36 protein-coding genes are annotated in these 45,770 nt (G+C 63.0%); 25 read left to right on the forward strand and 11 right to left on the reverse strand.

Annotated features, from left to right (window positions below; all coding sequences use genetic code 11):
* The 4 genes from QZY07_RS25200 to QZY07_RS25215 all read left to right on the forward strand — a co-directional run.
* Window positions 1-982: cytochrome b N-terminal domain-containing protein (locus tag QZY07_RS25200; RefSeq protein WP_295408825.1), on the forward strand; the 982-nt coding region annotated here is incomplete at its 5' end.
* A complete protein-coding gene (locus tag QZY07_RS25205) occupies window positions 979-1,707 on the forward strand; it encodes a cytochrome c1 (protein ID WP_295408827.1) in 729 nt (242 codons plus the stop codon). The genes QZY07_RS25200 and QZY07_RS25205, both read left to right, overlap by 4 nt.
* A gap of 324 nt (window positions 1,708-2,031) precedes the next feature.
* On the forward strand, window positions 2,032-2,670 hold the full coding sequence (locus tag QZY07_RS25210; protein ID WP_295408829.1) for a glutathione S-transferase N-terminal domain-containing protein: 639 nt from the start codon (window positions 2,032-2,034) through the stop codon (window positions 2,668-2,670).
* Window positions 2,667-3,140 (forward strand): ClpXP protease specificity-enhancing factor, encoded by a 474-nt coding sequence (locus tag QZY07_RS25215; RefSeq protein ID WP_295408831.1) that lies wholly within the window; start codon window positions 2,667-2,669, stop codon window positions 3,138-3,140. The genes QZY07_RS25210 and QZY07_RS25215 overlap by 4 nt, the downstream gene beginning before the upstream one ends.
* Before the next feature lie 90 nt (window positions 3,141-3,230).
* Here the strand turns inward: QZY07_RS25215 and QZY07_RS25220 are convergent, their stop codons facing one another.
* From QZY07_RS25220 to map, 4 genes are read right to left on the reverse strand one after another with little or no spacing between them, the layout of a single operon-like run.
* Complete coding sequence (locus QZY07_RS25220) at window positions 3,231-3,545, reverse strand: DUF3301 domain-containing protein (RefSeq protein ID WP_295408833.1); 315 nt, start codon at window positions 3,543-3,545, stop codon at window positions 3,231-3,233.
* Window positions 3,546-3,586: 41 nt separating this feature from the next.
* Window positions 3,587-4,291: a hypothetical protein gene (locus QZY07_RS25225; protein WP_295408835.1), complete on the reverse strand. Its 705-nt coding sequence runs from the start codon at window positions 4,289-4,291 to the stop codon at window positions 3,587-3,589.
* On the reverse strand, window positions 4,275-6,959 hold the full coding sequence (gene glnD, locus QZY07_RS25230; protein WP_295408837.1) for a [protein-PII] uridylyltransferase: 2,685 nt from the start codon (window positions 6,957-6,959) through the stop codon (window positions 4,275-4,277). The genes QZY07_RS25225 and glnD overlap by 17 nt, the downstream gene beginning before the upstream one ends.
* Window positions 6,956-7,738 (reverse strand): type I methionyl aminopeptidase, encoded by a 783-nt coding sequence (gene map / locus QZY07_RS25235; RefSeq protein WP_295408839.1) that lies wholly within the window; start codon window positions 7,736-7,738, stop codon window positions 6,956-6,958. Before map ends, glnD begins: the two co-directional genes overlap by 4 nt.
* 309 nt (window positions 7,739-8,047) lie before the next feature.
* On the opposite strand from map, the gene rpsB reads away from it, so the two are divergent.
* From rpsB to QZY07_RS25325, 18 genes are all read left to right on the forward strand, one after another.
* Window positions 8,048-8,797 (forward strand): 30S ribosomal protein S2, encoded by a 750-nt coding sequence (gene rpsB / locus QZY07_RS25240; RefSeq protein ID WP_295408886.1) that lies wholly within the window; start codon window positions 8,048-8,050, stop codon window positions 8,795-8,797.
* 130 nt (window positions 8,798-8,927) lie between these two features.
* On the forward strand, window positions 8,928-9,815 hold the full coding sequence (tsf, locus tag QZY07_RS25245) for a translation elongation factor Ts (RefSeq protein ID WP_295408841.1): 888 nt from the start codon (window positions 8,928-8,930) through the stop codon (window positions 9,813-9,815).
* A gap of 58 nt (window positions 9,816-9,873) precedes the next feature.
* Window positions 9,874-10,596 carry a UMP kinase gene (pyrH, locus tag QZY07_RS25250; protein WP_295408843.1) on the forward strand — a complete coding sequence of 241 codons (723 nt, stop codon included), beginning with the start codon at window positions 9,874-9,876 and terminating at the stop codon, window positions 10,594-10,596.
* Between the two features lies 1 nt (window position 10,597).
* Complete coding sequence (frr, locus tag QZY07_RS25255) at window positions 10,598-11,155, forward strand: ribosome recycling factor (protein ID WP_295408845.1); 558 nt, start codon at window positions 10,598-10,600, stop codon at window positions 11,153-11,155.
* Between the two features lie 30 nt (window positions 11,156-11,185).
* On the forward strand, window positions 11,186-11,974 hold the full coding sequence (gene uppS / locus QZY07_RS25260; protein ID WP_295408888.1) for a polyprenyl diphosphate synthase: 789 nt from the start codon (window positions 11,186-11,188) through the stop codon (window positions 11,972-11,974).
* Window positions 11,961-12,803: a phosphatidate cytidylyltransferase gene (locus QZY07_RS25265; RefSeq protein WP_295408847.1), complete on the forward strand. Its 843-nt coding sequence runs from the start codon at window positions 11,961-11,963 to the stop codon at window positions 12,801-12,803. Before uppS ends, QZY07_RS25265 begins: the two co-directional genes overlap by 14 nt.
* A gap of 13 nt (window positions 12,804-12,816) precedes the next feature.
* Window positions 12,817-14,004, forward strand: a complete 1,188-nt coding sequence (ispC, locus tag QZY07_RS25270) for a 1-deoxy-D-xylulose-5-phosphate reductoisomerase (RefSeq protein ID WP_295408848.1) — start codon at window positions 12,817-12,819, stop codon at window positions 14,002-14,004.
* A 5-nt stretch (window positions 14,005-14,009) separates the two neighbouring features.
* Window positions 14,010-15,374 (forward strand): RIP metalloprotease RseP, encoded by a 1,365-nt coding sequence (gene rseP, locus QZY07_RS25275; protein ID WP_295408850.1) that lies wholly within the window; start codon window positions 14,010-14,012, stop codon window positions 15,372-15,374.
* Window positions 15,375-15,453: 79 nt separating this feature from the next.
* Window positions 15,454-17,784, forward strand: coding sequence for an outer membrane protein assembly factor BamA (bamA, locus tag QZY07_RS25280; protein WP_295408852.1), 2,331 nt, complete (start codon window positions 15,454-15,456; stop codon window positions 17,782-17,784).
* A 15-nt stretch (window positions 17,785-17,799) separates the two neighbouring features.
* Window positions 17,800-18,321, forward strand: coding sequence for an OmpH family outer membrane protein (locus QZY07_RS25285; RefSeq protein WP_363184845.1), 522 nt, complete (start codon window positions 17,800-17,802; stop codon window positions 18,319-18,321).
* Between the two features lie 131 nt (window positions 18,322-18,452).
* The gene (lpxD, locus tag QZY07_RS25290) at window positions 18,453-19,499 is read left to right on the forward strand and encodes a UDP-3-O-(3-hydroxymyristoyl)glucosamine N-acyltransferase (RefSeq protein ID WP_295408854.1); all 1,047 of its coding nucleotides are present in this window, start codon (window positions 18,453-18,455) and stop codon (window positions 19,497-19,499) included.
* Window positions 19,499-20,008 (forward strand): 3-hydroxyacyl-ACP dehydratase FabZ, encoded by a 510-nt coding sequence (fabZ, locus tag QZY07_RS25295; protein ID WP_295408856.1) that lies wholly within the window; start codon window positions 19,499-19,501, stop codon window positions 20,006-20,008. Before lpxD ends, fabZ begins: the two co-directional genes overlap by 1 nt.
* Window positions 20,005-20,775, forward strand: coding sequence for an acyl-ACP--UDP-N-acetylglucosamine O-acyltransferase (gene lpxA, locus QZY07_RS25300; RefSeq protein ID WP_295408858.1), 771 nt, complete (start codon window positions 20,005-20,007; stop codon window positions 20,773-20,775). The genes fabZ and lpxA overlap by 4 nt, the downstream gene beginning before the upstream one ends.
* A 60-nt stretch (window positions 20,776-20,835) precedes the next feature.
* A complete protein-coding gene (gene lpxB / locus QZY07_RS25305; RefSeq protein WP_295408860.1) occupies window positions 20,836-21,990 on the forward strand; it encodes a lipid-A-disaccharide synthase in 1,155 nt (384 codons plus the stop codon).
* Complete coding sequence (gene rnhB / locus QZY07_RS25310; RefSeq protein WP_295408862.1) at window positions 21,987-22,583, forward strand: ribonuclease HII; 597 nt, start codon at window positions 21,987-21,989, stop codon at window positions 22,581-22,583. Before lpxB ends, rnhB begins: the two co-directional genes overlap by 4 nt.
* A gap of 225 nt (window positions 22,584-22,808) precedes the next feature.
* Window positions 22,809-23,186: a c-type cytochrome domain-containing protein gene (locus QZY07_RS25315; protein WP_295408863.1), complete on the forward strand. Its 378-nt coding sequence runs from the start codon at window positions 22,809-22,811 to the stop codon at window positions 23,184-23,186.
* A 225-nt stretch (window positions 23,187-23,411) separates the two neighbouring features.
* Complete coding sequence (locus tag QZY07_RS25320) at window positions 23,412-25,349, forward strand: type II/IV secretion system protein (RefSeq protein WP_295408865.1); 1,938 nt, start codon at window positions 23,412-23,414, stop codon at window positions 25,347-25,349.
* 52 nt (window positions 25,350-25,401) lie between these two features.
* Window positions 25,402-26,250 carry an HDOD domain-containing protein gene (locus QZY07_RS25325; protein ID WP_295408867.1) on the forward strand — a complete coding sequence of 283 codons (849 nt, stop codon included), beginning with the start codon at window positions 25,402-25,404 and terminating at the stop codon, window positions 26,248-26,250.
* On the opposite strand, the gene QZY07_RS25330 is transcribed toward QZY07_RS25325, so the two are convergent.
* From QZY07_RS25330 to QZY07_RS25340, 3 genes are read right to left on the reverse strand one after another with little or no spacing between them, the layout of a single operon-like run.
* Window positions 26,243-29,284: a PAS domain S-box protein gene (locus QZY07_RS25330; protein WP_295408869.1), complete on the reverse strand. Its 3,042-nt coding sequence runs from the start codon at window positions 29,282-29,284 to the stop codon at window positions 26,243-26,245. The two genes, QZY07_RS25325 and QZY07_RS25330, sit on opposite strands and share 8 nt — an antisense overlap.
* Complete coding sequence (locus QZY07_RS25335) at window positions 29,281-32,385, reverse strand: efflux RND transporter permease subunit (protein ID WP_295408871.1); 3,105 nt, start codon at window positions 32,383-32,385, stop codon at window positions 29,281-29,283. Before QZY07_RS25335 ends, QZY07_RS25330 begins: the two co-directional genes overlap by 4 nt.
* Window positions 32,382-33,464 (reverse strand): efflux RND transporter periplasmic adaptor subunit, encoded by a 1,083-nt coding sequence (locus QZY07_RS25340; protein ID WP_295408873.1) that lies wholly within the window; start codon window positions 33,462-33,464, stop codon window positions 32,382-32,384. Before QZY07_RS25340 ends, QZY07_RS25335 begins: the two co-directional genes overlap by 4 nt.
* A 201-nt stretch (window positions 33,465-33,665) precedes the next feature.
* Between QZY07_RS25340 and QZY07_RS25345 the strand changes: the two genes are divergently transcribed.
* Both QZY07_RS25345 and QZY07_RS25350 read left to right on the forward strand, forming a co-directional pair.
* Window positions 33,666-34,130: a (2Fe-2S)-binding protein gene (locus QZY07_RS25345; RefSeq protein WP_295408875.1), complete on the forward strand. Its 465-nt coding sequence runs from the start codon at window positions 33,666-33,668 to the stop codon at window positions 34,128-34,130.
* Complete coding sequence (locus tag QZY07_RS25350; RefSeq protein WP_295408877.1) at window positions 34,123-36,324, forward strand: molybdopterin cofactor-binding domain-containing protein; 2,202 nt, start codon at window positions 34,123-34,125, stop codon at window positions 36,322-36,324. Before QZY07_RS25345 ends, QZY07_RS25350 begins: the two co-directional genes overlap by 8 nt.
* On the opposite strand, the gene mgtE is transcribed toward QZY07_RS25350, so the two are convergent.
* From mgtE to QZY07_RS25370, 4 genes are all read right to left on the reverse strand, one after another.
* The gene (gene mgtE / locus QZY07_RS25355; protein ID WP_295408878.1) at window positions 36,321-37,763 is read right to left on the reverse strand and encodes a magnesium transporter; all 1,443 of its coding nucleotides are present in this window, start codon (window positions 37,761-37,763) and stop codon (window positions 36,321-36,323) included. The genes QZY07_RS25350 and mgtE overlap by 4 nt on opposite strands.
* Before the next feature lie 155 nt (window positions 37,764-37,918).
* Window positions 37,919-38,815: a general secretion pathway protein GspB gene (locus QZY07_RS25360; protein ID WP_295408879.1), complete on the reverse strand. Its 897-nt coding sequence runs from the start codon at window positions 38,813-38,815 to the stop codon at window positions 37,919-37,921.
* Window positions 38,812-40,641 (reverse strand): AAA family ATPase, encoded by a 1,830-nt coding sequence (locus tag QZY07_RS25365; protein WP_295408881.1) that lies wholly within the window; start codon window positions 40,639-40,641, stop codon window positions 38,812-38,814. Before QZY07_RS25365 ends, QZY07_RS25360 begins: the two co-directional genes overlap by 4 nt.
* A 235-nt stretch (window positions 40,642-40,876) precedes the next feature.
* Window positions 40,877-42,205: an MFS transporter gene (locus tag QZY07_RS25370; RefSeq protein WP_295408883.1), complete on the reverse strand. Its 1,329-nt coding sequence runs from the start codon at window positions 42,203-42,205 to the stop codon at window positions 40,877-40,879.
* A 268-nt stretch (window positions 42,206-42,473) separates the two neighbouring features.
* Here QZY07_RS25370 and QZY07_RS25375 point away from each other — a divergent pair, with 268 nt between their 5' ends.
* On the forward strand, window positions 42,474-45,662 hold the full coding sequence (locus tag QZY07_RS25375; protein ID WP_295408885.1) for an autotransporter domain-containing protein: 3,189 nt from the start codon (window positions 42,474-42,476) through the stop codon (window positions 45,660-45,662).
* Window positions 45,663-45,770 lie beyond the last annotated feature (108 nt).

A 45,770-nucleotide genomic window follows, 5' to 3' on the forward strand; every position in this document is an offset into this window, starting at 1 on the left:
CTACATGCACTCCACGGGCGCCTCGGCCTTCTTCATCGTGATCTATCTGCACATGTTCCGCGCGCTGCTCTGGGGGTCGTATCGCAAGCCCCGCGAGTTGTTGTGGATCATCGGCGTCGTGATCTATCTGGCGATGATGGCAACCGCTTTCTTCGGTTATCTGCTGCCCTGGGGCCAGATGTCCTACTGGGGCGCGCAGGTCATCGTGAACCTGTTCGCCGCGGTGCCGGTGGTGGGCGAGGATCTCTCGGTCTGGGTGCGCGGCGACTATGTCATCTCGGACGCCACGCTGAACCGCTTCTTTGCCTTCCACTTCCTGCTGCCGTTCGTGATTGCCGCGCTGGTCTTCCTGCACATCGTCGCGCTGCATCATGTCGGCTCGAACAACCCGGACGGGATCGAGATCAAGGACGGTCCCAAGGGTAACCGTTGGAGCGACAAAGCCCCGGCCGATGGCATCCCCTTCCATCCCTACTACACGGTCAAGGACACCATGGGTGTGGTGGTCTTCCTGGCGCTTTGCAGCCTCGTGATCTTCTTTGCCCCGACCTTCGGTGGACTCTTCCTCGAAGCGCCGAACTTCCAGCCAGCCAACCCGATGCTGACCCCGCTGCACATTGCTCCGGTCTGGTACTTCACACCCTATTACGCGATGTTGCGGGCGGTTCCACCGATGTGGGGTTCGCAGTTCCCCGGCGTGGTGGTGATGTTCGGCGCGATCCTGATCTTCTTCGCGTTGCCCTGGCTTGACCGCAGTCCGGTGAAGTCGATGCGGTACAAGGGGCCGATCTTCAAGGTAGCCACCGGCATCTTCGCCGTGTCGTTCATCGTTCTGGCCTGGCTGGGCATGCAACCGGCATCGGATCTCTCCACGCTGCTCGCGCAGATTTTCACCTCGCTGTATTTTGCCTTTTTCTTGCTGATGCCGATTTACAGCTCACTAGATAAGACCAAGCCCGTACCGGAGAGGGTGACCTCATGAGAAAGCTGATCATCGCCACTCTGTTGCTGCTATCGCCGGCCATGCTGATGGCCGCCGGGGGGCCGCCTCTGGAAAAGGCCGACATCGACCTGCGCGATCAGGCTTCATTGCAGCGCGGAGCCAAGTACTTCGTGAATTACTGCATGGGTTGTCACTCGCTGCAATATATGCGCTTCAACCGACTGGCCAAGGATCTCGGCATCAATGAGATCGCGCTACGCGAGAACCTGCTTTTCGGCGATGCCAAGCCGGGCGATCTGATGGAAAACGCCATGCGACCGGAAGACGCGCTGAAATGGTTCGGTATCGCCGTTCCAGACCTGACGCTCGTGACCCGTTGGCGCTCGCCGGATTGGGTCTACACCTACCTGAAGAGCTTCTATCTGGACGATACCCGTCCCTACGGCGTCAACAATGTCCTCTTCCCGTTGGTCGCGATGCCGCATGCGCTGGGTGATTTTCAGGGCGCCCAAGAGCCAGTGTTTGCTCCAGCGCATGGTGCCGGCGTGCCGGTGATCGAAGGCGTCAAGCTGGTCGAGCAAGGTTCGCTGTCACCCAAGGAATACGACGCCATGGTACGGGACATCACGGCCTTCCTGACCTATGCCGGCGAACCCATCCAACTGGAACGCCAGCGTCTCGGTTTGTATGTGCTGCTGTTCCTCGGCTTCCTCTTTATCCCCGCCTATCTGATGAAGAAGGAATTCTGGAAAGACGTTCACTAGACGTCGATTGACCCGGCGCCCCCGCCCTGGGGGCCGCCGGTTTCAGCGTTCTATCCCTATCGCCCTCCGCCTTTGGCACCGCCCAAATCCAGTTACGGAAAAACGCCATGCGGCGAGGTTTCCAAGGGTTATACTTAGTCGCTTATTCAATGTATGCCTGAAGGCCGATCTTGCTGCCTCCGGCTTACGGATTCGCGCCAGCGACCGGGCAAACCCCAATGCGCCCTTGGCCGCCGGCACCTCAAGTCAGCCGACCCGGAATGGTTGGCGATCTGTCTTATTCGAGCCCCACCGGGCTCAGCCTCAGTGCTGGAGAAGGGAAGTATGGCCGTGGCTGCAAGCAGACGAGCTGTGATGACGTTATTTTCCGATCCCGTTTGCCCTTATTGTCACCAGGTCAGAATGGTGCTGGCCGAAAAAGGGATTGCCGTGGACGTGGTCGATGTCGATGCGCACGACCTGCCCGACGAAGTCATGGACTTCAATCCCTATGGCAAGGTGCCCACCTTTGTCGACCGGGATCTGCGGCTCTACGAGTCGCGGATCATCATGGAATATCTCGATGAGCGTTTCCCTCATCCCCCGCTGCTGCCGGTCGACCCGGTCTCGCGCGCCCGCGCGCGTTTGTTCATGTATCGCGTCGATCATGACTGGTATTCGCTGATGGGGCGGATCCTCAAGGGCAGTGGCGACGAGGTCGTCCAGGCCCGCAAGGAATTGCGCGAGAGCCTGATCGTGTCCGCGCCGATCTTTGCCGCCCATCCCTTTTTCATGAGCGACGAGTTTTCGCTGGTGGACTGCTGCGTTGCGCCCCTGCTCTGGCGTCTGCCGGTGCTTGACATCGAGTTGCCGCCGCAGGCGGACGCCATTAATGTCTACAAAAAGCGGATCTTTGCCTGGGACGCCTTCCGCCAGAGTCTGACCGAGGCGGAAAAGGAGATGATCGCGGATCTCAAGAGATGAACGACAAAACCGCCACCATGACCACGAGCAAGCCCTACCTGATCCGGGCGATCCACGAGTGGATCCTGGATAATGGAATGACGCCGCACCTCGTCGTGGACGCCAATTATCCGGCCACGCGCGTGCCTCTGGAGTTCGTCGACGAGGGACGAATCGTCCTCAATATCTCGCCCGGCGCGGTCCAGGGGCTGGTCATCGGGAACGACTGGATTGCGTTCAACGCCCGTTTTGGCGGCGTGGCGCGGGAGGTCTCGGTGCCCGCCGAGGCGGTCGTCGGAATCTTTACGCGCGAGAATGGCCAGGGAATGGTCTTTCCGGATCCAATCTACCCTGACGCCCTGCCCGACAGCGCCGCGCAGGCGCCTGGCCCGTCGCTGAAGTCTGTCGCCGACGGGCGTCCATCCGCGTCGGGTCAGACCAAGGGCAAAGGAAAGGGGAAAGGCGGTCCAACCCTCAAAGTGGTCAAATAAACCAGTCTCGTCGGCTCGCCGCTGTCCGGTTCAGGCAAGACCGCCGAGTCACGAGCAATGCCTGTCAGAACGGGCAAATTTTTATCCGCATCAAGCGTCTCCGGCTTGGTTTGGCAGGCCGAAACTGAGTTCCTCCAGATGCAGACCCCGCAGCACCAGATAGCCGTTACGCCGCCCGACTCCCTCCTCGCTGAAATCGAAGCGGTAGACCCGGCGTAGCCGCAGTCCCTCCGCACGCCAGGCCAGGCCGAGCCGGTGGATCGCGACGGCCTGGTCGAGAAACTGAAGATCGCGCTGTGCGCAGGCCGCCTGACAGATACCGACCGCAATCTCGCGAGCGCGTAGGCTGTCGAGCCAGAACCAGCCAATAAACAGCAGCAAAAAGATCGCAAGAAGGTTACTCATTCGAAAGACGAAATCACGCGGGCGCCCGAGGCGTAAAACGCTCAGTAACCACGGAAATACCAGAGATTGTCCCAGCCTTGCGGAGCGAACATCGGCTCCCTGGGGTCTGCGAGTCCAGCGCTATCCGGCTCGTTCGAAGAGAAGGGAAGAGGGAGATTCCCCGGCCATGGCAAGGGAAAAAGATAGGGTCCAAGCTCGCGAAATCGTTCCCTGTCTCGTTCGATACGCTCCAATCGCTCGGACCGCTGGCGTCGAGCATCCTCTTTCCAGGCATCCTGCTGGGCCGCGCCCCGAGGGTTATGAAGACGGCGCCGCGCCTCATAGGCCTCGCGCGTTTCATGCCGACGCGCTTCCCATGCCTGTCGCTGAGCACGTACCTCCTCAAGCCAGAGGGAGCTGACGTCTGGATGGGCGGGTTGCTGGTGCATGCTGGCCGAAGTCTGAGCCAGTTGCAGTGAGACAGGCTCCGCGCTCGTCACGGAAGCGCCCGCCAGGATGCCGGGCAGCAGACAGATCCAGCCCGCTCCGGCCAACCATCGTCGAGTCAGGCGAGAGGCACCCGTGGAACGGCCGACCCGCCGTACGCCTCGCCGCGGGCGCCCCGCATCGTCGCCAGGAGGATGCGCGCGGGATCGCAGACCTGGCCCGGCATCGCGCAACGCAAAACGCGGCATCGCGGCGAACGCGCTAACGCTGTCGTCGCTGCGAGGTGGCGGCATGCCATGTTCGTCAATGGTTTGATGCATGGCTTTCGAGTCGGTCATGGATCTCGCGGCGCAGACAGGCCAGGGCTGTTTCGCAGGTGATGGGGGTATCGTCGCCGCTGGTGATGAAAAAGACATCGTCCACCTCGGCGCCGACGGTGGCGATCTTGGCATTCTGAAGCCGAATGCCGCAACTCTGAAAAACCGCGCCGACCTCGGCTAGGAGTCCGGGCCGGTCGAGCGTGTTCAGACGCATGATGGTCCGATGATTGGGCTCGTCGGCGGCAAAGCTGACCCGGGTTTCGATCGGGAAATGACGGTGACGACGCGGAATGGAACGCGCCACCTTGATGCTGGTGCCGCTCTGCTCGACGATATCGGAGGCCAGAGTCGAGCGGATTTCTTCCATGCGCGAGGGGTCGTCCACGGGCGTTCCGTCCTGGTCCAGAATCTGATAGCTGTTGATCGCCATCCGGTCGTCGGTGGTCATGACGCGCGCATCCATGACGCTCAGACCCATCTGATCCAGCAGCGCGGTGGTGCGCGCGAAGAGATTGGCGCGGTCGCGCGTGTAGATAAAAATTTCGGTCACGCCGCGAACCGTCACCGGGCGGATGACCACCAGGGGTAACTGCGAGGGGTCGGCGGCCAGGATCTGCCGGGTTTGCCAGGCGATTTCGTCCGGGGAATGGTGCAGAAAGAAATCCAGGCTGAACTTGATCCAGAGTCGATTGCAGGCACTGGGATCGCCGCCGTAACGCGCGACCAGCCGCATCGCCTCGGCCTGCTTTTGCGCGATGAGCTCGTCCTGGGCCTGGGGGTTATCCAGTCCGCGCAGGAGCGCGCGGCGGGTGCCGTGATAGAGCTCGCGCAGCAGGGCGTCCATCCAGCTATTCCAGCGTTCCGGATTGGTGGCGCGGGCATCGGCAACGGTGAGCAGATAGAGATAGTCGAGCCGGGTCGGGTCGCCGATGAGTTCGGCGAACGCTTGAATGACTTCCGGATCGTTGATGTCCTTGCGCTGAGCGGTCATGGACATCACGAGGTGCTGCTCGACCATCCAGGCAACCAGCCGGGTGTCGAATTCGCTCAGTCCATGCAGCCGGCAGAACTCCCTGGCGTCGCGGGCGCCCAGGGTGGAATGATCGCCACCCCGGCCCTTGGCGATATCGTGAAAAAGACCGGCGAGATAGAGCAGTTCGAGCTTGGGGATACGGCGCCCGACGGCGCTGCACAGCGGAAACTCGTCGTCGTGTTTGGGTGTCGTGAAGCGCCGCAGGTTGCGCAGCAGCATCATGGTGTGCTCGTCGACCGTGTAGACATGCAGCAGATCGTATTGCATGCGCCCGACGATGTTGGCGAAGGCGGGAAGATAGGCCGCGAGGACGCCGTAACGATTCATGCGGCGAATGGCGTGCGTGATGCCGGACGATTCGCGCAGGATTTCCATGAAGAGGCTGCGGGCGCGCAGGTCGGCGCGAAAGTCGTCGTCGATGCGGTGACGGTTCTCGCGGATCAGGCGGATGGTGCTGGCGCGCACCCCTTGCAGTTCGGGACGGATCTGGAGCAGGTGGAAGACTTCCAGGAGCGCGAACGGATAGAGCCGGAAGACGCTGGGCGAGGTGACTTCCAGGTAACCACTGCGCGACTGGAAGCGCTTGTTGATCGGGACCGGCGGGCCGATGTCGTCGTGCAGCAGGATCGCCTCGCGAAACAACTGGAGCAGCATCTCGTTGAGCCGGTTAAGTTCCTGCACCGCGCGGTAATACTGCTGCATGAATTGTTCGACGGCGAGGTTGTTGTCGCCGTCGCTAAAGCCAAACTGTCGGGCCAGCGTGCGCTGATAATCGAACAGCAGCCGATCCTCGCGTCGTCCGGTCAATTGATGCAGGGCAAAGCGGATCCGCCACAAAAGAATCTGCCCATCGATGAGCGCCTGATGCTCGGATTCGGTGAGAAAACCATGATCCACCAGGTCGTGCAGCGTTTCTGCGGCGAAATGTCGCTTGGCAACCCAACCGATCATCTGGATATCGCGCAGTCCGCCAGGGTTCTCCTTGATATTCGGTTCCAGGTTGTAGGCGGTGCCGCCGTATTTATGCCAGCGGGCGCGCTGCTCCAGGGTTTTGGCGGCGAAGAAGCGTTCGCTGTTCCAGAGACGATCCGGCGCGGTCGCCTCGCGCATTCGCGGATAGAGCGTTACGTTGCCGCAGAGCCAGCGCGCCTCCAGCAGATTGGTCATCACGGTCACGTCGCCCGTGGCCTCGCGCACACAGTCGTCGACGGTGCGTACGCTGTGCCCGACCTCCAGTCCGATATCCCAGAGGAAGGTCACCAGCCCTTCGAGCGGATCGGTCAGGTGGAGATCCGCCCCCGGTTCGATCAGGACCATGATGTCGACATCCGAAGCGGGTTGCAGCTCCTGTCGACCGTAACCGCCCACGGCGATCAAGGCGGCCTCTTCGGTGTCGCCCAAAAAGCGGGTCCAAGCCTCGCGCAGAACCGCGTCGATCAGTCGGCTGCGCTCCAGCACCAGTTCGGCGATCGGCGCGCCCTGATCGAACTTGGCATAGATCGCTTGTCGGTCGGCCTTGAGCCGTTCCTTATAAGCCGCGATCGGGTTGATAAACGGAGGGGCGCAGGCCCCGCGTTCGCCGGCGAGCGGGTTCGGGCGGCTGGCGCTGTCGCTCGGGTGCGGCGCGTGGCTCATGAGCGGGACGAATCTTCGCGCTCCTCCGCGCGCAGGGTCAGGATCTCATGCCCATCCGGGGTCACGAGCACCGTATGCTCCCATTGCGCCGACAGGGTGCGGTCCTTGGTGATCACGGTCCAGCCATCCGGCAGAACCTTGATAAAGCGCTTGCCGGCGTTGACCATGGGTTCCACCGTGAAACACATTCCGGGCCGCAGCCGGAGCCCCTCGCCGGATTTGCCGTAGTGCAGAACCTGGGGTTCTTCATGGAATTCGCGGCCAATGCCATGACCGCAATATTCGCGCACCACCGAATAGCCATGGGATTCGACGAACTGCTGAATCGCGTGACCGATGTCGCCGAGCGTGGCGCCGGGGCGAACGACGGAGATGCCGATCCGCATGGCCTGCTGGGTGACGGTGACCAGACGGCGGGCCAGCACCGCGGGTTCGCCCACGAAAAACATCTTGCTGGTGTCGCCGTGATAGCCGTCCTTGATCACCGTGATGTCGATATTGACCACGTCGCCCTTTTTCAGGCGCTTGCCTCCCGGAATGCCATGACAGACCTGATGGTTGACCGAGGTACAGATCGATTTGGGGAAACCGCGGTAGTTCAGGGGGGCGGGAATCGCGCCCTGGACCTCGGTGATATAGCGGTGGCAGAGAAGATCCAGTGCATCGGTCGTGATGCCGGGCTGGACATGAGGCTCGATCATGTCGAGTACATCGGCCGCCAGCCGGCCCGCGACGCGCATCTTGTCGATCGCCTCGGGCGTCTTGATCTGCACACTCATCGTACTATTAGAGGCGTCCACTCTGAAGTTGTAGGTCTCTCGTCGGAAAGCCAGGACAATTGCCCGTATCGAGCGAGCTATGGTATAAAACGCGGCGCGCTGCCGCAATCCACAACCCGACTTAAGAACAAGATGGGGTTCGTGGCGGTGGCGCCAAGCGAAAAACCTGAGTTTTTCGCTTTATTTTTATTGTCCACACACGTGTCGACACATGCGGCTGGGTGCCTGGGAATTCGCTCCGGGTTGTCGCGTGGGACGCGTGGAGGTCCAACCCACTTCAGAGGAAGCAAGACTGTGAGCAACGTGACCATGCGCCAGATGCTGGAGGCCGGTGTCCATTTCGGCCACCAGACCCGCTACTGGAATCCCAAGATGAGTGCCTTCATTTTCGGGCACCGCAATAAAATCCATATCGTCAACCTGGAAAAGACGCTCCCCCTGTATCAGGATGCCGTCAATTTCATGGGGACGCTCGCCGCCAATGGCGGCAAGATTCTGTTCGTCGGCACCAAGCGCGCCGCGCGCGATGCAATTCGCGACGAGGCCGCGCGCTGCGGCATGCCGTTCGTCAATCATCGCTGGCTCGGCGGCATGCTGACTAACTTCAAGACCATCCGCCAGTCCGTGAAGCGGCTCAAGGATCTGGAGGTCATGTTCGAGAGCGGCACCATCGAGCGCTTCAACAAGAAGGAAGCCCTGGGTTTGTCGCGCGAACGCGTCAAGCTTGAGCAGAGCCTGGGCGGAATCAAGAACATGGACGGCCTGCCCGATGCGATGTTCGTCATCGACGTGGGTCACGAGAAGATCGCCGTGACCGAGGCCAACAAGCTCGGTATCCCGGTCATCGGCGTGGTCGATACCAACAACGACCCCAGCAACGTCGACTACGTGATCCCCGGCAACGACGATGCGATCCGGGCCGTGCAGCTGTATATCGCCGGTGCCGCGGATGCCATCCTCGACGGTCGCGGCACGGCGGCGGCGATGGTCGGTCGCGACGAGACGTACCTCAACCCTGCTTTTGGCCGGGAAGCGACGTCGGCCGCCGAGGCGCCGTAATCCCTCGCGGTGCGCCGGAGCCACGGCTTCCGCGCGCCGCCCCTGGCGGATCCGCTGCCTGCGCTCGCACGCGGGGATCCGTCTCAGAATAATTTCAGCATGCCCGTCGCGGGGCAGAGGTGGTTTAGACATGGCGATTTCAGCCGCATTGGTCAAGGAACTGCGCGAACGCACCGGCGTTGGCATGATGGAGTGCAAGACCGCGCTCGTCGAAGCGAATGGCGACATCGAGGCCGCCATCGAAGCGATGCGCAAGTCCGGCCAGGCACGGGCCGCGAAAAAATCCGGTCGCACCGCGGCCGAGGGCGTGGTCATGATCCAGATCGCCGAGAATCGCAAGCACGGCGTCATGGTCGAGATCAACTGCGAAACCGATTTCGTGGCCAAGGACGCGGGTTTCCTGTCCTTCGCCGAGGCCGTCGCCGCCACGGCGCTGGCCAGCCCGGTCAAGGATGCCGCCGAACTGGCCGTGCAGCCGCTGGTCGGCGATCCGTCGATCACCGTCGACGCGGCGCGCGAGGCGCTGATCGCCAAGATCGGCGAGAATATTCAGGTGCGTCGTCTGCTCCGCTTCGATGGCGTCGAGGGTGCGCTCTACAGCTACCGTCATGGCGTGCGGATCGGCGTGGTCGTGGCCTTGGAGGGGGGCGACGAGTCGCTCGGTCGCGACATCGCGATGCACATCGCGGCGAGCAACCCGCTGTGCCTCAGCGCCGAGCAAGTGCCGGCAGAGACCCTTGCAAAAGAAAAGGAAATCTTCAAGGCGCAGTCGCTCGACAGCGGCAAGCCCGAGGCGATCGTCGACAAGATGATCGAAGGGCGCATGCGCAAGTATCTTGAGGAAGTCACTCTGCTCGGACAGCCGTTCGTCAAGGATCCGGAACAATCCGTCGAGAAGCTGTTGAAGAAGGCTGGCGCGCGAGTGCTGGCCTTCTCGCGGGTCGAGGTGGGCGAAGGGATCGAGAAAAAGACCGAGAACTTCGCCGAAGAGGTGATGGCTCAGGTTCGCGGTAGCTGAGCCATCGCGGTCTCCAGCCTCCCTTATCACGATCGAGTGGCGACGAGGTCAATCTCTCATGTCGAGTCCAGTCTATCGACGCATCCTGCTCAAGCTCAGCGGCGAGGCGCTGATGGGTTCGGGCACGGAGGGGATCGATCCGGATATCCTCGAACGCTATGCGCGTGAGGTGCGCGAGTTGGTCGCGACGGGGTTGCAGGTTGCATTGGTCATCGGCGGCGGCAATCTCTTTCGCGGCGCGGGGCTCGCCGCAAGGGGCATGGATCGGGTGACCGGCGATCACATGGGCATGCTGGCCACCGTCATGAACGCCCTGGCGATGCACGATGCCTTGGAGCGCCTTGCGGTCGAGACGCGCGTGATGTCGGCCCTGAGGATCGCTCAGGTCTGCGAGGATTATGATCGACGGCGCGCCATGCGCCACCTCGACCGGGGGCGCGTCACCCTCTTCGCCGCGGGAACCGGCAACCCCTTTTTCACCACGGACTCGGCGGCCAGCTTGCGGGCGATCGAGATCGGGGCGGATCTGCTGATCAAGGCCACGAAGGTCGACGGCATCTATTCGGCCGACCCCGTCCAGGATCCAGCCGCGACCTTCTACCGCCGGATCAGCTACGATCAGGTACTCCACGAGGGCTTGACGGTGATGGATACCACGGCCATCGTCTTGTGCCGGGACCATGGAATGCCCTTGCGTGTCATCAATATCAACGAACCAGGCGCCTTGCAGCGATTGATCCGCGGCGAAGAGGTCGGGTCGCTGGTCGTCAGCGGGAACTAACATGATCGACGATATCAAGAAAGACGCGGCGGACCGCATGGCCAAGAGTGTCGATTCGCTCTCCCATGAGCTCGCCAAGATTCGCACCGGGCGCGCCCATCCGTCGCTGCTCGACCACATCATGGTCTCCTATTACGGCTCGGAGATGCCGATCCGTCAGGTCGCCAACGTCAACGCCGAGGATGCGCGCACCCTCGCCGTGGTGCCCTGGGAAAAGAACATGGTGCAGGCCATCGAAAAGGCCATCATGCAGTCGGATCTGGGCCTCAATCCCAATACCGCCGGGACCGTCATCCGCGTTCCCATGCCGGCCCTGACCGAGGAGCGGCGGCGGGACCTGATCAAGGTCGCCCGCAACGAGGCGGAACAGGCGCGCGTGGCGGTGCGCAATATCCGTCGCGATGCCAACCATGAGCTCAAGGAACTGGTCAAGGAAAAGATGATCTCCGAGGATGACGAGCGGCGTGGGCAGGAGATCGTGCAGAAACTGACCGATCAGTACATCAAGGATGTCGATACGGTGCTGGCGGAGAAAGAACAAGATCTGATGTCGATTTAAGACCGCTTGGCCAATCCGATTCAGACCCTCGTGAATACCGCAACGCCCGCCGTCCTTGCCGTCGATCCGAACCGTTCCGTCCCCCGGCATGTTGCGATCATCATGGATGGCAATGGCCGCTGGGCCAGGCTGCGCGGCCAACCGCGCACCGCCGGACATCGCGAGGGCGTCAAGAGCGTGCGCGCGGCGGTCGAGGAAAGCGTGCGCCGCGGTATCGAAACCCTGACGCTCTTTGCCTTCAGCAGCGAGAACTGGCAGCGCCCGCGCGCCGAGGTCAACATCCTCATGGAGCTGTTCATGACCGCCCTGCGCGGCGAAGTCAAACGCCTGAACGAGAACGATGTACGCCTGCGCATCATCGGCGAGCGGGGCGCCTTTTCCGAGAAACTCCAGCGTCGCATCCGCGACGCCGAGACGCAGACCGCGAACAACACCACCCTCAACCTGCAGGTGGCCGCCAACTATGGCGGGCGCTGGGATATCGCCCGGGCCGCGCGCCGACTAGCCGAGGAGGTGCGGGCCGGACGCCTGGATCCGGACGCGATCGATGAAAATGCGCTTGCGCGCCGGCTGTCTTTTCCCGATCTCCCCGAGCCCGATCTTTTCATCCGCACCGGCGGCGAGCAGCGTCTGAGCAATTTCGTGCTCTGGCAGTCGGCCTATGCCGAGCTGTATTTCACCGATATCCTCTGGCCGGATTTCAATGAAGCGGCATTCGGTCTTGCGCTGGACGATTTCGCGCATCGACAGCGTCGTTTCGGTCACACCGGCGAACAGGTCGAAACTTGGGCCACGGCGGGCGCGTATGGACGAACCTAGCGCCTTGCGGGCGGCCAGCAGCTTGCAGCGCCGCACCTTGACCGCGTTCCTGCTGGGACCGCTGGTTATCGCCGCCATCCTGTGGCTGCCAACCCCCGCGTTCGCCCTGTTCTTCGTCGTGGCGCTCCTGCTCGCGGCCTGGGAATGGTGCGCGCTGGCCGGTCTTCGCCAGACCTCGCCGCGGGTCGCCTACCTGGCCGTCATGGCGGCCTGCATGGGTCTGTTCTGGCTGCGGCCCGCTTGGTCGGTCTGGTTGTTCGGCGTCAGTCTCCTGTTCTGGATCGTCCAGACGATACGACTGTCGCGCGTGCGTCGGATCGATCCGGTCGCGGGATTGCAGCCGCGGCTGCTGCCGATCGGTCTGCTGGTCCTGGTGGCACCCTGGGCGGCCCTGGTTGACCTGCATCGCGTGCCCGAACTCGGACCCGGTCTGGTGCTGTTCCTGATGATCCTGATCTGGACCGCCGATTCCATGGCCTTCTTTATCGGGCGTCGCTGGGGTCGGGCCAAGCTCGCGCCCGCGGTGAGTCCCGGCAAGACGCGCGTTGGCGTCTACGGGGCCATCCTGGGGGCCATGATCTGCGGTCTGGCATTTTCCTGGATCCGATCGCTCGGCGTTCCCGAGACGCTCCTGATTCTGGCGGTCTGCGGCCTGTCGGCCTTGCTGTCGGTCGTTGGGGATCTGTACGAGAGTCTCCTGAAGCGCCGTCGCGGGGTGAAGGATTCCAGTCATCTGTTGCCCGGTCATGGCGGTCTGCTCGACCGCATCGACAGCCTGACCGCGGCGGCCCCCTTCTTTGCCCTGGGCATGGCCTGGGTCATCACTTGACCGGAGTAGCATGGTGAAAGGCGTAACCGTACTGGGTTCGACAGGCTCCGTGGGCGTGAGCACGCTCGATGTGCTGGCGCGACACGCGGATCGTTTTCGGGCCGTGGCCTTGACCGCGCATCGGGATGCCGAGCGCATGGCCGAGCAGTGTCGTCTGCACTGTCCTGACGTTGCGGTGATGGTGGATCCGGACGCGGCCACGCGACTCCGGGGCCTGTTGGCGGACCTGCCGAAGCGGCCAGAGATTCTCGTGGGCGTGGAAGGTCTTGAGCAGGTCGCGGCGATGCCCAGCGCCGATTACGTGATGGCGGCGATCGTTGGCGCGGCCGGCCTGCGTCCGACGCTGGCGGCGGCGCGCGCGGGCAAGCGGGTGCTGCTGGCCAACAAGGAATCGCTGGTGGTCGCCGGCGCCCTACTGATGCAGGCCGTGGCCGAGAGCGGCGCGGAACTGCTGCCCATCGACAGCGAACATAACGCCATCTTTCAGTGCCTACCGTCCAATTTCAGTACCGGACTCGCGGCGGTGGGCGTGGAGCGTATTCTGCTCACCGCCTCGGGCGGACCGCTGCGGGACTGGCCGGTCGAGCGTCTGGCCGCCGTCACCCCGGAGCAGGCCTGCGCCCATCCGACCTGGGTGATGGGCCGCAAGATTTCGGTCGATTCCGCCACCATGATGAACAAGGGGCTGGAGGTGATCGAGGCCTGCTGGCTGTTCGGCACCGATACCGACCATCTCCAGGTCGTGGTGCACCCGCAGAGCGTGATTCATTCGCTCGTCCAGTACCAGGACGGCTCGGTGCTGGCGCAACTCGGAAACCCGGATATGCGAACGCCCATTGCGCATGCGCTGGCCTGGCCGGAGCGACTCGCGTCGGGCGTCGCCCCGCTCGATCTGTTCGCGGTTGGCCGTCTCGATTTTCAGGCACCCGATCTGCTGCGTTTCCCCTGTCTCGCGCTGGCCTTTCAGGCGGCCCGCCATGGCGGGATTGCTCCGGCCGTCCTGAATGCCGCCAACGAGATTGCGGTAGCCGCCTTTCTCGACCGGCGCATCGATCTGCCGGGCATTGCGGCCGTGGTGGGCGATACGCTGGACGCGCTACCCGACGAGACGGTCGAGGGTCAGGGGGTCGAATTTCTGTTGGACGTCGACCGTCGCGCGCGCGAGTGCGCGGAACAATTGGTTCTCAAGCGGGGCTTTTAAGCGCGATGGAGATTCTCTTTACGATCGCTTCTTTCATCGTGGCGCTGGCGATTCTGATCGCGGTCCACGAATTCGGGCATTTTTGGGTGGCCCGCCGAGTCGGCGTCAAAGTGTTGCGGTTTTCGATCGGTTTCGGCAGGCCGCTGCTGCGCTGGCAGAGTCGGCGCGACGAGACCGAGTATGTGCTCGCGGCGATTCCGCTTGGCGGCTACGTCAAAATGCTTGACGAAGCCGAGGAGGAGGTTCCCGAGGACCAGTTGGATCGGGCCTTCAATCGCCAACCGTTGTGGAAGCGGTCGGCCATCGTCCTCGCGGGTCCGCTGTTCAATCTGCTGTTCGCCATCCTGGCCTACTGGGCCATCTTTATCGTCGGCGATACTGGCCTGAAACCCGTCATCGGCGTGGTTGCGCCACAGTCGATCGCCGCCGCGTCGGGTTTCCAGCCCGGCGACGAACTGCTCCTGATCGGCGACCGCCCCGCGCGCAGTTGGGAGACGGTTGTCTTCTCGCTCGCGGTCGAGGCGATGGAGGGGCAGGATCTGCTCGTCAGGGTGCGTGACGCGAGCGGCCAGACACGCGATCGCTGGATCCCCGATCAGGCGATTGCCGGTCTGGCCGAGGAGCCCGATCTACTGGGCCGACTCGGTTTGGAGGCACGTCGCCCTCGCCTGCCCCCGATCATCGGAGAACTCGTGACCGGAGAACCGGCGCAGCGCGCCGGGCTTGAGGTTGGCGATCGTCTGGTCGCCGCCGACGGTATTGCGATCGATTCCTGGCAGGAGTGGGTCGCCCTGGTGCGCGAGCGCGCGGGCCAGGGCATTCTGGTCGAGGTCGAGCGCGGCGATGGCTCGATCCAGCAGATCTCGATCACCCCTCAGTCGACGGAGATCGATGGCAAGGCGGTCGGACGGATTGGGGCGGGCGTCCTGGTGCCCGATGATTTGATGGACGACTACCGTGTCCTGGTTCGCTACGGCCCGGTCGAGGCATTGGGACAGGCGGTCGGCAAGACCCTGGACATGAGCGTGATGATGCTGCGGGTCATGGGCCGCATGCTGATTGGCGAGTCCTCGATACGCAATCTCAGCGGGCCGATCGCTATCGCGGAAGTCGCGGGGCAAACCGCGAGTTCCGGTCTCGATTCGTTCGTGAAATTTCTGGCTGTGGTGAGCATCAGCCTGGGCGTGCTGAATCTGCTGCCGATCCCCGTGCTCGATGGCGGCCACCTGTTGTATTTTCTGATCGAGTGGATTAAAGGCAGTCCAGTGTCCGAACAGCTCCAGCTTCAGGGACAAAAGGTCGGCTTCATCCTGCTGGCGGCGCTGATGTCGCTCGCCTTCTACGCGGACATCTCCCGGCTATTGGGCTAAGCCCGGTGGATCCCTTATACTACCCCCCCTTGGATGCCGACTGCGCGGCAGATTTCGGCCTGATCGAGGGGAACCCGTCTTGCTTCCGATAGCTCAGATTTTTCGCGGTGGCGCCAGGCAACTGATTTTGCTTTCCGCCGTACTGGTCTCGCTAAACCAGCCTGCCGCTGCGGCGGTCTTCCAGGTGTCCGATATTCGGGTCGAGGGACTCCAGCGGATCGCTCCGGGAACCGTCTTCAACTATCTCCCGGTCCAGGTTGGCGATACCGTTGGCGAGGATGTCACCGGCGGGATTATTCGCGCGCTCTATAAGACCGGCTTCTTCGATGACGTGCGCGTCGAACGCGACGGCAGCGTGCTGGTGCTCTGGGTCCGCGAACGGCCGGCGATCGCCGAGATCAAGATTACCGGCAACAAGGACATCGAAACCGAGGCGCTCAGTAACGCCCTGGCCGATATCGGGCTCAAGGAGGGTCGGGTATTCAATCGCTCGGTCCTCGATCGCATCGAACAGGAGTTGGAGCGTCAGTATTTCGCGCGCGGGAAATACGGGGTGCTCATCCAGTCCACTGTCTCGCCCCTGGAGCGCAATCGGGTTGCCGTCAATATCGAGGTGATCGAGGGTCTGACCGCCCGGATCAAGCAGATCAATCTGATTGGAAATCAGGCGTTCACCACCAAGGATTTGAGCAAGCAGTTCAAGCTCGGACCCACGGGCTGGAATTCCTTTTACTCCAAGAACGATCAGTACTCGAAGCAAAAACTCGCCGGCGATCTGGAAACCCTGCGCTCGTTTTATCTGGATCGCGGCTATATCAAATTCGATATCAAATCGACCCAGGTGTCGATCAGTGCCGACCGGAAAGAGATCTATATCACGGTCGTCATCGAGGAAGGCGCGCCCTTCAAAATCAGCGATATTAAACTCGCGGGCGAGCCCTCCGTCCCCGCGGCTCAGTTGTTTCCGCTGATCCAGCTCAAGCGCGGCGAGTTCTTCTCGCGCAAGGCGACCACCGAAAGCGCCGAACGGATTTCCAGTCTGCTCGGCGACGAGGGCTATGCCTTCGCGAATGTGAATACGGTTCCCGAGATCGACGAAGACGCCCATGAAGTCGCCGTGACCTTTTTCGTCGATTCCGGAAAGCGGGTCTATGTGCGCCGGGTCAACATGAAGGGCAACACGCGCACCCGTGACGAGGTGTTGCGCCGCGAGATGCGCCAACTGGAAACCGCCTGGTTCTCGGCCGAACTGGTGCGTAAATCGCGGGAACGACTCCAGCGTCTGGGTTATTTCGACGACGTGTCGATCGAAACGCCGGCGGTCCCAGGCTCGGCGGACCAAGTCGATGTCGATGTCTCGGTCAAGGAGAAGCCGGCCGGGAATCTGGCGGCCGGTATTGGCTTTTCTCAATCGCAGGGCATTATCTTGAATGCCAGCGTGACGCAAAACAATTTTCTCGGCACCGGAAAGCGTGTGTCGTTGGCTTTGAATACCAGTGCGGCAACCCGTCTTTATCAAATCGGCTATCTCAATCCCTACTACACCGTCGACGGGATCAGTCGTGGGTTTAATCTTTCTTATCGAGAGACGGACTTCGACGAGTTGATCGGTGCCGATTATTCGGCCAATGTGGGCGTGGCGGGAATGAACTTCGGCCTGCCAATCTCGGATACCAGTCGCGCCGGGCTCGGTTTCCGCTTTCAATATACGGATTTCACCGCGGGGTTTTCAGAGATTGCACAGGAGTTCGTCGAGCAGAACGGAAATACGTTCAACGACTTCTTTCTCTCCGCAAATTACACGAATGATTCCCGCGATACAGCGATCTTTCCGACCCGCGGCGGATTGCGGAACGTCTTTGCCGAGGTCTCGGTTCCAGGCAGCGATCTTCAATACTACAAGATCAATTATCAGGAGCAGCGTTATGTCCCGTTGACATCGCGCTTTATCTTTTCGCTGAGTGGCGATATTGCCTATGGCGACGGCTATGGCGATACCGACTACCTGCCATTTTTCGAAAACTTTTACGCTGGCGGACCCCGCTCGGTTCGCGGTTGGGTTGCCAACTCACTTGGACCGCGTGAAGTCGGCACAGACGATCCAGTCGGCGGCAACCTGAAATTGGCTGGCAGTGTCGAGTTGTTTGCGCCTGCCCCCGTTGGCGGGGAGTTCGAAAAAACGTTGCGACTTGGAGTATTCCTCGACTTCGGAACAGTCTGGACGATGGACGAAACGGATCTCCTGACCTCGACCGGATTCGACTTGGGCGATCTGCGCTATTCGACAGGTCTCTCCGCGACCTGGCTGTCCCCCGTGGGTGCGCTTTCGATCAGTTTCGCCTATCCCCTCAATGAAGAGGACGGGGACGATACTCAGGTGTTTCAGTTTGGATTTGGGCAAACCTTCTGAAAAATGGGGTCGCGCGTGAACATTCGAGTCGTCACTACCCTGCTCCTGCTGACGGGTTTTTGCTATCAAGCGAGCGCCGCTTCCGATTATCGCATTGCCGTCGTGGATCCGAATCGGGTCGTCGAGCAGTCCCCTCAGTACGAAGCCGCGCGCGATTCATTGCAACGCGAGGTCGAGGACCGCGAGCGCAGCCTGCGCGATCAACAGGAGCAGATCTCATCCCTGCAGAGCAAACTCGAACGCGATGGCGCCTTGATGAGCGAAAGCGAAATCCAGCGCCTGCAAAACGATATTCGCAGCCGAACGCGTAAGCTGAAGTATGCTCGCGATGAATTTCAGGAAGATTTTGTATTACGCCAGAATGAGCTGCGCGCCAGGCTTGGCCGTCAAGTGAAAGAAGTGATCGTCGAATTGGCCAAGGAACAGAAGATCGACTTGATTATCAGCGAGGGGCTTGTCTACTCCGATCCTCGCATCGATATTTCCGATCTTGTCATTGAGCGCCTGAAACAGGAATTTAAACCGCGCCCCGAGTGATCCGCGCTACTTTGACTGCAACGGCCGCGCTGTTCGCGAGTGCCGATCAAGGATGGGCAGTTTCATTCAGATCCTGCTGAAACGCTGGACTCGGGACGCCCACCGATCTGACCCTTTGGAGATCTGAACCCATGGAGATCCGCCTCGGAGACCTCTCTGCTCGACTGGGCGTGACCTTGTTGGGCGACGGCAATGTCAAGGTCTCCCGTGTGGCTCAATTGACGAATGCGGATGCCCGGAGTCTCGCCTTTCTTGGCGATTCCAAATACCGTCGGCAATTGGAGACCACTGCGGCAGGAGCCGTGATCCTGACGGAAGCCGACGCGGGCTCTAGGCCGATACCGGTCCTACTGAGCGATAATCCTTATCTGACCTTTGCCAGGGCGGCACGGATTCTTCACCCCGATGCGCCCGTCATTGGCGGCAGGCATCCGAGTGCGTTGATCGATCCCGCCGCGCAGGTCGACCCAAGCGCCTGGATCGGTCCGCTGGTCGTTCTGGAGGCCGGCGTCCTGATCGGTCCGCGGGTGTTTATCGGCCCTGGCTGCATTCTTGGCGAAGGGGTTCGCGTCGACGAGGACAGTCGCTTGATGGCGCGAGTGACGCTGTGCGCGGGAACTCTGGTAGGCAAACGGGCGCTGCTGCATCCGGGGGCGGTGATCGGTCGGGAAGGGTTCGGTTTCGCGCGCGATGGCGAGCGCTGGATCCGCATCCCGCAGCTCGGGCGGACGGTGCTGGGCGACGATGTCGAGATCGGCGCCAATACTGCCGTCGATCGTGGCGCGCTTGGCGATACGGTGATCGGGCACGGCGTCAAACTGGATAATCTTATCCAGATCGGACACAACGTCGAAATCGGCGACAATACCGCTATCGCAGGAAATGCCGGGATCTCCGGATCGACGCGGATCGGCCGCAATTGCACCATTGCCGGGGCGGTGGGGATCGCCGGTCATCTGGAAATCGGCGACGACGTGCACTTCACCGGCATGGCCATGGTGACCCGATCTTTCCCGGAACCCGGCGTCTACAGCGGTGGTATCCCGGCCAGTCCAAGTATGGAATGGCGACGCAACGTGGCGCGTTTCAGGCACCTCGACGAGCTGACGCGCCGATTGAAGCATCTTGAGTCAGTAATGGAAACGATGAAAGAAACAACAGAGCGGGGGAATTCCTAATGGATGGATCGCATCCTGTGCCGACCGAACCCGATCAGCAGTCTGGTCGTTCGGAGGACGTCGTAAGCACAATGGACATCCACAAGGTGCTGAGCCTCCTGCCGCACCGCTATCCCTTCCTACTGGTCGATAAAGTCATCGATTACAAGATCAACGACTATCTGATCGCGGTGAAAAACGTCTCGTACAATGAACCGTTTTTCATGGGACATTTCCCGGTGCGCCCGGTCATGCCCGGGGTGCTCATCATCGAGGCCATGGCGCAGGCCACGGGTCTCCTGGCCATGGCATCACGCCCGGAAGAGGTAGGCGATAAGCTCTACTATTTCGTCGGGATCGATAAGGCCCGTTTCAAACGCCCCGTCGAACCGGGCGACCAGTTGATCATGGAGGTCAAGCTTGGACCGGTACGCCGGGGAATCTGGAAATTCGACGCCGAAGCGCGGGTCGATGACCGCATCGTCGCGACCGCCGAAATCATGTGCACCGCGCGAGACTTCACCGCTTGATTCATCCCACCGCGGTCATCGACGCCGGGGCCGAGCTGGACTCCGAGGTCGAGGTTGGCCCCTTTGTCGTGATTGGCGCGGGCGTGCGGATCGGTGCCGGAACCCGCATCGGCCCGCATGCGGTGCTGCGCGGGCCGACACGGATCGGCCGCGATAACCGGATCTTTCAGTTCGCCTCCATTGGCGAGGATCCGCAGGACAAGAAATATGGCGGCGAGCCGACCTGGCTTGAAATCGGCGATCGCAACCAGGTGCGCGAGTTTGTCACCCTGCATCGCGGAACGGTTCAGGATCAGGGCGTCACGCGCATCGGAGACGACAATCTTTTCATGGCCTACACCCATGTGGCGCACGATTGCCGGATCGGCAATCAGGTGATCATGGCCAATGCCGCCTCCCTAGGTGGGCATGTCGAGATTCAGGACTGGGCGATCCTCGGCGGTTTTACCATCGTCCATCAGTTTTGTCGGATCGGAACCCATGGTTTTTGCGCCATGGGTTCGGTGTTGAACAAGAACGTTCCGCCCTTTGTCATGGTCGGTGGACATCCCGCCGAACCGCGCGGGATCAATGCGGAGGGGTTACGCCGACGCGGTTTTCCAGCGGAGAGCATCCAGGCCATCAAGCGCGCCTATCGCACCCTCTACATGGCCAATCTGAAACGCGACGAGGCGCTCGTCCGGATTCGCGTGATGGCTGAAACGACCCCGCAACTCGCCGTGCTGGCGGACTTCATCGCCGACAGTGATCGCGGTCTCGTGCGTTAATTGCTTCGATCGTGCCCGGTACGACTGAAGTAATGATTTTTCATTCGATGACAGGATTTTATGGTGCTTGTCGGGATTGTCGCTAACGAGCCGTCCGGCGATCTGCTTGGGGCCGCCCTCGTTCGAGAGCTGCGTGAGTTGATCCCCGACGTCCGCTTTGTCGGCGTGGCCGGGCCGCGGATGCAGGAGGCCGGCTGCGAGACCCTGTTTGCGATGGAACGTCTGTCGGTGATGGGCTTGACGGAGGTGCTCGGACATCTGCGCGAACTGCTTGGGCTGCGGGCCGAGCTGAGGCGCTATTTTCTCGCCCATCGGCCCGCGGTTTTCATCGGCGTCGACGCGCCGGATTTCAATCTGGGCCTGGAGCGACGACTGCGCGAGTCGGGCATCAAGACCGTGCATCTCGTCAGTCCGACCGTCTGGGCCTGGCGTCCCGGCCGAGTCAAGGGAATTCGCCGCGCGGTCGATCTGATGCTCAGCGTCTTTCCCTTCGAGGAGACCTTACTGAGACAGCATGGCGTGCCGGCGACCTATGTCGGGCACCCGCTGGCCGACGAAATCCCGCTGGAGGTCGATCGGGACGCCGCGCGCGCCCGGCTTGGACTTCCGCCGAACGCCCCGGTCATCGCGCTCCTGCCCGGCAGTCGCGTGGGCGAGATGAAGCGTCTGGCGGGGCCCTTCATCGATACCGCTCGCGTGTGCCTGACCGCGCGACCGGAGCTGCGCTTCGTGGTCCCTTTGGTCACGGCCAGTCTGCGCGTGCTGTTCGAGGCCGAACTGGCGCGGCGGGCGCCCGAGCTTCCGGTTATCCTGGTGGATGGACGCAGCCGCGACGCCATCGCCGCCGCCGACTGCGTGCTCACCGCCTCGGGGACGGCAACCCTGGAGACGCTGCTGCTCAAACGGCCGATGGCGGTCGCCTATCGTATCCATCCGTTCACCTATCACCTGGTCAAGCGGCTCGGTCTGGTCAAGGTGCCCTATATCGCGATGGCCAATCTACTGGCGGGGCGCGTGCTGGCGCCGGAGTTCATTCAAGATCGCTGCCGCGCCGAATTGCTGGCGCCCGCGCTACTGGAGTTTCTCGACGATCCCGAACGCGTGGCCGGGATCCAGAACGACTATGGGCGCATCCATCGCGAATTGCGTCGCGAGGCGGCCCGCGAGGCGGCCCGCGCCATCCTTAGGCTCATCGAGCAGCAGGGGGCGGCATGAGCGAGGCGGTCATCCTGATCGCCGGCGTCGACGAGGCGGGGCGCGGTCCGCTGGCGGGACCAGTCAGCGCCGCCGCCGTGATCCTGGATCCCTCCCGTCCGATCGTCGGGATCGACGATTCGAAAAAACTCAGTGCGTCGCGGCGTGCCATCCTGGATCGGGAGATCCGTGAGCGTGCGCTCGCCTGGTCGGTGGCCTGGGCGACGGTCGAGGAGATCGACCGGATCAATATCCTCCAGGCCTCGCTGCTCGCCATGCAGCGCGCGGTGGCCGCGCTCGCAATCCGGCCCCAGCGCATTCTCGTCGACGGCAATCGTTGTCCTGAGTTCGGTCTTGAGGCGGAGGCCGTCATTGGCGGCGACGGTCTGATTCCAGCCATCGGCGCCGCGTCCATCCTCGCGAAGGTCGCGCGCGATCAGGTGATGGCACAGTTGGAACTGGATTTTCCAGGCTATGGTTTCGCGCGTCACAAAGGCTATCCCACCCGCGTCCACTTAGCGGCCTTGCGCACGCTTGGCGCCTGCCCTCATCACCGCCGCAGTTTCGGTCCCGTGCGGGCCTGGCTCGAATCCCATGGTGAAGCGTCTTGCTGACCGGATTCGTCAAGCGTAGCATTCAGCGATCCTGGCGCTAACGAAATTAAATTGACGATTTCTGTCCGGAAACAACGGCCCGCAATGGCGCGGGCGCTATTTCCGCTCGTTCAGCGATCGGTTTCCAGGAAACTGTCGCGGACTCCTCGAACAGTCGTGGCTGACGCCATCATCGCTCAGGGGGATGCACGTTGAGTTGTGTTCTGTCAGCGAAGGAGAAATGCAGTGAAAAGCCTCATGAAGTCCGCCATCCTTGGTTTGCCCGCGGTTCTGCTGCTCTCGGGTTGCGGCAAATATGCGTCGGTGAGCTACGAAAAGGAGGTCAAACCGATCATCAATATACATTGTGTCGAATGCCACCTGAATGGCGGAAAGGGGCAAGTCGCCAGCGGCTTTTTGGTCGAGTCCTATGACTCGCTGATGAAAGGCACGAAATTCGGTCCCGTGGTGGTCGCCGGCGATCCTCTTTCGAGCAGCCTCTACCGTCTCGTGGCGGGAGAGGTGGATAAATCGATCCAGATGCCGCATGGCAAGGATCCGATCAGCGACGAGGAGATCGGGACGATCGAACGATGGATCGCCCAAGGCGCTAAGAATAACTGATTGACCGATTGTCCCCCGGTTTCACTGGTCATTCGGCCAGACGGCCATCGCTCCGCGTTGCGTTTGGGAGAAGTCCTGCCATGATGCCTTTGCATCATGGTGGACTTGACTCGGCGCTCGGTCCGTCTTTCATGGTATCCATCATCGAACATCACCCTTCCCTGGGTGACATGAGATCCCACATGATCGACCATGTCGAGCGACCATCGAGACCGGGACAGACGATTGATAACTGAGCCGGATAACGACGACACGACCGCGGCGGAATCGCAACCGCGCATCCAGGATACCGGCAAGCAGATTGCCGCGATCCTGGAGGATGGCGGAATCGTCACCCCCGAGCAATTGACGCATGCCCGCCGTCTTCTCGCCAAGCTTCGGGACGATTATTCCCTGACCCAGGTTCTGCAGGAACTGGGATTTCTCGATGCCCGGCAACTGCGTCAGGCCCTGCGCGAGAATCGCCAGATTGTCCCCTTGGGCAACCTGCTGGTGGAATTGGGCTATCTCAAGCCGCTTGATCTCCGAGCGGCGCTCGACGCTCAGCAGGATCCGGAATTTCAGGGCAAGCGGCTGGGCGAAATTTTGCTGGAAAAACGCCTCATTCAGGAACACCAACTGATCGAGGTGCTGGCGGACCAACTGGGCTTTCCGCATGAGGAACCCAGTTTTACCGACATCGATCACGATCTTCTGTTCCAGGTGACCCCCGACTGGTGCCGACGTTACCAGGCGGTGCCCATGCGCCGGGAGGGCGAAACCGTACTGGTTGCCTTTCACAGTCCGCTGGACACATTTTCCAGGCAGGCGGCGGAGGGTGCCTTTGGCGAGGTCGTCGCGGTCATCAGTACCCGTCGCGCGGTCGAGGACACCATCGCCGCCTACGAGAACAGCCGCCAGCATAGCCGGCAGCGTCCGGCGGAGGCGAACGAGGCCGATGCCACCAGCGTGGTCGATCGGCTGATCGTGGATGCGCTGGAGTTGGGCGCCAGCGATATCCACATCGAGCCCATGCGCCAGCAACTGCGCGTGCGCCTGCGACGCGACGGCATCCTCATGTTGCACAAGGAACTGGATCGGGCGATCGCGCCGATCGTCAGCAGTCGTCTAAAGGTACTCTGCAAGGCCGATATCGCCGAGAAGCGTCGTCATCAGGGCGGCGGTTTTCGTTTCGACGACCCCCAGAGCGGTCGTCGCAGCGACGTGCGCGCCTCTTTTTATGCCACCATCTTCGGCGAAAAGATCGTGCTGCGCCTGCTCAGCCGCAAGGCGGAACTGCTGGACATCAAGGAGGTCGGTCTGGCGCCGCGCATGCTGGAGCGTTTCATCGACGATGCGCTGGAGGTTCCCAGCGGGGTCATCCTGATCACCGGACCCACGGGTTCCGGCAAGACCACCACGCTCTATGGCTGCGTCAACTATCTCAACGACATGGAACGCAGCATCATCACCGCCGAGGATCCGGTGGAATATGTCATCGACGGCATCGCCCAGTGCAATCTGAACCCCAAGATCAATCTCACCTTCGAAGAAACCCTGCGCCACATGGTCCGGCAGGATCCGGACGTGATCGTGCTGGGCGAGATCCGCGATCAGTTTTCGGCGGAATCGGCCATTCAGGCGGCCCTGACGGGTCACAAGGTGCTGACCACCTTCCATACCGAGGACAGCATCGGCGGTCTGTTGCGACTGATGAACATGCAGATCGAGACCTTTCTGATCTCCTCCACCGTCGTCTCGGTGCTGGCCCAGCGCCTGCTGCGGCATGTCTGCGAACAGTGCGCCGAGCCCTATCGTCCGAATGCCAACGAGCTGCATCGGCTGGGCTGTCAGCAGAGCGACCTGGCCGGCGCCAATTTTCGGCAGGGACGCGGTTGTCGCGAATGTCACTACACGGGCTATGCCGGGCGGGTCGGGGTGTTCGAGCTGCTGGTGTTGAACGAAATGGTCAAGGACGCCATCCTCAACAAGCGAACCTCCTCGGAGATCCGGCGGATCAGCATCGAGACCTCGGGGCTGATTACGCTGTTAGAGGATGGTCTGGCCAAGGCCGCCGCGGGCGCGACCAGTCTGCATGAAGTGCTGCGTCATCTACCTCGGATGGGACGACCGCGGCCGCTGCGTGAAATCCTGCGCTTGGTTGGCGAGACTCCGGTGCGATGATGCGAGTCTCCATTCATCTCCGTGCGCACCGCCTGGATGGCGCGAGGTTCCCGTGAGCGAGAAGTCACTCAAGGATCTGATCGAGGAACGTTTCGAGGCCGATAGCCTGCAACTTCCGGTGTTCAATCCGGTGGCGCTGGAACTGCAAAAGCTCAAGCAATCCGACACCGCCTCCATGAACCAGATCGCGAACCTGATCATGAAAGATCAGTCGCTGGTCAGCCATCTGCTACGCCTCGCGAATTCCTCCTTTTATGGCGGGCTGAAACAGGTGGAGACGGTCAGCGCGGCCGTGGTGCGGTTGGGCATGAATCGGGTCGCCAGTCTGGCGATGCTGGCGTCTCTGTTGCTGGTGAGCAAGGCGCGCGTCAAGGCCGTCAGCGCCTGCCTGCCAGCGCTCTGGAGCCGCACCTTCGTCTGCGCCACCGGCGGGCGCTGGCTGGCGGAGCAGACGGGGTACAAGGCACTGGCCGAAGAGGCGTTTCTGACCGGGCTGCTGCACGATATCGGCGAGCTGTTTTTGCTCAAGGTACTGGAACGCCTGGCGGAGGATCGCAGCCATCCATTGCCGCTCACGGAGTCGCTGGTGAGCGAGATCCTGGAAGCCATGCACCAGGAGATGGGCTATCGCCTGATGGTCAAATGGGAACTGCCGGAGAGCTACGCACGGGTCGCTCGCGATCATCATGCGCGGGAGTTCGACGAGAACGACGCGCTCCTGATCATCACCCGCTTGCTGGATATCGTCTGTCACAAGCTCGGCATCGGTCAGACGGCCGATCCCGACATCGTGCTGGCGGCCACGCCGGAGGCGCAGGCTTTGGGTCTCAAGGAGATTAAGCTGGCGCAACTGGAGATCCTGCTGGAGGATGCGGTCGCCGAGGCGAAGGGGCTCATGTGAAACAACCGGATTCGAGGAAACGAAAGCCGTTGCGTCCGGCCTGCTTGGCCTGATACATCGCCAGGTCGGCATGGCGCAGGAGTGTATCGGGGTCGGCGTGGTCGAGCGGGTAGAGGGTGACGCCAATACTCGCCGAGACCGCGACGGTGGTTTCCGCGTCGATGGCATAGGGTTCGGCGATGGCCGCCAGTACGCGCGCCAGCAGGTGCTCGCCTTCCTCCCGGCTGGTCAGGTTCCCCATCAGCAGCACGAACTCGTCGCCACCCAGTCGGGCGACCGTATCGCCTTCGCGCACGGCTTGAGTCAGCCGTTCGGCGACCGCGATCAGCAGGCGATCGCCGGCCGCGTGTCCATGGGTGTCGTTGACCGGCTTGAAGCCGTCCAGATCGAGATAACAGACCGCCAGCAGGCGTTCCTCGCGCCGGGCTCGCGCCAGGGCAATCCGCAGACGGTCCTCCAGCAGCACCCGATTGGGCAGGCCGGTCAGAGGATCGAAATGCGCCATCTGCTCCAGACGCCGTTGCTGCTCCTTGATCAGGCTGATATCCGTGAACATGCCGAACGAGCCACCAAAACCCTGTTGCGCATCGTAGAGCGCGCCCGCCGCGACCAGCGTCCAGAGTTCTCTGCCATCCTTGCGGCAAAACCGCCGTTCGTCATGTGAGTTCTGGCCGAGATGCCGGATTTGCATCTGCTTCCGATGCGCCTCCAGATCCTCCGCGAACAGGAAGTCCTCGACCGGGCGACCCAGCATCTCCGAGGAATCATAGCCAAGCAGAGCGGCCATCCGCGGGTTGACGAAGGTGGTCAGATGATTCGCGTCCATGGTCCAGATCCCTTCGTTGGTCGTCTCGATGATCTGGCGAAAACGGGCCTCGCTCTCGCGCAGGGCGTTTTGCGTGCGTTGCTCCTCGACGATATCCCAGGCCAGGTCGGCAAAGGTGGCGACGAGACTCAGATCCGTCTCGTCGTAGTCGAGCGGCTTGTTGCCGACACCGAGGATCGCGACGATGCACTCGTCGCGGAACACCGGAACCACCAGCTCGCGGATGACCTCTGCATGTCCCGGCGGCAGGCCGTGCCGCTGCGCGAGCGATGCGAAATCGTTGTGGACGATCGCCCGGCGTTGGCGCACGCAATCAGCCCAGACGCCAGCCTCCGACAGCGGATAATGGCGCCCCGCGCCTTCGGCCTGGCAGAATTCGCGGGTGGTCCGGGTCGACCAGGCTTGCAGCACGAGGGTTTCCTGGTCGGGTTCCAGAAAGTGGTAAAAACCGATCGAGCTGCCGGTCAGGTCCACCGCTTCATCGACGCTCGCCCGCAGCATTTCCTCCAGCGAACGGAACCTGGCCCCGTCGAGCAGTCGCAGACGCGCCTGAAGCATGTCCGTGATGCGCTTGAGGTTGGTCACATCGCGCGCCGCGGCGAACACCTGCTCGATCGCGCCCGCATGATCGCGATAGACCGAGGCGTTATAGAGCACGGGGGTCGTGCCGCCGTCGCGATGGACCAGTTCCAATGCAAAATCGCGGACCTGACCCTGTTCGAAGGCGGCACGGTAGCCTTCCATGGCGAGGTCTGGATCGGAGAAATAGCCGGTGAAATCGCTCCCGATCAGTTGTTCGCGCCCATATCCGGTGGCCTTTTCGGTGGCGATATTCACATCGCTGATCCGGCCATCGGGGTTAATCACCACCAAGGGATCCAGGCTGACTTCGAGCAGGGCGCGGTTATGGCGATTGGCCCGCGTCAACGCCTCCTCGGCGAGCTTACGCTCGGTGATGTCCTCGGTGAAGATGATAATGCCGCCAATGGCGCCGTCGTACCGGTACCAGGGCCGCACGACCCAGTGCTGCCATTGAACGCTGCCATCCAAACGCTCGAACCGCTCCTCTTCGGCCTGCACGACCTCGCCGGCCAGTCCTCGCCGATGCGCGTCTTTCCATTGCTCCGGGATCTCGGGAAAGATCTCATAATGAGAGCGGCCAATGACGTTCGCCACCCCATAGTCAATGAGCCAGCGTCGACTCACCGCGAGATAGCGCATGTCGCGGTCGAACATCGCGAGCGCGACCGGAGAATAGCCGACGAACAGCCGCAGACGCTCCTCGCTCTCCGCTAACTGCTGATCACGTAACGCGATGCTGTCGGCCATGCGGTTGAAGGTGAGCGCCAGATCCGCGATTTCGTCGTGGCCTGTCACCGCTGCCCGCGAGCCATACTGGCCGCTGGCGAGCGCATGCACCGCCGTCTGGAGGTGGCGCAGTTTGCTGATGACGAAGCGTTGCAACAAGACGCCACCGACGATAAACAGCATCGAAAAGACCACGAAATGGCCCAGCAGTGAGCGTTTAAAAAGCGTAAATGTGCGTTGATCGACCTGGTCGATGGGCAGCCAAAGGCTCATGATCCCGCGCAGATCGCCCTCGTGAAAACCAGGCGCGGGCGAATAACGGGCACGAATGTTCGCGGGGACATGCTGGGGGTCGCCGTGACAGGCCAGGCAATAGGCTTCGGTCCAGATCGGCTGCGCATAGTGATAGAAGCGCCGTCCATCGGGAGCGGAGGCCTGCTCCAGGCGCTCCGAAGACTTGGGATTCCGCTCGAAATAGGCGATGGCATCCGCGTCAGCGTTGTCTGGCCGCTTCTCCTGGTTGAGGCGTTCCAGACCGACGATTTTGATTTGCAGATCCTGTGGATGTTCCTTCCCAAGAGTCTCGGCGATCCGTGCGAGTGCATGGGTTGGAAGCAGGTCGATGGTCTGGCAAGAGAAAGGCCGCTCACTGTGAAGAAAGAATTGGTGATAGACCCGGCTGCTTGCCATCAGCACCGATCGCAGATTTCTGGCTTCGTTCAGGATCGCTTCCATCGCATCCGCGCGCGCCGCGCGGTAGTGATCGATCTGCAAAACGGTGAGGCCGATCAGCAGGGATAGGCCCACGCCAAGCCAGAGTTTTAGCTGGAGGCGGGATATTCCGCGGCGCTTGCCGGCGGAATCATCCCTGCGATGGCCCTGGGAGTCCGGTTGTTTCATGCCGTTTCCCGCTCCAACCGTCGTTTCACATCGCCCGGCGAGCCAGTGTGGCGCGCCAACAGGTCATAAGCCACTGGAACCACGAAGAGAGTGAAAAAGGTCGCGGCCAGCACGCCGGCAAGGACGACGGTGCCGATGACGGCGCGGGTTTCGGCCCCGGCACCGCCGGACAGAAGTAGGGGCAGGGAACCGGCGGCGGTCGTCAGGCTGGTCATGAGGATTGGGCGCAGACGCACATCGGCCGCTTCCAGCAGCGCGGCGCGGAACGCCAGACCCTGATCGCGCAACTGGTTGGCGAATTCCACGATCAGGATGCCATTTTTGGCCGCCAGCCCCACCAGCATGATGAGCCCGATCTGGCTGTAGATGTTTAGTGTCTGACCCATCGCCCAGAGTCCGAGTAGGGCGCCGGCCATGGCGAGCGGGACCGTGAGCATGATGACCAACGGATGGATCCAGCTCTCGAATTGGGCCGCGAGCACCAGAAACACCACAACAACGCCCAGGGCGAAGACGAACAGAACGCCCTGATTGCTGGCACGAAAATCCCGGCTCTGACCCTTGTAATCGATCCGTGCCTGTTCGGGCAGATGCTCACGCACCTTCGATTCCAGATACGTTAGTGCCTGACCGAGGGAGAGGTCGTCCGCCAGATTCGCCTCGATGGTGATGGCGCGGATCCGGTTGTAGCGTTTCAGGCTTTGGGAGTCCGCCGATTCGATCACTCGGACCAGATTGGAGAGCGGGATCAGCGCGCCACTGCGATCGGAACGCACATAGAGGTTTTCCAGGCTGCCGGGGGTGCGTTGCTCGGCGCGCTCGCCTTCCAGGATGACATCGTATTCCTCGCCGGCATCCAGGTAGGTCGTGACCTTGCGCGAGCCGAGCATGGTCTCCAGGGTGCGTCCGATGGTGCCAATGGTCACGCCCAGATCGGCGGCGCGATCATAATCGATCTCGACCTTGAGCTGAGGCTTGGTCTCCTTGTAGTCCCAATCGATACCGGTCAGGCCGGGATTGTCTTTTGCGATCTCGGCGAGCAGGGTGTCGCGCCAGGCGGCCAGTTCTTCATAGGTGCCCCCGCCGATGACGAATTGGACCGGTTTCGCGATGCGCGAACCGAATCCCTGACGCATGACCGGAAAGGCACTGACACCAGGCAGATCCGCGAGTTTGGCGCGAACCTCGTCCATGATGACCCAGCCGGAGCGGCGCAGGCCAAAGTCGTTCAGCACCATGACGACCATACCGGAGTTGAAGGTCGCCGTGTTGGAGAAGGAGCGCGGGGCGCGGACCAGCAGGCGGGTCGCCTCGCCGCTCTCGACGTAGGGCATCAAGCGCCGTTCGATCTCATCCATGTAGTCCTTCATATAGGTGAAGGAGGCGCCCTCGGGACCATTGACCATGATGAAGAACGCACCGCGGTCCTCCTTTGGGGTGTATTCCTGGGGAATGCGCTCGAACAGCCAGAATGCGCCAACCAGGGTGGCGATGAAGGCCAGCAGCACGATCCACGGGTGACGCAGCAGGAAGCGCAGCAGCCGGCCATAGACCCGCCGCAGCCATTGAAACGCGAGATCCACGCCGTGCGACAGCGTCGCGCGTTGGTGGCTGGCGTGCGCGGCGGGCAAAATCTTGGAGGCCAGCATCGAGGACAGCGACAGCGCCACAAAGCCAGAAAAGCTCACCGCCGCCGCCATGGTCAGCGCAAATTCGCCGAAAAGTCGCCCGACATCCCCCTGCAGAAAAGCGATGGGAACGAAGACCGCGACCAGGACGACGGTGGTCGCGATCACCGCGAAGCCGACCTGACGGGTGCCCCGATAGGCCGCGACCAGTCGCGTCTCGCCGTATTCCTCCATCCGCCGGTGGATATTTTCGAGGACCACGATCGCATCGTCGACCACCAGGCCGATCGCCAGCACCAGCGCCAGCAGGGTCAGGATGTTGATCGAAAAGCCGAGCGCCAGGAGCACGGTAAAGGTGGCGACCACGGACACTGGCACCGTCACCGCCGGCACCAGCGTGGCTCGCAGGCTGCCGAGAAACAGATAGATCACCAGGGTCACCAGGCCGATGGCGATGGCCAGGGTCTTATACACCTCATGGATGGCGCCCTTGACGAAGATCGAGCTGTCATAGCTCTGTTTGATCGCCATCCCTTCGGGGAGGAGCGGATTGATACGAACCACCTCGGCCTTGGCGGCATCGGCCACCGCGACGGTGTTGGCCGTGGACTGCTTGACGATGCCAACGCCGATCATGGGCACCGCATTGCCTCGGAACAGTGTGCGGTTCTCCTCGGTCCCGCGCTCCACCCGCGCGACATCGCCGAGACGCACCAGATAGCCGTCGTCGCCACGGGCCAGCACCAGACGCGCGAAGTCGTCAGGGGTTTTGAAGGCGCGATTGACCCGGACACTGAACTGACGGTCGATAGACTCGACCTCGCCGGCGGGCAGTTCCAGATTTTCGGCGCGCAGGGCGTTCTCGACCTCCGCCACGGTCAGATTGCGCGCGGCCAGCGCCTTGCGGTCGAGCCAGATGCGCATGGCGAACACCTGATTACCGCCGACCTGGACCCGCGCCACGCCATCGAGCACCGAGAATTGGTCCACCAGATAGCGGCGGGCGTAGTCCGTCAGCTCCGGCAGGGTCAGACGGTCGCTCGTCAGATTGAGCCAGAGGATGACATCCTCGTTGCTGTCGACCTTCTGGATCTCGGGCGGCTCCGCTTCCGCCGGCAACTGATCCAGGATGCCGGAGACCCGATCGCGGATGTCGTTGGCGGCGCCGTCGATGTCGCGATCGCTATTGAATTCGACCGTGACCGCGGAACGCCCGTCCTGGCTGGTCGATTCCACCGTGCGAATGCCCTCGACGCCGGCGATGCGATCCTCGATGAGCTGGGTGATGCGGCTCTCCACCACATTGGCCGCGGCGCCGGGATAAAGGGTCTCGACCGACACCACGGGCGCGTCGATGTCGGGAAATTCGCGCAAGGGCAGGCGGTCGAAGGCGACCAGCCCGAAGGCGACCAGCAGCAGCGACAGCACGCTGGCGAGGACCGGCCGGGTGATGGAGAGATCCGACAGGATCATGGCTCGGCATCCGTCGCGGCGGGCGAATTCCGGGCGACGCCAGTCCCAGCCAGGATGTCGATCGGCTGACCGGGACGCACCTTGTCGTTGCCATCGGTGACGATCCGGTCAGCCTGCGCAAGTCCCGCGCGGATTTCCACCAAGCCAGGCTGACGGGCGCCGATCTGGACCTGGCGACGTTCGACGCTGAGTCCATCCTTCCCTTCAACCACGACCATGACGAAATGATCCTGTCCCTTGTGAAGCAGCCCCTTCTCTGGAATCACGAGCGCGTCGCGCGGATCGACCAGCAGGTCGATGCGCATCAGCAGCCCTGGTTTCAGTTGTCGCTCCGGATTCGGAAGGATGGCGCGCACCTGCGCGGTGCGGGTCACCGGGTCGATGCGGCTGTCGATTCCGCGCACCACGCCGGTAAAGACCCGCTCGCCATGCGCGCTGGTCTGGGCCTCGATCCGGAGTCCAGGAACCAGCGACGGAAGATGGACACTCGGGACAGCAAAATCGAGCTTCATGAGGCGGTCGTCGTCCAGCGTCGTGATCGGATCGCCAGGCTCGACCAGGGCGCCGCGACTGACATCGCGTAACCCGAGGACGCCATCGAAGGGGGCCAGGATGACGCGATCCGCCAGGCGCGATTCCAGCGCCACCAGGATGGCGTGCGCGGTATCCAGATCGCGCTTGCGTTCGTCGAGCAGCGATTCGGAGGCCGAGCGTTGTGCAACCAGCGCCTTGACCCGCTGATATTGGCGTTCCGCTTCGCCCGCCCGGACCTTCGCCTCTTCCAGCAAGGCATGTTCCTCGGCGTTGGTCATCTCGACCAGCAGATCCCCGGCGCGCACCCGCTGACCGTCCTCGAAATGCAGACTGGAGATGGTTTCGGTCACATTGGCGGTGATGATGACCGATTCGTTGGCCTTCAGCGTGCCGAGCGCCTCGACCCGGTCGGCCAGCGGCTGGCGGCTGACTTCGGCGGCCATGACCGGAATCGGCTTCTCCGGCGGTTTGTCGGCGGCTTGGGCCAAGGCGACAGGAACCCAGACGCAGAGGCCGATCAGCAAGCGTTGGTGCAATCGCGTCATCGAAAAATACCGCAAGCGAATCTCCTGACCATGCAAAATCGCGTCTGTATCGACGCTTGGGAGTTCAAGTGAGGCCAAACCGCTACGCAAACAACGCAAACCATGCCAGACGCGGCTTCGTTTGCGCGCGTGCTTTCGTACCCGCCTCAAATCTGCAATGCTAGCGACCCTTCTATCCGATTGATTCCGATTTGGGCCACGATGATCCCGGTGACGCTGAATGGTGAGCTGCGCGAGCTCGATCTTGATCCGAATATGCCACTGCTTTGGGCGCTCCGCGACCATCTGGGCCTGACCGGCACCAAATATGGCTGTGGCACGGGCGAGTGCGGTGCCTGTAGCGTCCATCTGGACGGCGTGCCGGTCAATGCCTGCGTCACGCCCCTGTCCGCCGTCGCGGGGAAGACCGTGACCACCATCGAAGGTCTGTCGCCGGACGGTCGCCATCCGCTGCAGTTGGCTTGGATCGTCGAGGAGGTGCCGCAATGCGGTTACTGCCAGTCCGGCCAGCTGATGGTCGCGGCGGCGCTGTTGACCGCGCATCCGCGACCGACCGATGCCGCCATCGATGCCGCCATGTCCGGGGTCCTGTGCCGCTGCGGAACCTACACACGAATCCGCCGGGCGATCCAACGCGCCGCCAATCCCGAGGCTCGGGATGGTTGATCCGCCCGAGAATGTCCGGCTGACCCGCCGCGCCTTGCTGAAGATCGGCGCCTTGGCCGGTGGCGGGCTGGTGCTCGGGATGGCCCTGCCGACGCGCGCCGCTCCCTTGCCCGATGCCGCCGACGCGATGTCGGCGAGGACTCTTCCGATTCCGGCGGATCCGTCCGCCGACTTCGTGCCCAATGCCTGGATTCGCCTACAGGGCGACGGCCGGATCCAATTGGTTCTGGCGCGCTCCGAAATGGGCCAGGGCGTGATGACGACCCTGCCCATGCTGCTGGCCGAGGAACTGGAGGTCGGACTCGATCAGATCGAGGTCGCGCTGGCGCCAGTCGGTCCCGACTATGTCAATCGGTTCCTGGGTGCGCAGGCCACGGGCGAAAGCACCTCGCTGCGCGATGCCTGGACCGGGCTGCGCGAGGCGGGCGCGGTCGCGCGTCGGCTATTGATCAACGCCGCCGCCGCGACCTGGGAGGTTCCTGAAACGGAGTGTCAGGCACGGCGCGGGCGCGTCCATCACGCGGACGGCACACGCAGTCTTGCCTATGCCGAACTGGCCGTCCTGGCGGCGGGCTTGCCGGTTTCCGAGCCGTCTTCCGCGCCGATCCCGCTGAAGTCGTCCGACGCCTGGACCCTGATCGGAACCCGTCCGCGTCGTCTCGACACCCCGCTCAAGGTGAGCGGCCAGGCGCGCTACGGGCTCGATGTCCGCCTGCCGGGCATGCTCTACGCGACCGTCGAACGCTGCCCCGTCCTCGGCAGCCGCGTGCGTCACTGGCGCGGCGAGGCCGCCCGCGCGATTCCCGGCGTGGTCGAGATCCTGATGGTTCGCCATGGCGTCGCGGTGGTCGCCGAGACGAGTTGGGCCGCCTTGCGCGCCCGCGAGATCCTGGAGGTCGACTGCCGCCCGTCCATCAACGGTGCGGCGGATACCGCGCGCATCCGCGCCCGTTTTCGCGCCGGACTGACCGGCCGCGCCGCGCTCGCGCACCGCCAGGGGGATGTCAGCGCCGCGCTGGACGCCGCGCACCGGCAGATCGAAGTCGTGTATGAGGTTCCGTTTCAGGCGCACGCCTGTCTGGAGCCGATGAACTGTACCGCCGATGTCAAGCCGGACCGCTGTGCCGTCCATGTCCCAACCCAGGATCAACAGGGCGTCCAGGAGACGGCGCGACGCCTCACGGGATTGCCGGCGGAGCGGATTGCGGTCCACACCACCCTGCTGGGGGGCGGTTTCGGGCGCCGGCGCGAGCAGGATTTCGTGATCGACGCGGTCGAACTGTCCCAGCTGCTGGGGCGCCCGGTCCAGGTGATCTGGACCCGCGCGGACGATCTCCGGCACGATTTTTATCGCCCCATGACCCTGCATCGGTTGCGTGGCGGAATCGATGAGCAAGGCCAGCTCACGGCCTGGTTCCATCGCATCGTCGGGCCTTCGCTGTTCGCGCGCGCGCGCCCGTCCGAGATGTCCGAGGGTCTCGACCCGACCCTGATCGCGGGGGCCGCCAATCTCGCCTACGCGATCCCGCATCGGCGGGTGGAATATCGGCGCGCCGACACGCCCGTGCCCGTGGGTTTCTGGCGGGGCGGCGGACACACCCAGAACGCCTTCGTCACCGAATGTTTTCTCGACGAACTGGCGCGCCTCGCGGGCCAGGATCCGCTGGACCTGCGGCGCACCCTGCTCGCGGATCGTCCGCGTCATCGGCAGGTTCTGGAGCTGGCGGCCGAGCGCGCCGGCTGGAGCGCGCCGCCAACGACGGGGCGTGCCTGCGGTATCGCGCTGGCGGAGGCGTTCGGCAGCGTCATCGCCACGGTCGCCGAGGTCTCGGCGAGCGCTGACCGGGTCAGGGTGCATCGGGTCGTCTGCGCGGTGGATTGCGGACAGGTCGTGCATCCCGAGATCGTGCGCGCCCAGATCGAGGGCGGTCTCGTCTTCGGGCTGACCGCGACGCTCAAAGGCGCCATCACCCTGTCGGACGGGCGGGTGGAACAGGGTAATTTCGCGGATTATCCGCTGTTGCGCTTCGATGAGATGCCTGCGATCGAGGTCCATCTCGTGCAGAGCGACGCCGCGCCGGGCGGGGTCAGCGGACTCGGGACGCCGCCCATCGCCCCAGCGGTGGCGAACGCGCTGTTCGCGCTCACCGGACGGCCAGTGCATGGATTGCCGATCGCGCCCAGCGCGTTTTAAAGCAGAAACACCGTCGCCAGCCCCAGAAAGATGAAAAACCCTCCCGAATCGGTCAGCGCCGTCATCATGACCGAACCGCCGAGCGCCGGATCCCGACCAAAACGCTGACGCAGCAGCGGAATCACCACCCCCGCGGTGGCGGCGAGCAACAGGTTCAGGGTCATGGCGGCGGTCATCACCAGACCCAGTTCCAGGTTGCGATAGAGCCACCAGGCCACCGCTCCGATCGCCCCGCCCCACACCACCCCATTGATCAGGGCCACGCCCAGCTCTTTCCGCAACAGTCGCCAGAGTGCCGTCGGCTCGACCTGGCCCATGGCGATCGCGCGCACGATCATGGTGATGGTCTGATTGCCGGCGTTGCCGCCAATGCCGGCGACGATTGGCATCAGCGCCGCAAGCGCGACCAGTTGTTCGATCGAGCCCTGGAACAGATCGATGACCCGCGAGGCGATAAAGGCCGTCACCAGATTGATCGCCAGCCAGGCCCAGCGGTTTTTCACCGAGCGGATCACCGGCGCGAAGATATCCTCCTCCTCGCGCAGACCGGCCTGACTGAAAATCTCCGCTTCCGACTCCTCGCGGATCTGGTCGACCATGTCGTCGATCGTGATCCGTCCGAGCACGCGACGTGTCGCGTCGACCACGGGGACCGAGACCAGATCATAGCGCTCGAACGCCTTAGCCGCGTCCCCGGCATCGTCCTCCGGGGCGAAGGTCACCACGGACTTGGAGGTCATGACCTGGGAGACCTTTTTCTCCAGATCGTTGATGAGCAGCGCCTCCAGGGTCAGGACGCCGCGCAGCCGGTCATCGCGATCGACCACGAAAAGTTTGTCGGTATGGTCCGGCAGCGCCTCGAAGCGGCGCAGATAGCGCAGCACCACCTCCAGGGTCACGTCCTCGCGCACCGTGACCATGTCGAAATCCATGAGCGCGCCGACGGTGTCCTCGGGATAGGACATAGCGGCGCGGACCTGCTCCTGTTCTTCCTGATCGAGCGAGGCGAGCACATCCCGCATCACGTCCGGGGGCAGATCGGGCGCCAGATCGGCCAGTTCGTCCGTATCCAGCGACTCCACGGCGGCCTTGATCTCGTCCGAATCCATGGTTTCGATCAGGGTGGCCCGCACCGCGTCCGACACCTCCAGCAGGATATCGCCGTCTTTCTCGGCACGGACCTGGTCCCAGACGAAGAGTCGGTCGGCGAGCGGCAGGGCTTCGAGGATGCAGGCAATGTCGGCGGGATGCAGACGATCGAGCTTGCGCCGCAGCCGCACCAGGTTTTGCCTGTGGGTAATGGATTCCACCAGATTCTGGTGCGGCATCTGCTGACGATGGACCAGACTTTCGACCAGATGCTGACGCGACAGCAAATCCTGGACGTCGCGCAGATGGCGGTGAAGGGAATCCGGGTCGCGTGATTTCTGCTCGGTCATGGGAAAGGCGCCAGGGCATGAGTCGCAGGGAAGTTGGAGCGCGCACTCTAAAGGCTTCGGCAGCGCATTGCGAGGCTCAATGAGGTGCCAGATCCATCGCGCGCGTTGAGCCTGATCGGTGCGGTTTGCGCGTCGCGCGCACTCGCCCGCGCGGGTTAGCGCGCGACGTAAAAGGGGTTGCCCAGATAGCTCAATACAGCGCCATCGGAGAGGATGCGCTCGACTCGCAACCCCTCGCGCGTTTCCTCGCCTTCTCGATATTTGAGCGCGTTGATCAGGACGAAACGCTTTGCGACATCCGGGTCGTAAACATGCACGGTCATCAGATATCCAGGCACCTGCGCCTGTTGCTGGGGTGTCAGACGCAGCCGCGTGGGATCGCCGTCGATCTTGACGGGCGCAGACTTCGCTTTGGATTTGGGCGGCGGCAGCCCCTGTTCGCGGCGCACCTGTTGCTTGAACGACTCGATATCGTCGAGCAGATCGACGGGGATCGGTGCGCGACTGGGCGGCTCACTGACCAGCGGCTCGGGATCGTCGGACGGAAGCTGCTCCGCGTCCAACTGACGTTGCAGTTCACGCTCCAGCGCCGGATCCAGATTTGGGTTGGGGTAGTCCATGAACTCCTCCGGGCCGGATTCCCCGCCCGCGGTGTCCCCGCGCACGTCGGGCGTCGCGGGGATGGCACGGACCGGATGTTTCGGAGGCGGCGCCTCCACCAGCGGCGCGAGCCGCAATGGAGCGGGCGCGGGCGCTGCCGGCTCCTCATCCGCCGCCGCGGGCCCGCCGGGATTTTCCAGGGAAGAAGGACGCTGGCTGTCCAGCGCCTTCGCCGCGGTCGGTGCGACCGGGGGCGATGCCGGCCCCCGCAATGCGGCAAAGAGCGCGATCACCACCGCCAGGGTCGCCAAACCAACGGCAAGCAGGCCCCAGTGATTGGCGGGGACCGGCTCTTTGTCCTCGCTGAAGATCCCGGTCATGTCCAGCGTCGGCACCTGACCGAGCTCACGCTCCTGCTGCGACTTTTTCAAGGCCTCCAGAATGTAGCTCATGGCGCCCCCACCTCGGGCGGGGAGTTCGCGGACGTCGCACCGAGCCGTGGCAGACCCGGCATCTCGACCGCTTGATTCAGTTGGATGAGGGTGCGTGGACCGGCGATGCCATCGGGTTGCAATCCCCTGGATGCCTGAAAGGTCCGCAACGCGGCCTCCAGCGGAGCGTCGAAGCGGGAAGAGTCGCCGGGCAAGACCTCCAGGCCCGGCACCCGCGATAAAAGCTGGCGCAGCCAACGCACATCCTCGCCCCAGGAACCCGAGGCAATGAGGGTCGAACCGCCCGGCGGCGGTTGCCAGACCAGGGTATAATGGCCGGTCCAGATCCGCTCCAACCCCGCCACCGGGACGCGCTCGCGACCGGTGGCGAGATCCAGCGTCGCCTCGCTTTCGCCCAGCGCGCTCAGGACCACGAAACGCTTGACGCCGCTAGGGCTGGCGACCCTTAGCAGCGCGGGCAGATCGAAATAGCGGAGATTGCCGAGCGTACCCAGCTCCTGCTCGCAGCTCAGGCCGACGCGCGCAAGCCGCGCGCAGGGCTCGCCAGACCCGAGATCGTCCAACTCCAGACCCCAGCGCCGCGCCAGGAGCCTCACGGCATCGGCCTCGGGCATGGCCAGCCGCTCCAGCGTCGCATCTAGCGCGTCACCCTCGAAATGCGTCATCGCGACCAGTGGCGGCGCCTCCTCGGGCGCGGGCGTCTCCGCGGTTGCCGCGCCCGGCTCCGGCAGCGGGATCGGTTCCGACGCAGCGACCGATGCAGCCAATGGAGCGGGCTCCGCGGTCGCCGCCGCGACGGTTGCGTCTTGCGGCTCCTCAAGCGCGTCCGGCTCGCTCGCCGGTCCCAGGGGCGGCTCATCGGTGTGACGCGCGAAACGAGCGGCAAGGAATCCAAACGGATCGCCGTCGATTGCGTCCAGCCATGCCGACCCCCACCAGCCCGCGCCCAACGCCAGAACAAAGGCGGCCGCCGCCAGGAATGCGGGCCGCACGGCGGGTTGACGCGCAACCTCGATCGCCCCCCCCTGTACCTCGCGCGCCGCCTTGGCGACGATCAAGGGCGTCACTTGCGAACCGCGGGTCACGCAGGTTCCCAACAGCGCCCGATCGCAGAGGATATTGACCAGGCGCGGAATCCCGCCGGAATAGCGATAGATATGACGAATCGCGCGCGCGGTGAACAGGGGCCGATCGACCCCGGCGACCGCCACGCGGTGACGGATATAGTCTCCGGTCTCCCGGAGGTTGAAAGGGGTCAGGTGGAAGCGCGCGGTGATGCGCTGATTGAGCTGCCGCAACTGTTCGCTGTCGAGCATCCGCCGCAGTTCGGGTTGACCGATCAGAAAAATCTGAAGCAGTTTGTGTTTGGTGGTCTCCAGATTGGTCAGCAGCCGGATCTGCTCCAGCACCTGAGGCTGAAGGTTCTGGGCCTCGTCGATGATCAGCACCGGGCGGCGGCCCTGACCATGCGCCTCCAGCAGATACTGGTTGAGCCGATCCACCAGCACCTTGATCGACCGCTTGCCTTCCGAGACCGGAATCTGAAATTCGTCGCAGAGATTGAGCAACAGCTCGTTGGCGGTCTGGGCCGGATTCAGGATCAGGGCGACGTCAACGCCTTCGGGCAATTGCTCCAGAAAGGCGCGGCACACCGTCGTCTTCCCGGTCCCCACCTCGCCGGTCAGCAGCACGAATCCGCCGCTCTCGCCCGCGCCATAGAGCAGATGGGCCAGCGCCTCCCGATGCTGCTCGCTGAGGAACAGATAATGCGGATCGGGCGCTATGGAGAAACTGGGCTCCTTGAGCCCAAAATACTTTGGATACACGCTTGCTGCTCGGTACGATGTTCGCCCAGACCCGCGCCCGGCCGAATGTCCGCCGGAAGACAGGATGCGATCGATTGAATGATGCTGGCGAAACACCCGAATCGACAGGAGTGACTCGCCGCTGTGGCAGATTAGTCAGGCCGTTCCGGGGCGTCAAGCGAGCCGATGGCGCGCATTGCGCCGACCCATCGGTTCATCCGCGATGACCGGCGCGTGACCCAAGGCGCTCGTCGCCTCATGCGGCGGTCGCGACGGCCGTCGCCTCGATCGCCGGCTTGACCGGATACCGGAGACGGACATAAACGCTGGCAAACATCAACAGGATATTGATGACGCCCACCACCACGAAGGGCGCGCGCGGGTCGATCCGGTCGAACAGGTGCCCGCCCACGAAGGTGATCAGCAGAATTCCGATCGCGCCGGCGACGTTGAAGGCGCCCAGCACCGAACCGCGCTGCGCGGGCGGTGCCTCCTGCCCGATCAGCGATTGCCCGCCCAGAAAGACGCTGATCTGGCCGATCCCAAGCAGGATGAAAAAGATCAGTCCATGGCTGGCCAGCGGATCGTCGAGCAGCAGCAGGGCCAGATTGCCCAGCGCGGCCAGCGCCATGCAGACTGCCAGCGCGCTGGCCCGGTCGATGCGGTCGAGCAATGGACCCAGGATCGGCGCCCACACCAGGGCCGCGATCTGGGCGATCACGAAGATCATCGTCCCGCCCATCACCGCCGCTGCCGGCTCCAGCCCGGCGGCCTTGCCGGCGAGCGTGCCCCAGAGGATCAGGAAGACGGCATTCACGGATTGATCGCCGCGGGCGATGAAGGCCGCCGAGTAGGCCAGCAAAATGCGCGGATTGCGCGCCTGCGAGAAACCGCCGATCAGGAGTTCACGCACGCTCGGGCGTTCCGCGTGGCGGATCGGCAGACCGGGCTTGAGTCCCCACAGCAGAAAGGCGGCGACCGCGACCGAGAGTCCGGCGACGATGAAATGGGTCAGACGGCCCGCCGCGACCCCATCGAAACCCGCGCCAGCAAACACCTTGGGCAGCGCGCCGAAGCCCTGGCTGATGAAGACGACACCCAGTCCGCTCAGTAGACCCACGATGGCGACCAGCTTGCCGCGCGAACATTCGGCGGGATAATCGGCCAGGACGGTCGAGAGTCCGCCGGCGACCGTGACCACGGCCATGGCGTAGACGATGCGGTAGACATAGAGCGCATCGACCGATTCGGCCAGCGGGTACAGCACATAGGTCAGGGCCAGCAGGAGAAAGCCCGCGGCATACACCGGTCGGCGCCCGATCCGATCCATCAAGATTCCGGCGGGCAGAAACAGCAGCAGCGTGAGGATCTCGGTGAAAAAGACCAGATTGCCGCTGATGGCGCCCTGCTCGGACGAGGGAATGTGGAGATGTTCGTTGAGGATGTAGGTCTGGCCGATGGAGATGAAGATCATCAGACCGATGGAAAAAAAGGCCGCGATGAGAAAGGTCCAGCCATGGCGCGGCAGGACGCCGGGGGCGAGACGGAGCGGGCCGATTCGGTAACTAAGCGCTTGATCAGGCATGTCGTGTGTGATCTCGGGATGGTCTGGGCGTGTTGGCGATGGTCGATGGGCGCCGTTTGCCGCGTGATACGGCTGACGGGATGTCGGCCTCCGCGGGACCGACAGGATACCGCTTCTTTTGTTAGGCGATTCCTTGATTTCCGCCGCGACTTCCTCAACCGAGTTCTCTGTCGCAATGCAGCCGGGACGGTCAGGAACGTAGGCGGAAAAGTTGCCTGCTGCTTTTTCGATGACGATTGCGTAGCGCATCATTTCACCTCCAGCCTGCTTGTTTGAAATCGGCTCCGGCGTCACCCTGGACCTCAATCTGAATAATGGTCTCAGTCTGTCCAGAGCCGTCGGGGTGTCCGCGAACAGCGACCATCTCAATATTGACGGGGGCATCCAAGGGACGATCAAGGTCTCGGATTCGACCAATGGCCAAGCGCTTGCCGTCGGACTGGGCGCTTACAAAAACAGCGGCTCAACCAGTAACATGAGCATCAACGGGGGGATCTCGGGCACGATCACGGTCTCGGGTTCGTCGGGTTCGGCCGCGAATGCGGAAAGCTACGCCATGGGGCTGTACGTTCCGATAGGCACCTTAAGTCTCGGTGGGGGGCTCTCCGGCACGGTCAGCGCGACGATGTCGGCGTCGTACGCGATGGCTGCCAACAATGCCTATGGGCTGTACGGTGGTAGCGCCTTGAGCCTCAGTGGAGGGCTCTCCGGCGCGGTCAGCGCCACGGCCGCAACGTCGGATGCCTACAACCCCGCTTCCGCCAATGCCTTCGGGCTTTACAGTGGCAGCACCTTAAGCCTGAGCAATGGCCTCTCCGGTACGGTCAACGCGACGGCCACGCACTCGGCGTCTTCATCGAAGAATGCAGATGGAACCGCCTATGCTATCGGGCTTTTCAGTGACAATAAAGGTTCCTTGAGCCTCAGCGAGGGGCTCTCCGGTACGGTCACGGCCTCGGCAAACGCGACCAAGAACGGAAATGCCTACGCCTACGGTCTGTATTCATCCGGAGCCCTGAACGGCGGTTCGGCCAGTACTCCCTTGTCCATCTCCGGGGTCGTCTCCGCCAGTGCGAACAGCACGGCCGTGGCCGTCTATTCCGCCAATGCCGCGAATCTCTCCGTGACCGGAACGCTCAGCGGCGTGGACACGTCGGGAAGCAACGGATACGCGATCCAAGTAGGTAGCGGCAGCAGCCTCATCCTCGGCACGGGCGCGAACCTCGTCGGCAAGGTGAATCTGGGGGGAAGCAGTTCGGTGACCCTTTTGGGGACAGGCTCCTCCGCCAATCTCTTCCAGAACGTCACCAATCTGGTGGCAGGCGACGGCAGCACGGCCACCAGTTGGACCCTCAATCCATTGGCCGCCAACGCGAGCACCTATGGCAACCTGACCATCAATTCCAGCGCCGCCCTAACCATCAATGAAAACGTGGCCATCACCGGCAACACCGTGGACAACGGTTCGCTGACCTTCAACCTGGGTTCGAATATGACCTATGCCGGAGCGATCTCCGGCTCCGGTTCGCTCACCAATGCCGGGGCCGCCACGCTGACCCTGACCGGCAATAACACGTACTCGGGCGGCACGACATTTGCCGCCGGCACGGTCAGCGTACCCGCCTATTCCAACCTGGGCACCGGGCCGTACATCTTTTCCGGCGGAACGCTGATGGTGGATGGTATCGACGTCTCGCAAGGCACTATCCCTGTACATGCAGCGGGTGTTGTCTACGATACCACCACGCGCGACCAGACCATCAGCGCCATCCACAGCGGTTCCGGCTCTCTCACCAAAATCGGTTCCGGCCTCCTGACGCTGACCGGCGACAGTTCGACCTATACCGGCACACTCACCCACACCAATGGCAAGATCATGATCGCCCCTGGTGCAGTTCTCGGCGGCTCCGCGATCGTCGCCACAGGCGGTACGCTTGGGGGCTCTGGCACGGTCGGCAACCTGACGAGCAGTGGCACGGTGACCCCCGGCGGCTCCATCGGCACCCTGACCGTGGCCGGCAACTATACGCAGTCAGCCTCCGGCATGCTCCTGGCCGAGGTGTCGCCCTCGACGAGCGACCTCCTTCGAGTCGCTGGCTCGGCCAGTCTCAACGGCACGCTAACGGTTGCCCCGGAGCAGGCTTTTTATGCGACGGGAACCACCAGGAACATCCTCACCGCCGCTGGCGGCGTGTCTGGCTCCTTCGCCCATGTGGCCCCCACCAGCGGCAGTTGGAACCTGATCTTCACGCCCAGGTACACGGCCGATGGCGTCAGTCTCACGGTTTCCCGACTCTCCTACGCCACGCCGGCCCGCTCCTCCCGAGCCGCCTCGGTCGGGGCCGGGCTTGATGGTGCGGCCGCAACCGCCACCGGAGAAATAGCCACGTTGCTGGCCACCCTGGATTACTCCTCGCCCGCCCGGACCGATGACGCCCTCAACATCTTGAGTCCGGAATCCTACGACGCCGACACCCAGGCGCTGCTCGAAGGCGGATGGGTCTTGACCTCGGCCCAGCGCAGCGCCCTGCATGGGGAGATCGGCACCGGCAGTCTGGCCGTCGCCGGCGCCCAGGGCATGGCCTCCGGCGGCGCAACACGACTGGAGGAAGGCCAGTACGGGATGTTTTTGCAGCCGTTCGGCCTGCAGACCCGTCAGTCCGACGATGCTGACCGTACCGGCTACGAGGCGGATACCGGCGGCTTGACCGGTGGAGTTCTCTTCCGTCCGACCGCCAACCTGACGATCGGCATTGCTCCCGCCTTCATGAGCCAGTCGGTGACCTTGCGCTCCAACAGGAGCGGGAGCGGTAGCAGCACCATCCAGGACCTGAGCCTGGCGCTGCTCGGCGCTTACCGCCACGACGCCTGGTATGCAGACGCCGTGGCCCGGGTGGGCCTGAATACCTTCGAGTCATCCAGATCCCTGGTGCTGCCGGGTGTGTCGCGCACGGCCAAGGGACGCTGGAATGGCTGGAATACCAGCCTGTCGGTCGGCGGCGGCTATGACTTCAAGGCCGGGGAATATTCCTTCGGCCCCATCGCCTCGATCGACTGGCAGTATCTCGATGAGGACGGCTTCACCGAGACGGGAGCCGGCACCTTGGGCCAACACATCGGCACCCGGCAAAACCATTCGCTCAAAACCATGGTCGGCGCACGGATGGCCCGGACCTTCGAAACCGCGCACGGCACGATCAGTCCGGAACTGCGGGCCGGCTGGGGCGCGCAGTGGCTCGACCAGTCCCAGGGCATCGAATCGTCGTTTATCGACGCGCCGCTTTCCAGCTACCGAGCCGAGATCTCCGAGAATGCCTACGATGCGGTCATTGTGGACGTGGGAGCGAGCATGCGCTTCACCAGCAATCTGACCGCTTCGGTCAGGGCTGGCCTGGAGCTTTTCCGTCCGAACCATGAAGCCCAAGCGATCAACGTTAGCCTCGAATATTTGTTTTAACCCGAATGTTTCATAAATCTCCTAGGAGCCTGTCCGACTTAGGTCGGACGTCGCGGCGAAGCCGCTCTGGAGGCTGAAAATCAAGGTGACTTTCTCATCAATGGGTCA

Source organism: uncultured Thiocystis sp. (genome assembly GCF_903866365.1).
Lineage (GTDB): Bacteria > Pseudomonadota > Gammaproteobacteria > Chromatiales > Chromatiaceae > Chromatium.

Coding starts and splice junctions, on each gene's coding strand:
- rseP (WP_295408850.1), top strand. CDS start 14,010: ATGGAGATTCTCTTTACGATCGCTTCTTTCATCGTGGCGCTGGCGATT.
- QZY07_RS25350 (WP_295408877.1), top strand. CDS start 34,123: ATGGTTGATCCGCCCGAGAATGTCCGGCTGACCCGCCGCGCCTTGCTG.
- QZY07_RS25330 (WP_295408869.1), bottom strand. CDS start 29,284: ATGAAACAACCGGACTCCCAGGGCCATCGCAGGGATGATTCCGCCGGC.
- QZY07_RS25370 (WP_295408883.1), bottom strand. CDS start 42,205: ATGCCTGATCAAGCGCTTAGTTACCGAATCGGCCCGCTCCGTCTCGCC.
- rpsB (WP_295408886.1), top strand. CDS start 8,048: ATGCGCCAGATGCTGGAGGCCGGTGTCCATTTCGGCCACCAGACCCGC.
- glnD (WP_295408837.1), bottom strand. CDS start 6,959: ATGAGCCACGCGCCGCACCCGAGCGACAGCGCCAGCCGCCCGAACCCG.
- lpxB (WP_295408860.1), top strand. CDS start 20,836: ATGGTGCTTGTCGGGATTGTCGCTAACGAGCCGTCCGGCGATCTGCTT.
- QZY07_RS25225 (WP_295408835.1), bottom strand. CDS start 4,291: ATGCATCAAACCATTGACGAACATGGCATGCCGCCACCTCGCAGCGAC.
- mgtE (WP_295408878.1), bottom strand. CDS start 37,763: ATGACCGAGCAGAAATCACGCGACCCGGATTCCCTTCACCGCCATCTG.
- lpxD (WP_295408854.1), top strand. CDS start 18,453: ATGGAGATCCGCCTCGGAGACCTCTCTGCTCGACTGGGCGTGACCTTG.
- pyrH (WP_295408843.1), top strand. CDS start 9,874: ATGTCGAGTCCAGTCTATCGACGCATCCTGCTCAAGCTCAGCGGCGAG.
- QZY07_RS25340 (WP_295408873.1), bottom strand. CDS start 33,464: ATGACGCGATTGCACCAACGCTTGCTGATCGGCCTCTGCGTCTGGGTT.
- map (WP_295408839.1), bottom strand. CDS start 7,738: ATGAGTGTGCAGATCAAGACGCCCGAGGCGATCGACAAGATGCGCGTC.
- frr (WP_295408845.1), top strand. CDS start 10,598: ATGATCGACGATATCAAGAAAGACGCGGCGGACCGCATGGCCAAGAGT.
- fabZ (WP_295408856.1), top strand. CDS start 19,499: ATGGATGGATCGCATCCTGTGCCGACCGAACCCGATCAGCAGTCTGGT.
- QZY07_RS25265 (WP_295408847.1), top strand. CDS start 11,961: ATGGACGAACCTAGCGCCTTGCGGGCGGCCAGCAGCTTGCAGCGCCGC.
- QZY07_RS25360 (WP_295408879.1), bottom strand. CDS start 38,815: ATGAGCTACATTCTGGAGGCCTTGAAAAAGTCGCAGCAGGAGCGTGAG.
- QZY07_RS25205 (WP_295408827.1), top strand. CDS start 979: ATGAGAAAGCTGATCATCGCCACTCTGTTGCTGCTATCGCCGGCCATG.
- rnhB (WP_295408862.1), top strand. CDS start 21,987: ATGAGCGAGGCGGTCATCCTGATCGCCGGCGTCGACGAGGCGGGGCGC.
- tsf (WP_295408841.1), top strand. CDS start 8,928: ATGGCGATTTCAGCCGCATTGGTCAAGGAACTGCGCGAACGCACCGGC.
- QZY07_RS25220 (WP_295408833.1), bottom strand. CDS start 3,545: ATGAGTAACCTTCTTGCGATCTTTTTGCTGCTGTTTATTGGCTGGTTC.
- QZY07_RS25210 (WP_295408829.1), top strand. CDS start 2,032: ATGGCCGTGGCTGCAAGCAGACGAGCTGTGATGACGTTATTTTCCGAT.
- QZY07_RS25335 (WP_295408871.1), bottom strand. CDS start 32,385: ATGATCCTGTCGGATCTCTCCATCACCCGGCCGGTCCTCGCCAGCGTG.
- QZY07_RS25345 (WP_295408875.1), top strand. CDS start 33,666: ATGATCCCGGTGACGCTGAATGGTGAGCTGCGCGAGCTCGATCTTGAT.
- QZY07_RS25215 (WP_295408831.1), top strand. CDS start 2,667: ATGAACGACAAAACCGCCACCATGACCACGAGCAAGCCCTACCTGATC.